The organism is Corynebacterium frankenforstense DSM 45800 (genome assembly GCF_001941485.1).
GTDB lineage: Bacteria > Actinomycetota > Actinomycetes > Mycobacteriales > Mycobacteriaceae > Corynebacterium > Corynebacterium frankenforstense.
Genome location: NZ_CP009247.1, coordinates 1 through 57,671, shown reverse-complemented (window position 1 = coordinate 57,671; position 57,671 = coordinate 1). Strand labels below are relative to the sequence as shown.

At 71.0% G+C, this 57,671-nt stretch carries 45 protein-coding genes and 3 tRNA genes (1 of these 48 running past the window's edge); 19 read left to right on the top strand and 29 right to left on the bottom strand.

Going from position 1 to position 57,671, the window contains the following annotated elements:
- Nucleotides 1-604 carry the end of a M20/M25/M40 family metallo-hydrolase gene (locus CFRA_RS00240; RefSeq protein WP_083666731.1) on the top strand. The gene continues 845 nt to the left of window position 1, outside the view, so 604 of the gene's 1,449 nt are visible here — the last part of the coding sequence; the start codon falls outside the window, past its left edge; its stop codon occupies nt 602-604.
- Nucleotides 601-2,334 carry a DUF5129 domain-containing protein gene (locus tag CFRA_RS00235; RefSeq protein ID WP_245797596.1) on the top strand — a complete coding sequence of 578 codons (1,734 nt, stop codon included), beginning with the start codon at nt 601-603 and terminating at the stop codon, nt 2,332-2,334. Before CFRA_RS00240 ends, CFRA_RS00235 begins: the two co-directional genes overlap by 4 nt.
- Before the next feature lie 66 nt (nt 2,335-2,400).
- Here the strand turns inward: CFRA_RS00235 and bsaP are convergent, their stop codons facing one another.
- On the bottom strand, nt 2,401-2,592 hold the full coding sequence (bsaP, locus tag CFRA_RS12010) for a biotin synthase auxiliary protein BsaP (RefSeq protein WP_075664757.1): 192 nt from the start codon (nt 2,590-2,592) through the stop codon (nt 2,401-2,403).
- Between the two features lie 241 nt (nt 2,593-2,833).
- The gene (gene bioB / locus CFRA_RS00225; protein ID WP_075664756.1) at nt 2,834-3,823 is read right to left on the bottom strand and encodes a biotin synthase BioB; all 990 of its coding nucleotides are present in this window, start codon (nt 3,821-3,823) and stop codon (nt 2,834-2,836) included.
- 570 nt (nt 3,824-4,393) lie between these two features.
- Here bioB and CFRA_RS00220 point away from each other — a divergent pair.
- On the top strand, nt 4,394-5,608 hold the full coding sequence (locus CFRA_RS00220) for an IS110 family RNA-guided transposase (RefSeq protein WP_075662951.1): 1,215 nt from the start codon (nt 4,394-4,396) through the stop codon (nt 5,606-5,608).
- 260 nt (nt 5,609-5,868) lie between these two features.
- Here CFRA_RS00220 and CFRA_RS00215 read toward each other — a convergent pair whose 3' ends face one another.
- The 3 genes from CFRA_RS00215 to CFRA_RS00205 all read right to left on the bottom strand — a co-directional run bounded on the left by CFRA_RS00215 (nt 5,869) and on the right by CFRA_RS00205 (nt 8,325).
- Nucleotides 5,869-6,348: a hypothetical protein gene (locus tag CFRA_RS00215; protein WP_075662954.1), complete on the bottom strand. Its 480-nt coding sequence runs from the start codon at nt 6,346-6,348 to the stop codon at nt 5,869-5,871.
- Between the two features lie 286 nt (nt 6,349-6,634).
- Nucleotides 6,635-7,876 (bottom strand): amidohydrolase, encoded by a 1,242-nt coding sequence (locus CFRA_RS00210; protein ID WP_342743157.1) that lies wholly within the window; start codon nt 7,874-7,876, stop codon nt 6,635-6,637.
- Nucleotides 7,877-7,989: 113 nt separating this feature from the next.
- Entirely contained in the window at nt 7,990-8,325 is a 336-nt protein-coding gene (locus CFRA_RS00205; RefSeq protein WP_075662953.1) for a CHY zinc finger protein, read from the bottom strand.
- 39 nt (nt 8,326-8,364) lie between these two features.
- Between CFRA_RS00205 and CFRA_RS00200 the strand changes: the two genes are divergently transcribed.
- Nucleotides 8,365-9,069, top strand: a complete 705-nt coding sequence (locus tag CFRA_RS00200) for an NAD(P)H-binding protein (protein WP_075662952.1) — start codon at nt 8,365-8,367, stop codon at nt 9,067-9,069.
- Nucleotides 9,070-9,565: 496 nt separating this feature from the next.
- Nucleotides 9,566-10,780 (top strand): IS110 family RNA-guided transposase, encoded by a 1,215-nt coding sequence (locus CFRA_RS00195; RefSeq protein WP_075662951.1) that lies wholly within the window; start codon nt 9,566-9,568, stop codon nt 10,778-10,780.
- Nucleotides 10,781-11,001: 221 nt separating this feature from the next.
- Here the strand turns inward: CFRA_RS00195 and CFRA_RS00190 are convergent.
- Nucleotides 11,002-11,087: transfer RNA gene (locus tag CFRA_RS00190), tRNA-Leu, on the bottom strand.
- Between the two features lie 258 nt (nt 11,088-11,345).
- On the opposite strand from CFRA_RS00190, the gene CFRA_RS11950 reads away from it, so the two are divergent.
- The 8 genes from CFRA_RS11950 (at nt 11,346) to crgA (ending at nt 22,102) form a co-directional block, all read left to right on the top strand.
- Nucleotides 11,346-12,581 carry an FHA domain-containing protein gene (locus CFRA_RS11950; RefSeq protein ID WP_075662950.1) on the top strand — a complete coding sequence of 412 codons (1,236 nt, stop codon included), beginning with the start codon at nt 11,346-11,348 and terminating at the stop codon, nt 12,579-12,581.
- A gap of 203 nt (nt 12,582-12,784) precedes the next feature.
- Complete coding sequence (locus CFRA_RS00180) at nt 12,785-13,264, top strand: FHA domain-containing protein FhaB/FipA (RefSeq protein WP_075662949.1); 480 nt, start codon at nt 12,785-12,787, stop codon at nt 13,262-13,264.
- Entirely contained in the window at nt 13,261-15,015 is a 1,755-nt protein-coding gene (locus tag CFRA_RS11945) for a PP2C family protein-serine/threonine phosphatase (RefSeq protein WP_083666730.1), read from the top strand. Before CFRA_RS00180 ends, CFRA_RS11945 begins: the two co-directional genes overlap by 4 nt.
- Nucleotides 15,016-15,050: 35 nt before the next feature.
- The gene (locus tag CFRA_RS00170; RefSeq protein WP_075664754.1) at nt 15,051-16,436 is read left to right on the top strand and encodes an FtsW/RodA/SpoVE family cell cycle protein; all 1,386 of its coding nucleotides are present in this window, start codon (nt 15,051-15,053) and stop codon (nt 16,434-16,436) included.
- Nucleotides 16,437-17,882, top strand: a complete 1,446-nt coding sequence (locus tag CFRA_RS00165) for a penicillin-binding transpeptidase domain-containing protein (protein WP_075662948.1) — start codon at nt 16,437-16,439, stop codon at nt 17,880-17,882.
- A gap of 139 nt (nt 17,883-18,021) precedes the next feature.
- A complete protein-coding gene (locus tag CFRA_RS00160) occupies nt 18,022-19,557 on the top strand; it encodes a serine/threonine-protein kinase (protein ID WP_075662947.1) in 1,536 nt (511 codons plus the stop codon).
- On the top strand, nt 19,554-21,551 hold the full coding sequence (pknB, locus tag CFRA_RS00155) for a Stk1 family PASTA domain-containing Ser/Thr kinase (RefSeq protein WP_075662946.1): 1,998 nt from the start codon (nt 19,554-19,556) through the stop codon (nt 21,549-21,551). The genes CFRA_RS00160 and pknB overlap by 4 nt, the downstream gene beginning before the upstream one ends.
- 275 nt (nt 21,552-21,826) lie before the next feature.
- Nucleotides 21,827-22,102: a cell division protein CrgA gene (crgA, locus tag CFRA_RS00150; protein ID WP_075662945.1), complete on the top strand. Its 276-nt coding sequence runs from the start codon at nt 21,827-21,829 to the stop codon at nt 22,100-22,102.
- Between the two features lie 172 nt (nt 22,103-22,274).
- Here crgA and CFRA_RS11750 read toward each other — a convergent pair whose 3' ends face one another.
- Both CFRA_RS11750 and CFRA_RS00140 read right to left on the bottom strand, forming a co-directional pair.
- Nucleotides 22,275-23,093 carry a cytochrome b/b6 domain-containing protein gene (locus tag CFRA_RS11750; RefSeq protein ID WP_245797594.1) on the bottom strand — a complete coding sequence of 273 codons (819 nt, stop codon included), beginning with the start codon at nt 23,091-23,093 and terminating at the stop codon, nt 22,275-22,277.
- A gap of 1,402 nt (nt 23,094-24,495) precedes the next feature.
- The gene (locus CFRA_RS00140; protein ID WP_075662943.1) at nt 24,496-25,269 is read right to left on the bottom strand and encodes an SDR family NAD(P)-dependent oxidoreductase; all 774 of its coding nucleotides are present in this window, start codon (nt 25,267-25,269) and stop codon (nt 24,496-24,498) included.
- 295 nt (nt 25,270-25,564) lie between these two features.
- Here CFRA_RS00140 and CFRA_RS00135 point away from each other — a divergent pair, with 295 nt between their 5' ends.
- Nucleotides 25,565-27,004: a dicarboxylate/amino acid:cation symporter gene (locus CFRA_RS00135; RefSeq protein WP_083666728.1), complete on the top strand. Its 1,440-nt coding sequence runs from the start codon at nt 25,565-25,567 to the stop codon at nt 27,002-27,004.
- Nucleotides 27,005-27,067: 63 nt separating this feature from the next.
- Here the strand turns inward: CFRA_RS00135 and CFRA_RS00130 are convergent, their stop codons facing one another.
- From CFRA_RS00130 to CFRA_RS00120, 3 genes are all read right to left on the bottom strand, one after another.
- Nucleotides 27,068-27,910, bottom strand: coding sequence for a Rossmann-like domain-containing protein (locus CFRA_RS00130; RefSeq protein WP_075662942.1), 843 nt, complete (start codon nt 27,908-27,910; stop codon nt 27,068-27,070).
- An 890-nt stretch (nt 27,911-28,800) separates the two neighbouring features.
- Nucleotides 28,801-29,526 (bottom strand): rhomboid family intramembrane serine protease, encoded by a 726-nt coding sequence (locus CFRA_RS00125; RefSeq protein WP_083666727.1) that lies wholly within the window; start codon nt 29,524-29,526, stop codon nt 28,801-28,803.
- Nucleotides 29,527-29,887: 361 nt separating this feature from the next.
- Nucleotides 29,888-30,415 carry a peptidylprolyl isomerase gene (locus CFRA_RS00120; protein WP_075662941.1) on the bottom strand — a complete coding sequence of 176 codons (528 nt, stop codon included), beginning with the start codon at nt 30,413-30,415 and terminating at the stop codon, nt 29,888-29,890.
- Between the two features lie 116 nt (nt 30,416-30,531).
- Between CFRA_RS00120 and CFRA_RS00115 the strand changes: the two genes are divergently transcribed.
- The gene (locus CFRA_RS00115) at nt 30,532-31,644 is read left to right on the top strand and encodes a hypothetical protein (RefSeq protein ID WP_075662940.1); all 1,113 of its coding nucleotides are present in this window, start codon (nt 30,532-30,534) and stop codon (nt 31,642-31,644) included.
- Here the strand turns inward: CFRA_RS00115 and CFRA_RS00110 are convergent.
- From CFRA_RS00110 to CFRA_RS00080, 7 genes are all read right to left on the bottom strand, one after another.
- Nucleotides 31,641-32,405, bottom strand: coding sequence for an ATP-binding cassette domain-containing protein (locus tag CFRA_RS00110; protein ID WP_075662939.1), 765 nt, complete (start codon nt 32,403-32,405; stop codon nt 31,641-31,643). The genes CFRA_RS00115 and CFRA_RS00110 overlap by 4 nt on opposite strands.
- Entirely contained in the window at nt 32,398-33,678 is a 1,281-nt protein-coding gene (locus CFRA_RS00105; protein WP_211272331.1) for an ABC transporter permease, read from the bottom strand. Before CFRA_RS00105 ends, CFRA_RS00110 begins: the two co-directional genes overlap by 8 nt.
- Nucleotides 33,675-34,676 (bottom strand): substrate-binding domain-containing protein, encoded by a 1,002-nt coding sequence (locus CFRA_RS00100; RefSeq protein ID WP_075662938.1) that lies wholly within the window; start codon nt 34,674-34,676, stop codon nt 33,675-33,677. The genes CFRA_RS00105 and CFRA_RS00100 overlap by 4 nt, the downstream gene beginning before the upstream one ends.
- 227 nt (nt 34,677-34,903) lie before the next feature.
- Entirely contained in the window at nt 34,904-35,515 is a 612-nt protein-coding gene (locus CFRA_RS00095) for a response regulator transcription factor (RefSeq protein WP_075662937.1), read from the bottom strand.
- Nucleotides 35,512-36,819 carry a sensor histidine kinase gene (locus CFRA_RS00090; protein WP_083666726.1) on the bottom strand — a complete coding sequence of 436 codons (1,308 nt, stop codon included), beginning with the start codon at nt 36,817-36,819 and terminating at the stop codon, nt 35,512-35,514. The genes CFRA_RS00095 and CFRA_RS00090 overlap by 4 nt, the downstream gene beginning before the upstream one ends.
- Nucleotides 36,759-37,529 (bottom strand): hypothetical protein, encoded by a 771-nt coding sequence (locus CFRA_RS00085; RefSeq protein WP_075662935.1) that lies wholly within the window; start codon nt 37,527-37,529, stop codon nt 36,759-36,761. The genes CFRA_RS00090 and CFRA_RS00085 overlap by 61 nt, the downstream gene beginning before the upstream one ends.
- A complete protein-coding gene (locus CFRA_RS00080; protein WP_075662934.1) occupies nt 37,526-38,599 on the bottom strand; it encodes an ABC transporter ATP-binding protein in 1,074 nt (357 codons plus the stop codon). Before CFRA_RS00080 ends, CFRA_RS00085 begins: the two co-directional genes overlap by 4 nt.
- A 236-nt stretch (nt 38,600-38,835) precedes the next feature.
- On the opposite strand from CFRA_RS00080, the gene CFRA_RS00075 reads away from it, so the two are divergent.
- Entirely contained in the window at nt 38,836-39,702 is an 867-nt protein-coding gene (locus tag CFRA_RS00075) for a VIT1/CCC1 transporter family protein (protein ID WP_083666725.1), read from the top strand.
- 47 nt (nt 39,703-39,749) lie between these two features.
- Here the strand turns inward: CFRA_RS00075 and CFRA_RS00070 are convergent, their stop codons facing one another.
- The 5 genes from CFRA_RS00070 to gyrA all read right to left on the bottom strand — a co-directional run bounded on the left by CFRA_RS00070 (nt 39,750) and on the right by gyrA (nt 46,236).
- A complete protein-coding gene (locus tag CFRA_RS00070; RefSeq protein ID WP_075662932.1) occupies nt 39,750-42,320 on the bottom strand; it encodes an excinuclease ABC subunit UvrA in 2,571 nt (856 codons plus the stop codon).
- A 391-nt stretch (nt 42,321-42,711) separates the two neighbouring features.
- A tRNA-Ala gene (locus tag CFRA_RS00065) sits at nt 42,712-42,784 on the bottom strand.
- A 9-nt stretch (nt 42,785-42,793) separates the two neighbouring features.
- Nucleotides 42,794-42,870, bottom strand: a tRNA-Ile gene (locus CFRA_RS00060).
- Nucleotides 42,871-43,183: 313 nt separating this feature from the next.
- Nucleotides 43,184-43,522 (bottom strand): DUF3566 domain-containing protein, encoded by a 339-nt coding sequence (locus CFRA_RS00055; RefSeq protein WP_075662931.1) that lies wholly within the window; start codon nt 43,520-43,522, stop codon nt 43,184-43,186.
- Between the two features lie 110 nt (nt 43,523-43,632).
- Nucleotides 43,633-46,236: a DNA gyrase subunit A gene (gyrA, locus tag CFRA_RS00050; RefSeq protein WP_075662930.1), complete on the bottom strand. Its 2,604-nt coding sequence runs from the start codon at nt 46,234-46,236 to the stop codon at nt 43,633-43,635.
- 104 nt (nt 46,237-46,340) lie between these two features.
- On the opposite strand from gyrA, the gene CFRA_RS00045 reads away from it, so the two are divergent.
- Both CFRA_RS00045 and CFRA_RS00040 read left to right on the top strand, forming a co-directional pair.
- The gene (locus CFRA_RS00045; RefSeq protein ID WP_075662929.1) at nt 46,341-46,541 is read left to right on the top strand and encodes a CopG family transcriptional regulator; all 201 of its coding nucleotides are present in this window, start codon (nt 46,341-46,343) and stop codon (nt 46,539-46,541) included.
- The gene (locus CFRA_RS00040) at nt 46,538-46,924 is read left to right on the top strand and encodes a hypothetical protein (protein ID WP_083666724.1); all 387 of its coding nucleotides are present in this window, start codon (nt 46,538-46,540) and stop codon (nt 46,922-46,924) included. The genes CFRA_RS00045 and CFRA_RS00040 overlap by 4 nt, the downstream gene beginning before the upstream one ends.
- 61 nt (nt 46,925-46,985) lie before the next feature.
- Here CFRA_RS00040 and CFRA_RS00035 read toward each other — a convergent pair whose 3' ends face one another.
- Entirely contained in the window at nt 46,986-47,870 is an 885-nt protein-coding gene (locus tag CFRA_RS00035) for an alpha/beta fold hydrolase (protein ID WP_075662928.1), read from the bottom strand.
- A gap of 271 nt (nt 47,871-48,141) precedes the next feature.
- Here CFRA_RS00035 and CFRA_RS00030 point away from each other — a divergent pair, with 271 nt between their 5' ends.
- Complete coding sequence (locus CFRA_RS00030; RefSeq protein WP_075662927.1) at nt 48,142-48,735, top strand: DUF6918 family protein; 594 nt, start codon at nt 48,142-48,144, stop codon at nt 48,733-48,735.
- 77 nt (nt 48,736-48,812) lie between these two features.
- Here the strand turns inward: CFRA_RS00030 and gyrB are convergent, their stop codons facing one another.
- The 5 genes from gyrB to dnaA all read right to left on the bottom strand — a co-directional run bounded on the left by gyrB (nt 48,813) and on the right by dnaA (nt 57,590).
- Nucleotides 48,813-50,855 carry a DNA topoisomerase (ATP-hydrolyzing) subunit B gene (gene gyrB, locus CFRA_RS00025; RefSeq protein WP_075662926.1) on the bottom strand — a complete coding sequence of 681 codons (2,043 nt, stop codon included), beginning with the start codon at nt 50,853-50,855 and terminating at the stop codon, nt 48,813-48,815.
- 359 nt (nt 50,856-51,214) lie between these two features.
- Entirely contained in the window at nt 51,215-51,829 is a 615-nt protein-coding gene (locus tag CFRA_RS00020; RefSeq protein ID WP_075662925.1) for a DciA family protein, read from the bottom strand.
- A complete protein-coding gene (gene recF / locus CFRA_RS00015; protein ID WP_083666723.1) occupies nt 51,826-53,190 on the bottom strand; it encodes a DNA replication/repair protein RecF in 1,365 nt (454 codons plus the stop codon). The genes CFRA_RS00020 and recF overlap by 4 nt, the downstream gene beginning before the upstream one ends.
- 10 nt (nt 53,191-53,200) lie before the next feature.
- Nucleotides 53,201-54,391 carry a DNA polymerase III subunit beta gene (dnaN, locus tag CFRA_RS00010; protein WP_075662924.1) on the bottom strand — a complete coding sequence of 397 codons (1,191 nt, stop codon included), beginning with the start codon at nt 54,389-54,391 and terminating at the stop codon, nt 53,201-53,203.
- Between the two features lie 1,225 nt (nt 54,392-55,616).
- Nucleotides 55,617-57,590, bottom strand: a complete 1,974-nt coding sequence (gene dnaA / locus CFRA_RS00005; protein WP_075662923.1) for a chromosomal replication initiator protein DnaA — start codon at nt 57,588-57,590, stop codon at nt 55,617-55,619.
- Between the last annotated feature and the right edge of the window lie 81 nt (nt 57,591-57,671).

The following is a 57,671-nucleotide window of genomic DNA, read 5'->3' as shown; positions in this document are numbered from 1 at the left end:
CGACCTGGCCGGCTACGCGCACGCCTTCTCGCACCTCACGCTGGCCCAGACCGTGCTGCGCGCCGGCGGGGCGATCAACGTGCTGCCGTCGAAGGCGAGCCTCGAGATGGACATCCGCCCGCTGCCCGGCCACACCCAGGAGGGCATCGACGAGCTGATCCGTGAGGGCCTGGGCGACCTCGCCGACGAGGTCGAGATCGAGCACCTGATCACCGAGCCGGCCACCGAGTCGCCGGCCGAGGGCCCGCTGTGGGACGCGATGGTCGCCACGATCCACGAGGAGTTCCCCGACGCCGTCGTCGTCCCCGTCTACGCCACCGGCGGCTCCGACCTGCGCTTCGCCCGCCGCCTCGGCGGCAACGGCTACGGCTTCGCGCTGCACGCCCGCGGCCGCGACCTGGCGGCGGCCAACCGCCAGCTGCACGCCCACGACGAGCACCTGCACCTCGAGGACCTGCGCCTGACCGTGGGCGCCTACTCCCGTCTGGTGGAGCGCTTCCTGGGGGGCGTGATCTCCGGGGCGGGAGGCTCCTCCCCCCTTCTGAGACCCCGCCTCCGCGCCTCCGAGCGCCGCCCCGCCCGCGGAGCTACTCTTTTGCCATGAACGCGGAGGACAACCCCAGAAGAGCCCGGCGCGCCCGGCGCCGGGAGATCCGCAGGCAGGCACGCGCGGACCGCCGGGAGCGCACTCAGGCGGTGCGCGCGGAGCGGGCCCGGCAGCACGACCGGCAGGAGCGCCGCGACCAGGCCGGCGACGCCGCGCAGACCACCCCGGAGAGCGCGTTGACCGACGAGGAGTACCAGGCCGCCACCAAGCGCGCCGGCGTCGCACGGGGCAAGGCGCTCGCGGCCTTCCTCGGCGCGGGCATCGCCGGCGCGGCGCTCGTCGGCGGGCCCATCGCGCTGGCCATCGACCAGCCGGTCCGGGAGGACTACGTGGTCGCCCCGGCGGCCCGGGAGCTGCACGCGGAGGTCTCGGACCCGGACGACGTGCTCTCGGACGAGGAGGAGCGCGGCATCGTCGCCGACGCCGTGCGCATCCACGCCCCCGAGGTCGTGCGCGAGCTGCGCTACCTCGTCTTCGCCAAAAACGACTCCAACGTCAACGACACGGTGGAGAACTACCTGCGCGACAACGAGCCGGACCTGATCGGCGAGGACCACTTCGCCGACGGCGTGCTGATCGTCGGCGTGGGCCTCGACCCGCGCCAGGCGTTCGTCTTCGCCGGTGAGGACGTCGCCGACGAGCTGCGCCTGCGCTCCGACGACGACCACCTGGACACGAGCATCGACGCGATCAAGCCGGGTGTGGAGGACGGCAACCTGCGCGGCGGGCTCTTCGCCGGCGCGCACGAGGCCGCCGACGCCGAGGCCGCCGGCGAGAGCGCCTACGAGTCCGCCCGTGAGGACCGCACCGTCGGGGTGACCCTCGGCTCGGCCGGCGGCGGCATCGGGGGCATGACCGCCGCCGGGCTGTTTATCGCGGGCCGCAACAAACGCGCCCGCGCGCTCGCTCAGGCCCGCGCCGAGCTGGACCTTCTCACCCGCGAGTACGGCGAGCTGGCGGGGCGCCTCGACGCGATCGACGTGCGCGCCCACTCGCTGACCTCCCCGCTGGTGGACGCCACGCTGCGCCGCCAGTGGGAGGAGGTGCGCGACCGCTTCCTGTCCCTGCACGACGACGTCGACCGCCTGGGTGCCCTGCAATTGACGACGCCCGCGCGGCCCGGCGCGGGCGGTTCCCGCGCCCAGGAGGCGGACAAGGCGCTCTACGAGCGCCGCGGGGAGATCACCGAGGCCGCCCGCGCGGTGCGCCGGGTCTCCTACGCCGAGGACAACATCGACCGGCTGTTCCGTATGGAGAACGGCGACGTCACGGTGCGCCGCGAGGAGCTGCAGGCGCTGCGCGAGGACATCGTGGCCGCCCAGGTCGAGGTCAAGGACGCCGGCTCCGGGCTCTACCGCGAGCTGCAGACGCTGCGCGAGCGCGCCGAGTGGATGGACAGCGACCTGGCCACCGGCGGGCACGGCGACGCCGCGTTCCTCGACGCCTACCTGCGGCTGCTCGGCGACTACCGCACGGCGCTGGCGCAGCTGAAGGAGGAGAAGTTCGACGACGTCGACGCCGACGAGGCCACCGAGCTGCGCGCCCCGGCCATCTATGAGCCGGACTACCGGCCCGGCTACGGCGTGTACAACTTCGTGCCGTTCTGGACCATGGCTGCCTGGCACACCTCCAACGCGCAGACCCAGGCGCAGACGGGCACCTCGGGGGCGGTCAACACCTCGTTCTCCTCGGGGTTCTCGGGCGCGGGCGGCTCGTCGAGCTTCTAGGCGCATCAGGCGGGTGCGCCTAACGGCCGGTCGAGCCCCTGTCCAGCAGGCCCGGGGTCGGCCCTGTCAGCGCTCCAGCCAGGCCGAATCGAGCTCGCCGTGGCGGGAGCAGCGCGCCGACCAGCCGTCCGGGCGCACCTGCACGATCATGCGGCGCCCGCACAGCCCGCAGTAGCGCGGCGGGTCGAACCCGGCCCGAACCCCGGGGTTGGTGCCCTCGTAGGCGCCCAGGTAGGCGGCCTGCCAGGCCTCGGGCAGCAGGCGGCCGGCCGCGTTGCGCGGCCCCTCGCCGAACCCCGACGCAGGGTCGACGCCTTCGGCACCGGAAGCGCCGGCGCCCTCGCCCGCGCCGGAACCCGCGCCCGCGGCGACGGACGCAGCTGGGGCGGCAGGCGCGGCGTCGTCAATCTCGAGGCGCACGCCGGTGAAGAGGTCGAAGGGCAGGCGCTCGCCGGCCAGCACGGCGGCGGCGAGCTCGTCGGAGACCTCGCGCAGTCCCCTAGACGACACGGTTGAGCACCTTCAGCGGCAGCTGCATGCGGCCGAGCATGTCGAGGTCGCGCTCGGCGGGGTCGCCGAGCGTGGTCAGGTAGTTGCCCGCGATCAGCGCGTTGATGCCGCCGAGCAGGCCGGCCTCGGTGCCCTCCTCACCCAGCGCCAGCTCGCGGCCGCCCGCGTAGCGGATGACGGCCTTGGGCAGCGCCAGGCGCAGCGCGCCGATCGCACGCAGCGCGTCGGGGGTGTCGATGACCTCCTGGTCCTCGAGCGGGGTGCCCGGGCGCGGGTCGAGGAAGTTGATCGGCACCTCCTCGGGGTCGATCTCGGCGAGCTGGGCGAAGAACTCGGCGCGCTGGGCCAGCGACTCGCCCAGGCCGACGATGCCGCCGCAGCAGACCTCGATGCCCTCGGCGCGGACCAGGTTGAGCGTCTCGCGGCGCTCCTCCCAGGTGTGGGTGGTCACGATCTCGGGGAAGTAGCTGCGCGCGGTCTCGAGGTTGTGGTTGTAGCGGTGCACGCCGCGCTCGGCCAGGCGGTGGGCCTGCTCGGGGGTCAGGATGCCCGTCGAGACCGAGATGTTGATGTCCACCTCGGCGGCCACCGCGTCGACGGCGGCCTCGACCTCGCGCATCAGGCGCTCGTCGGGGCCCTTGACCGCGGCGACGATGCAGAACTCGGTCGCGCCGGACTTCGCGGTCTGCTTGGCGGCCTCGACCAGCTCCTCGATGTCGAGGCGGGCGGCGCGCACGGGCGACTCGGAGAAGACGCCGGACTGCGAGCAGAAGTGGCAGTCCTCGGGGCAGCCGCCGGTCTTGAGCGAGATGATGCCCTCGACCTCGATCATGTCGCCGCACCAGCGCAGGCGTACCTGGTGCGCGAGCTCGAGGAGCGCGGGGATGTGCTCCTCGTCGAGCTGGAGGATCTCGAGGATCTGGGCCTCGCTGAGGCCCTCGCCGCGCTCGAGGGCGAGCTCGCGGGCCTGGGCGAGGATGGCGGGCTCGGGGGTGGTGGGCTTCGCGGCGTCGGCGGTGGTGCCGGCGGTCGCCGCGGGGCCGGCTGCGGTTTCCGGAGTGGACACGGTGGTGCTCCTTAGTGACGGGAAAGCGAGTCTTCACCGTGCAGCATACGTCCGCGCCAGAACGCTGTTCAATCTGACTTGAACAGAGTTCACCCCTGGTTGCGGTCGTGCGGAAGATGGATGCGGGGGCGGGCAGGCACAAACCGGCGCGACCCGGCACCCCACCCGGCGCGTGACCCGACACCCCACCCGGCACAGACCCCCTACAGCGCAGCCCGCACACCCCACCCGGCGCAGCCCCGTTACCTTGAGGCTGTCCCCGATAATGGGGATGGTCGCTGGACCCGGCATGGCTATCCGCCCCTGTCACCTTCATGATCCGGGGGGTGTTGCCACCGGGGACAGAGACATCTGCCGACAGCTAATAGGGACACGGCCCACCGATTTTCACCAGTCGGTATCGAGGTCTCAACGTAACGTGGGTGCCTGCTGCAGACGTCATGACCGGCGACCGGCACTATCCGAACGACCGGAAAGACCATCATGGCCGGCTCACCTGCCGACGTCTTCCTCGGAATCGACGTCGGTAAAACCTCCCACCACGCCTGCGGCCTCACCACCGACGGCACGAAGATCTACGACAAAGCTCTCGCACAAGACGAATCAGCACTCAGGTCGCTGTTCACCGATCTCAAAGCCACATACGGCCGAGTCCTCGTCATCGTCGACCAGCCCAACACCATCGGCGCACTCCCCGTCGCTGTAGCCCGCGACTGCCACGTCGATGTGGCGTACCTACCCGGCCTGGCCATGCGAAAAGCCGCTGACCTCTACGGAGGAAAGTCAAAAACTGACCGCAAAGACGCATTCATCATCGCCGACACCGCCCGATGCATGCCGCACACGCTTCGGGCCGTCGACCACAACGACGAAATGCTCAGCGCCCTGAAAGTCCTCGCGGGCTTCGACGAAGACCTCGCCAAAGACACCACCCGAGCCCGCAACCGCGCACGTGGACTTCTCACGCAGATCCATCCACCACTGGAACAGGTCATAGGCCCGAAGCTGGCTCATCCGCTCATCCTCCAGCTCCTCGCGCACTATCGGGGACCGTCAGGATTGAAAAAGGCAGGCCCAGCACGTGTGGCAAAGTGGCTTGCCGCCCGCAGCAGGCAAGACGTCAGCGATCTGGTCGACCAGATCTTCACCGCCCTGGATGCACAGACAGTCACCGTTCCCGGGACGAAAGCCGCTGAAACCGTGCTTCCGGCACTCGCACACCACATCCAGTCCCTTCTGGAGCAACGAGCCGCCATCGCAGCAGAAGTCGAGGAGATGGTCGCCGACCACCCTTTAGCTGAGGTCTTGATGTCCATGCCCGGCGTCGGCATCAAGACAGCCGCGAAAATCCTCCTGACCGTCGGCGACGGATCGGATTTCCCGGATGCTGCACACCTGGCTGCCTACGCCGGTATTGCGCCGGTCAGTCGAATATCCGGCTCGTCGATCCGGGGAGAACACCCCGCACGAAGCGGCAATAAGACCCTCAAGAACGCACTGTTCTACTCGGCTTTCGCCTCACTACGAAGCCATAGGCCCTCACGCCAGTACTACGAACGTAAACGCGCAGAAGGAAAACGCCACAACGCAGCGGTGATGTGCCTTGCGCGCAGGCGGTGCAACGTCATTTTCGCGATGCTGAAAAACCGGGAATACTTCCGCGAAATCCCGCCACGTCATGAGCAAGTAGCGGCTTGAGCCACTCCTGATCATGCCGAGTCCCACCGGGCCCCTGGGGTCCGGCGCCTAGGCATGCCCGAAAACCGGCACCCCCAAAGCCCACACGACATCACATCGCCGAGTCGGCGCCGGAGTTGACACCTGACATAGGGACACCCCCCTAAAGCCCTGCCCGCCGGACCCGGCGCGGGCGACACACCCCACCCAAAGGAAAGCGCCCCCGCCACCTCGCGGGAGGCGACAGGGGCGGGACGGGGAAGACCCCGGAAGGCGGAGGACTACTTCGCAGCCTTGACGGCCTTGTCGGCCTTCTTCTCGGCCTTCTTCGCACGCTTCTCGGCCTTCTTGGCGCGGGCCTTGTCGTTCGGCCACAGCAGCAGCGCCGCGCCGATGGCGACGAGCCAGGAGTCCTTGGCCAGCGCGGTGCCCTCCTGCGAGGGGCGGATGCCGTCGGACTCGGTCATCTCGTCGTTGCCGAAGTACATGGTCAGCAGGCCGGAACCGAAGGTCGTCAGCGCGGCGCCAGCGAGACGGTTGGAGACGAACGGGGCCAGCAGCGCGGCACCGACGCCCATCTCGGAGTAGGAGATGAACTTGCCGAAGGTGTCGGTGTCCATGTCCTTCAGCTGCGGGATGCCGGTGGCGGCCATCTCCTGCAGGCCGCCGGCGGCCTCGGCGGGCAGATCCTTCTTGTTCCAGCCGGAGTTGAGAATGAACGCGCCGGTCACGGCGCGCAGGATGGTCGATGCGATGCTCATTGTCTGGGGATTCCTTTCGCGGGTGCGTCTCTACCGGGCGATTGCCGACGCCGCGCCCCTCCCCCGCGCGGTAACGGCGCGCGAGGCGGTGCGCGGCGTCGCGCCCTTCTCCTTTATAGGCTAATTCGGGTGTGTTGACACGTCAACTACTAGGTGCGATATGCCACCCCGGCGCGCCGGACCGACGGGCGCCGTGGCGCGCCCCAGCCCCGCGCCCCACGCACAACCCGGCGCGCCCCGTGCGGCCGGCGTGCCCCGCGCCCGCCCGCCTCAGGGGATCAGCGGATCAGCGGATCAGCCAGGGAGCGGCCGCCGCGAGGATCGCCTCGGTGCCGCGGTCCAGGCTCGGCTGCAGGTCCGGGGCGAACTGCGGCGAGTGGTTCGACGGCGCGTTCTCCCAGTCGGAAAAGCCGCCGAGCGCCCAGAAGCAGTACGGCGCGCCGAAGGCGCGCGGGATGTTGGAGAAGTCCTCCGAGCCGGTCCACCGCCCCGGCGCGTGCACCCCCTCCTCGCCGAACGCCGAGCGGAAGGAGCCCATCACGGCGTCGGTGACCGCGACGTCGTTAGTTGTCAGGGGCCCGCGGCCCTCGACGGTGAACTCGGGCTCGCGCTCGGCGCCGGCGGCGGCGCACTCGGCGCGCACGATGCGCTCGACGGAGGCGAGCAGGCGGGCGTCGACGTCCTCGTCGTAGGCGCGGGTGCTCAGCCGCAGCGTGGCGGAGTCGGCGACGGTGTTCGGGGCGTCGCCGGCGTGCACGGAGCCGACGGTGACCACGCCGAAGGTGCCCGGCTCGAGCTCGCGGGAGACGATCGTCTGGATCCGGCCGATCACAGCACCCGCGATGACCACCGGGTCGATGGTGGTGTGCGGCATGGAGCCGTGGCCGCCGCGGCCGTGGATGACCACGCGCAGCTGCGTCGTCGTCGACAGCGCGGGGCCCCGGCGCGCGCCGACGGCGCCGCCGGGCAGGGTGGAGAAGACGTGCTGGCCGAGCACGACGTCGGGGTGCGGGACCTTCTCGGTCAGCCCCGCGGCGACCATCTCGGACGCGCCCTGCCCGATCTCCTCGGCGGGCTGGAAGAGCGCGATGAAGGTGCCCCGCCAGGCGTCGAGGTTCTCCACGAGCGCGCGCACCGCGCCGAGCAGCGCGGTGGTGTGCAGGTCGTGCCCGCAGGCGTGCATGCGGCCCAGCTGCGGGTCGGCGCTGTAGTCCTTCCCGGACTCCTCGGCGCACGGCAGCGCGTCGAAGTCGGCACGCATCATCACCACGGGCCCCTCGCCGTTGGCCAGCACGGCGACCTTGCCGGTGGTGCCCACACTGACCGGGGAGAGCCCGAGCGCGGAGAGCTCCTCGCCGATGCGCCGCGAGGTCTCGTACTCGGTGAACGCGGTCTCGGGGTGCCGGTGGAACCACTTGTAGAGCTCCTCGCGCTCGGCGCGGGTGGGCCCGAGGGCGTCGAAGAGGGTGCGCAGGCGCGGGTCTGCGGTGGCGGTTGCTGCGGGGTCGGTTGCTTCGGGGTCGGTCACGGGCGGGGTCCTCGTTCTCTAAAAGTTGTGGTTAACGCGGTGCGCGGTTCGGCCCGGCACCACTCCCCCATTGTGCCGCCGCGCCGTCGGCGGCTCGCGGCGTGGGGCGCGGCTCAGAGCCGGAAGTAGAGGTGGGCGTGCAGTGAGCAGCCCGGATTGAACCCGTGGCCGCACGCCGGGCACGCCGCGGTCGCCGAGTACTCCGGGTAATTCATCAGGTGCCCGCACACGCCGCACACCACGGCCGGCGCGTCCAGTGGCGCGCGCCCGAAGGGGTGGTCGCACGCCTCCGCGTGGCAGCGGTGGCAGGCCCAGTACTTCCCGCAGGTCACACAGAGATTTCCGACGACGTCCCTCGTTCCGCCGTAGTGCGTGCACCGCCCCTCGGCGTCGACGCCCCGGCCGTGGACGGCGGGACGGGTGCCGCCCGCGGCACGTTCGATGTCCATGGGGCCATTGTCCACCGGGACGTCGGTAATCTGGGAAGTATGCGCAACGTCCTGATCCTCGGCGCCGGCGGACGGATCGCGCGGCGCCTGACCAAGCTCCTGGCCGACGACGCCTCCGTGCATCTGACCCTGTTCGCGCGATCGCGCGACCGGCTGGGCGAGGTCCCCGAGGGCGTGGACGTCATCGAGGGCGACGTGCTCGACAAGGAGGCGCTCTGGGAGGCCGTCGGCGGGCAGGAGGTCATCTACGCGGGCCTGGTCGGCGAGGTCGACGAGATGGCCGAGGCGATCGTGACCACGATGACCGGCCGGGGCGTGACCAGGCTGATCTTCACCGCCGCGCTCGGCATCCACGACGAGGTGCCCGGGGAGTTCGGCGAGTGGAACCGCGAGCAGCTCGGCGGGGCGCTCGAGCCCTACCGCAAGGCCGTCGAGGAGATCTGCGGCTCGGCCATCGACTACACGGTGCTGCGGCCGGCGTGGTTCATCGAGGGCGACGAGGTCGATTACGCGGTGACCAGGCGCGACGAGGAGTTCCGGGGCACGGTGGTCACCCGCCAGTCGGTCGCCGCACTCGCCGCCGAGATCATCCGGGACCCGAAGCTGTACAGCCGCGAGGACCTCGGCGTTGCCAAGCCGGGCACCGAGAAGGTGCGGCCGGTGTTCGCCGCGGAGAAGAAGGCCGGGAAGCAGAAGGCCCAGGAGGGCCGGACCGCTCCTGAGGGCGGGACCGAGAAGAAGTAGCGGCCTCGGCTGAGCGGCCCGGCCGGCCCGGTGGGCGTGATCGACCGCTCCCCTGGCACTGGCGGGCCACTCCCGTGGGCAAAATGTGTACCTATGTGTCCCGACCCTCTCGCCCACCTGGGAAAACACCCCAGGCGAACGGACATACGTCTACATTTTGCCCACGGCCCCGGCGCGCCCGAACCACATCCAGCCACACCGGCCCCACAAACCCCACCAGCCAGCCAACCGGCCCGATCCGGCCCGGCACGCCCGTTACCTTGAGGCTGTCCCCGATAATGGGGATGGTCGCTGGACCCGGCATGGCTATCCGCCCCTGTCACCTTCATGATCCGGGGGGTGTTGCCACCGGGGACAGAGACATCTGCCGACAGCTAATAGGGACACGGCCCACCGATTTTCACCAGTCGGTATCGAGGTCTCAACGTAACGTGGGTGCCTGCTGCAGACGTCATGACCGGCGACCGGCACTATCCGAACGACCGGAAAGACCATCATGGCCGGCTCACCTGCCGACGTCTTCCTCGGAATCGACGTCGGTAAAACCTCCCACCACGCCTGCGGCCTCACCACCGACGGCACGAAGATCTACGACAAAGCTCTCGCACAAGACGAATCAGCACTCAGGTCGCTGTTCACCGATCTCAAAGCCACATACGGCCGAGTCCTCGTCATCGTCGACCAGCCCAACACCATCGGCGCACTCCCCGTCGCTGTAGCCCGCGACTGCCACGTCGATGTGGCGTACCTACCCGGCCTGGCCATGCGAAAAGCCGCTGACCTCTACGGAGGAAAGTCAAAAACTGACCGCAAAGACGCATTCATCATCGCCGACACCGCCCGATGCATGCCGCACACGCTTCGGGCCGTCGACCACAACGACGAAATGCTCAGCGCCCTGAAAGTCCTCGCGGGCTTCGACGAAGACCTCGCCAAAGACACCACCCGAGCCCGCAACCGCGCACGTGGACTTCTCACGCAGATCCATCCACCACTGGAACAGGTCATAGGCCCGAAGCTGGCTCATCCGCTCATCCTCCAGCTCCTCGCGCACTATCGGGGACCGTCAGGATTGAAAAAGGCAGGCCCAGCACGTGTGGCAAAGTGGCTTGCCGCCCGCAGCAGGCAAGACGTCAGCGATCTGGTCGACCAGATCTTCACCGCCCTGGATGCACAGACAGTCACCGTTCCCGGGACGAAAGCCGCTGAAACCGTGCTTCCGGCACTCGCACACCACATCCAGTCCCTTCTGGAGCAACGAGCCGCCATCGCAGCAGAAGTCGAGGAGATGGTCGCCGACCACCCTTTAGCTGAGGTCTTGATGTCCATGCCCGGCGTCGGCATCAAGACAGCCGCGAAAATCCTCCTGACCGTCGGCGACGGATCGGATTTCCCGGATGCTGCACACCTGGCTGCCTACGCCGGTATTGCGCCGGTCAGTCGAATATCCGGCTCGTCGATCCGGGGAGAACACCCCGCACGAAGCGGCAATAAGACCCTCAAGAACGCACTGTTCTACTCGGCTTTCGCCTCACTACGAAGCCATAGGCCCTCACGCCAGTACTACGAACGTAAACGCGCAGAAGGAAAACGCCACAACGCAGCGGTGATGTGCCTTGCGCGCAGGCGGTGCAACGTCATTTTCGCGATGCTGAAAAACCGGGAATACTTCCGCGAAATCCCGCCACGTCATGAGCAAGTAGCGGCTTGAGCCACTCCTGATCATGCCGAGTCCCACCGGGCCCCTGGGGTCCGGCGCCTAGGCATGCCCGAAAACCGGCACCCCCAAAGCCCACACGACATCACATCGCCGAGTCGGCGCCGGAGTTGACACCTGACATAGGGACACCCCCCACATCCGGCCACCCCAAATCCAACCCACCGAAAAAAGACCCCCTCGCACTCCCGGAGGAGCGCGAGGGGGTCTCGCTGTGGGCGAAGGGGGACTTGAACCCCCACGTCCCGTAAAGGACACTGGCACCTGAAGCCAGCGCGTCTGCCAATTCCGCCACTCGCCCAAACAAGTGGCCGCGTTTGCGACTGCACTAACTCTAGACGGCCACGCCACCGCTCACAAATCGCCAGTTCAACCGCACTTTCCACGCGTCCGGAAGACTCAACGCCTATCAGCTATGCACTACCTGCCTCTATACTGGATTCATCGTGTGGCCGGACGCGGGTCGCCGCCGCGAGGCGCCGCCTCGACTCCGCGACGCACGGAAAGTCCAGACGCCAGAACATCAGCGCAGAGAACATGAGGTGGGAAGGAGGCCCTGATGGCGACGCTCGACCGGTTCGCTCGGTTCGACAGCACCCTGCAGCGGGGCCTCGACAACGCCTTCGCCCTTGTCTTCGGCGGCCGGCTCGTCCCCGCCGAGATCGAGGAGCTGCTCAAGCAGGAGATCGAGGACAACCTCTATCACGAGGACGACTACACGGAGGCGCCCAACGTCTTCCAGGTCGGCATCTCGCGCACTGACCTCGACAATCTCGCGGAGTCGCACCCCACCCTCCCGGAGATGTTCGCCGACCAGCTCGCCCGCTACTGCCGCAACCAGGGCTGGGTGCCCGCCGGGCCGATCTCGGTGGTCCTCGCCGAGGAGACCGGCATGCGGACTGGCCAGCTGCGCGCATCCTCCTACTCCGACCCGTCCCCCGCGCAGGGCTGCGGTTTCGATGCGATTGACGACGCCGCGCCCGCGGACGTCGCAGGTACCGCACCCGTGGCGGACGACGACAGTGAGAACCCCGCGGGGCGGCACGCCTCCCCGGTTCAGGAAAGCGAGAACATGAACGCTCCGCACCAGGACAACGAGAACTTCCCCGCCACCGAGGTCCGCCAGTCGGCCGGGTGGGGCGACCCGAGCCGGCCGCAGGGCTGGCCGGGTCAGGCCGACCAGGCCGACCAGGCCGACCAGCCGGGCCGGTCCGGGCGGGCCGCCGAGCCGGTGGACCCGGACGACCAGTGGCACACCGGCCCGGGCGAGTCCGCCCCGGCCGGCGGCGCCTCCGCGGCGGGCGCCTCCGCCGTCGGCGCCGCGGGTGCCGCGGGTGCCGCAGCCGCAGCCGGCGCCGGCACCGCCTCCCGTCCCGCTGACCTCGCCGAGCAGGAGGAGTCCCCCTCCGAGGCCTCGGCCAGCACCGCCGGCCGCTGGCGCGAGGAGCCCACGGACTCCGCCGCCCACCGCGAGCCGGTGCAGCCGGTCACCGAGACCCCGACGGTCTCCCTGCTGCTGCAGGACGGCTCCTCGCGGACCTACCACGTCCACGAGGGCTCCAACATCCTCGGCCGCTCGACCAGCGCGGACTTCCGCCTGCCGGACACCGGCGTCTCCCGCGAGCACGCCGAGCTGTCCTGGAACGGCCACGACGCCGTGCTCACCGACCTGAAGTCGACCAACGGCACCACGGTCAACGACACCCCCGTGGACAACTGGCTGCTCGACGACGGCGACGTGATTACGATGGGACATTCCCGTATCGAGGTCAGGATCGTCCGCCCCGGAAGCTGAGGCGGCGTCCCGGGGCGCCCCGCGTCCCGCGTCCCGAGACATCCGGCGGCGTCCCCGCGGCGCCCCGGCAGGACCGCACGGACCGACAGGAACAGACGGACCCGAGGAACGCACGGACCGACGAACACAGACTGACAGAGACGGACTGACCCTGACCCGGGTGGCACGCGTGCAGCGCGACCACCGCAAAGGAGGCTCCACACATGGACTCGCTCGTTCTCACGGGCTTCCGCATCGGCCTGCTGGTGCTGTTGTGGCTGTTCATCTTCCTGGCGCTGCGCGCCATGCGGCGTGACACCGCTGCCGCCGCCGGCGGCGCCGTCCGCCGGGGCGGGGGCCGCACGCGCACCCGCGGATCCCGCGGTTCCCGCGGCCAGGGCCCGCGTGCCCAGGCGCACCGCATCGCCATCGTCGAGGGCCCGCTGAAGGGCTCGCACATGGAGCTGACCGGGGTCAGCGACATCGTCCTCGGCCGGAACAACCAGTGTGACTTCGTCCTCGGCGACGACTTCGCCTCCGGGCGCCACGCGCGCCTGTTCCGGCGCGGCTCGGACTGGTTCATCGAGGACCTGGACTCGCGCAACGGCACCTACGTCGCCGGCGTGCGCATCGATCAGCCCGAGCGGGTGGGCACCGACACGGACATCCGTGTCGGCCGTACGACAGTGAGGTTGGTCCCGTGACCCTGCGACTTAACTACACCGTGGCCTCGGACCGGGGCCTGGTCCGCGGCAACAACGAGGACTCCGCCTACGCGGGCCCGAATCTGCTGGCCCTGGCCGACGGCATGGGCGGCCACGCCGCCGGCGAGGTCGCCTCCTCGGTGATGATCAGTCACCTGGAGGTGCTCGACGCCGACCCGGGCGACAACGACATGCTCGCCCTGCTCGGCGGTGTGGCCGACGACGCCAACCACGCCATCGCGGACGAGGTCGGCGAGCACCCGGACCACCAGGGCATGGGCACCACTCTCACGGCGCTGCTGTTCAACGGCTCCGAGCTGGCGATGTGCCACGTCGGCGACTCGCGCGGCTACCGGCTGCGCGACGGCGAGCTCGAGCAGATCACCGTCGACGACACCTACGTCCAGTCGCTGGTCCAGGAGGGCAAGCTCGCCCCCGAGGACGTCTCGACGCACCCGCAGCGCTCGCTGATCCTCAAGGCCTACACGGGCGCGCCCGTCGACCCGACGCTGACCTCGCTGGAGGCGCGCGAGGGCGACCGCTGGCTGCTGTGCTCGGACGGGCTTTCCGACCCGGTCAGCCCCGAGACGATCCGCGACGCCCTGGCCGAGGGCTCCCCCGAGCACGCCGCGCAGCGCCTCATCGAGCTCGCGCTGCGCTCCGGCGGCCCGGACAACGTCACCGTCGTGATCGCGGACGTCGTCTCCGACGATTCGATTGACGACGCCGCGCGTGCGACGTTGCCGGTCACCCCCGCCGTCGCCGGTGCACTGCTCGGCGACGAGGACTACCAGACCCACCCGGAGACCCCGGCCGGCCGGGCCGCTGCGCTCAACCGCTCCGCGGGCTCCGCCCGCGGAACCGGGGCAGAGAACGCCCGCGGAGCCGGAACCGACAACGGGCGCGGCGAGGACGGCCGCGGGAGCGGGAACTCCCGGCGCGCCGCCGCGGGCGCCGGTGCCGCCGGCGCCGCAGGTGCCGCGGGTGCCGCCGGCGCCGCAGGTGCCGCGGGTGCCGCCGCCGCGGGCGACCGCGGCGCCGAGGCCCGGGCGACCGGTGCCGGTGCGCGTCGTGACGCCCTCGGGGGCGCCCCCGAGGGCGAGGACGACGAGGACACCGACTCAGACGCGGACCGTGGCGACTCCCGCCGCGGTCTGCGCTGGGGCGCGCTGATCACCGCGCTGGTGGTCGCGATCGTCGTCATCGCCGGCGGCTGGTGGGCCGTGGACAAGGCCCGCAGCACCTACTTCATCACCGCCGACGACACCGGCCGGCTGCTCGTCGAGCGCGGCCTGGACTACTCCGTCTTCGGCCGCGACCTGCACAACCCGCACCAGGCGGCCTGCCTGGCCGAGGACGGCACCGTGACCCTGGTGGCCGCGGACGCGGACGCCGGCGGCTCGGACTGCCGCCCGTTCGCCCTGCAGGACCTGCCCGAGTCGACCCGTTCGCAGGTCGACGCGCTGCCCTCGGGCAGCTACGACGAGGTCAACGGCCAGCTGCGCCGCCTCGGCGACGAGGCCCTGCCCGTCTGCGTGACCCGCCCGGCCGGCGAGAAGTCCGCCGAAGACGCCAAGGACGACAAGTCCGGCGACGCGGCCAAGGACGCCGGGAACGGGGGCTCCGGGTCCCGCGACTCCGCAGAGCACAAGGGCGCCGACTCCGCCGAGGGCGGGGACACGGACGCCGAGGCCGGCGAGGACGGCGCGCTCGGCCGTCCGGGCGTCGACTGCCGGGAGGCCGGCCGGTGAACGCACTGAAGAACCTGCTGTCGCGGCGCACGGAGATGGGCCTGCTCATCGCCTCCGCCGTGATCATCGCGGTCATGCTCGTCAACCTCGAGCTCTCCCAGGGCAACACCCTGACCACCGAGCTGCTGTGGGTCATCGGCGGCTACGTCGCGATCTTCACCGTCGCCCACGTGACCCTGTGCCTGGTGGCCAGGGACGCCGACCAGATCATGCTGCCGATCGTCGCGCTGCTCAACGGGCTCGGCCTGGTGACCATCTACCGCATCGACATCGCCCGCGACTTCGCCATGGTCAACCGCCAGGTGCTGTGGACCATGGTCGGCGTGGCCCTGCTCGTCGCCGTGCTCGTCGTCGTGCGCGACCACCGCGCCCTGAGCCGCTACTCCTACCTGCTGGGCCTGCTCGGCCTGATCCTGCTGGCCCTGCCGCTGGTCTGGCCGACCTCCATGAACGCCGACGCGCGCATCTGGATCTCCATCGGCCCGTTCTCCGTGCAGCCCGGCGAGTTCTCCAAGATCCTGCTGCTGCTCTTCTTCGCCCAGCTGCTGGCCACCAAGCGCGCACTCTTCAACGTCGCCGGCTACCGCTTTTTGGGCATGGAGTTCCCCCGCCTGCGCGACCTGGCCCCCATCCTGACGGTGTGGGCCGTGGCCATCGTGATCATGGCCGTCTCCAACGACTTCGGCCCGGCCCTGCTGCTCTTCGCCACCGTGCTGGGCATGATGTTCCTGTCCACCGGGCGGGTCAGCTGGCTGATCATCGGCGGCGTGCTCGTCGCCGTCGGCGGCACCGCGGTCTACCTGGTCTCCTCGAAGATCCAGGAGCGTGTGGCCAACTTCCTCGACCCGCTGGCCAGCTACGACTCCACCGGCTACCAGCTCTCCGAGTCGCTGTTCGGCCTGTCCTGGGGCGGGGTCACCGGCACCGGGCTCGGCGGGGGCTACTCCGCCGAGATCATCCCGGTCGTCTGGTCCGACTTCATCCTCTCCGCCGTCGGCGAGGAGTTCGGCCTGATCGGCCTGGCCGCCGTGATCATCCTCTTCGCCGTCCTGGTCACCCGCGGCTTCCGCGCCGCGCTGTCCGTGCGCGACTCCTACGGCAAACTGGTGGCCTCCGGGCTGTCGCTGACCATCGCCGTGCAGATCTTCGTCGTGGTCGGCGGCATCACGGCCCTGCTGCCGATGACCGGCCTGACCACCCCGTTCATGTCCGCCGGCGGCTCCTCGCTGATGGCGAACTACATCCTGCTGGGCCTGCTGCTCCGGATCTCCGACGCCGCGCGCCGACGCGAGAGCGCACCCGCCGGCGCCACGGCGCCGGCGGCGGGCGCCAACCGTAAGGAAGACGCGGCGCTGCCCGGCGCGGCGTCGTCAAGCGGTCCCGAGACCGGGATCTTCTCCAAGGTCAGGGAGGTGCGCTAGATGAACCGCGCCATCCGCTGGGTCTCCGTCTTCGCGCTGCTGCTCGTGGCGGTGCTGCTGGTCAACCTCAGCTACATCCAGGTCTTCCGCGAGGACGAGCTGGCCCACAACCCGCTGAACAAGCGTGAGTTCCTCCAGACCAAGGAGATCCCGCGCGGCCAGATCTCGGCCGGCGGGCAGGTGCTGGCGGCCTCCGCGGCCGACGAGGCGGGCCTGTACCACCGCTCCTACCCGACCGACCCGGTCGAGTTCTCGCACGTGACCGGCTACCTCTCGGACCGCTACGGCGCCGCCGGCGTCGAGCAGTCCTACAACGGGGTGCTCAACGGCACCGAGGTCGGCGCCGGGCAGTGGCTGGACAAGCTCACCGGCAACGTCGAGGCCGGCAACAACGTCGAGCTGACGCTGCTGCCCGAGGTCCAGCAGACCGCGTACCGCGAGCTGGCCGGCAAGGGCTACGAGGGCTCGGTCGTGGCCCTGCGGCCCTCGACCGGCGAGGTGCTCGCCATGGCCTCGACGCCGTCCTACGACCCGAACTCCGTCTCCGACACGGACCCGGACACCTCCGGCGCCGCGTGGGAGCAGCTGCAGGCCGACGAGGGTAACCCCCTGCTCAACCACGCCACCCAGGAGACGCTGCCGCCCGGCTCGATCTTCAAGATCATCACCACCTCGGCGGCCCTGGAGGGCGACTTCACCCCGGAGAGCACCGTGACCGGCGCGCCGTCGATCACGCTGCCCAACACGGAGACCACGCTGACCAACTACGGCGGCCAGCCCTGCGCCGGCGGCGGCGACGTCAGCCTGCGCACCGCGTTCAAGCTGTCCTGCAACACCGCCTTCGTCCAGGTCGGCGAGGCCGTCGGCGCCGAGAAGTTCGCCGACACCGCCAAGGCCTTCGGCGTCGGTGAGACCTACGACCTCGGCCTCGAGCAGGCCGCCGGCGGCGTGGGCGACCTGCCCGACGACGCCGCCCTGGGCCAGTCCGCGATCGGCCAGCGCGACGTGTCGATGACCGCGCTGCAGGCCGCCGTGATGGCCGGCACCGTGGCCAACGACGGCGCGCGCATGAGCCCGCACGTGGTCAGCCGCATCACCGCCCCGGACCTCAGCGAGGTCAAGAAGGTCGGCGACAAGAAGCTCAACCAGGCCATCCCCGAGGAGGTCGCCGCGCAGGTCACCGACCTGATGCGCGACTCCGAGCGCAACACCTTCGGCGCGACCGGCGCGGACATCGCCTCCAAGACCGGCACCGCCGAGCACGGCGACGAGAACACCCCGCCGCACACCTGGTACGTCGCGTTCTCCCCGAGCGAGGACGCCGACGTCGCCGTGGCCGTCGTGGTCAAGAACGGCGGCGGCGAGGGCGTGGGCGCCACGGGCGGCAAGATCGCCTCCCCGATCGGGCGCGCGGTGCTCGAGGCCGCGCTGCGGGCGACGCAGTAGGGCATGAGGTGACCACAATGGAAACCAGAACGGTAACGAGAGCCACCACAGCCACGACAGGCACCACAGCCTCGACAGGCACCACGATCACCACCGGCACCAGATCAACGACAGCCACGACACGGAAGGGAGCGCGACGATGACCGAGCACGACGACGTCGAGGGCCGCGGTCGCGCCCAGCGACTGATCGGCGAGGACTACGAGCTGCGCTGGATCATCGGCCGCGGCGGCATGTCCACCGTCTGGCTGGCCGTGGACCACACCGACCCGGACAACCCCCGCGAGGTGGCCGTCAAGGCGCTGCGCCCGGAGTTCTCCAACGCGCCGGAGTTCCTCTCCCGGTTCCGCAACGAGGCCGCCGCCGCGGAGTCGCTCGACTCCGACAACGTGGTGCGCACCTACGACTACCGCGAGGTGCCGGACCCCTCCGGCACCGTCTTCTGCTTCATCGTCATGGAGTACGTGCGCGGCGAGTCGCTGGCCGACCTGCTCGCCCGCGAGGGCAGCCTCGAGGAGTCGCTGGCCCTCGACGTGCTCGAGCAGGCCGCCCACGGCCTGGCCGTCATCCACCGCAAGGGCCTGGTCCACCGCGACATCAAGCCCGGCAACCTGATGGTCACCGAGGACGGGGCGACCAAGATCGCCGACTTCGGCATCGCCAAGGCCGCCGAGGCCGTGCCGCTGACGCGTACCGGCATGGTCGTCGGCACCGCCCAGTACGTCTCCCCGGAGCAGGCCCAGGGCAAGGAGGTCACCGCCGCCAGCGACGTCTACTCGCTCGGCGTGGTCGCCTACGAGACCCTCTCGGGCCGGCGCCCCTTCACCGGGGACTCCTCGGTGTCGGTGGTGCTCGCCCACATCAACAACCCCGTCCCGGCGCTGCCGAACTACGTCAGCCCGCAGACCCGCGAGCTGGTGACCACCGCGCTGCGCAAGGACCCCGCCGGCCGCTACGCCGACGGCGACGAGCTGGCCCTGGCGGTCTCCGCGGTGCGCCGCGGCGAGTACCCGCCCCAGCCGAAGTCCGCGGGGCTGGCCGGCCGCGCGCCCGAGCCCTCGCCGACGGCGACGACCGAGGCGCTGGCCTCCGTGGCCCAGCCGACCACCGTGCGCCCGCAGGCCGCCGGCCCCCGGCGCGCCGACGTCGCCGCCGGCCCCGCCAACCGACGCCCGGCCGCCCGGGACGCGCGCGCCCCCCGCAAGAAGAAGGGCGGCGGCTTCGGCACCGGCCTGCTCGTCGCGCTGATCATCGCGCTCGCCCTGGGCGTCGGCGTGCTCGCCGCCGCCTCCGGCCTGCTCGACGGCCTCTTCGGCCGCGGGGAGACGACCACCCCCACCACGCAGGAGGAGACCATCATCACCGAGACGGTGACCTCCTCGGAGGAGCCCGAGGTGCTCACCACCACCCACCGCGAGCCCGAGACCGAGCAGGAGGACACCCCGGAGCGCGAGACGACCCGCGAGGACCACGAGACCTCCCGCGCCCCGCTGCCCGAGTCGCCCAGCCAGCCGGAGCGGCCCACCCAGCCGACCCAGGACGGCGGGGAAATGCCCACGCTGCCGGACACCTCCGACATCGAGGAGGGCATCAACGACCTGATCAACCCCAATAACGGCGCCGCCGAGTCCGGCGCGGGCACCCGCGGCACCACCGGCACCGGAGGTGCGCTGTGACGCTCATCGCGGACCGTTACGAACTCGGTGACGTCATCGGCACCGGCGGCATGTCCGAGGTCTTCGCGGCCGAGGACACGCTGCTGGGCCGCGGCGTGGCCGTCAAGATGCTGCGGCCGGAGATGGCCCGGGACCTCAACTTCCGGGAGCGCTTCCGCCGCGAGGCGCAGAACTCCGGGCGGCTGAACCACCCGGCCATCGTCGCCGTCTACGACACCGGCGAGGCCGAGATCGACGGGCTCGGCGTGCCCTACATCGTCATGGAGCGCGTCTTCGGGCGCACCCTGCGCGAGATCCTGCACGCCGACGGGCCGATGCGCCCGGCCGAGGCCGCCCGCATCCTCGAGCCCGCCTGCCGCGCGCTGACCGCCAGCCACGAGGCCGGCATCGTCCACCGCGACATCAAGCCGGCCAACATCATGATCACCAACACCGGCCAGGTGAAGGTGATGGACTTCGGCATCGCCCGCGCGCTCGACGACTCGACCTCGGCGATGACGCAGACCTCCGCGGTCATCGGCACCGCCCAGTACCTATCGCCCGAGCAGGCCCGCGGCAAGCCCGCCGACGGGCGCAGCGACCTCTACGCGCTCGGCTGCGTCTTCTACGAGCTGGTCACCGGCCGCCCGCCCTTCCAGGGCGAGACGCCGTTCGCGGTGGCCTACCAGCACGTCCAGGAGGACCCGGTCCCGCCGTCGCACCACATCGCGGACCTGACCCCCACCGAGGCGGTCAACGTCGACTCGGTGATCCTCACCGCGATCGCCAAGCACCCGGCCGACCGCTACCAGACCGCCGACGAGATGGCCTCCGAGCTGGAGCTGCTCTCCCGCGGCGCGGTCACCCAGGCCGCCCGCAGCCACGTCAGCCCGGCCGCCGCCGGCGCCGGGTACGCCGACGACGACGGACGGGACGTCGGCAATCAGACGGCGACCACCGTCATGGCCGCAGGCGGCACCCACGCCGCCGAGCGCCCCGCACCCGTCGCCGAGGGCCGCCCGCAGCGCCACGACGACCGCGCGCGTCACCGGCGCGGCGCGTCGAACTGGCCGCGCTGGATCGCCGCGGTGCTCGCCGTGGTGGTGCTCGCCATCAGCGGCGCGTTCGCCTACGACTTCTTCACCAACGAGGACGACAGTGCCACGTCGAGCTCCGCGGTCGCGGTCCCCGACGTGGTCGGCTGGCAGCGCACCGACGCCGAGCAGGCCCTCGAGAAGGCCGGCCTGCGCGTCGACGTCAACGAGGAGCCCAGCCCGGACGTGCCGCGCGGGCAGGTCATCCGCACCAACCCGGGCGCCGGCTCGCGGCTGCAGCCGGGCACGGCGGTGGTGCTCATCGTGTCCTCGGGACGCGAGATCACCGACGTGCCGGACCTGAGCGGGATGTCGCTCGACGAGGCACGACGCACCCTCGAAAACGCCGGGCTGTCGCTCAAGGGCCAGGTCGAGGAGGAGGAGTCCGACTCCGTGCCGGCGGGCCAGATCATCTCGCAGAACCCGGCCGCCGGCAGCCAGATCTCCAAGGGCACCGAGATCGCCGTGACCGTCTCGACCGGCAAGAAGCAGGTGCGCGTGCCGGACCTGAAGGGGCTCTCGCTCGACGAGGCGCGCTCGACGCTGGAGTCGATGGGCCTGCGCGTGGAGCCGAACTACGTCGACTCCCGCGAGCCGGAGGACCGCGTGCTCTCCGTCGACGCCACCGGCAGCGAGGTCGACGAGGGCTCCTCGGTGACCGTGACCGTCTCCAACGGGCGGCTGATCGAGATGCCTTCGATCACGCGGATGACCCGTGCGCAGGCGATCGCCGCGCTGCGTGAGGCGGGCTGGCAGGGTCCGGACTCCGCGCTGACCACCGGCGAGCCGGTGGCCACGGGCGCGCTGACCGACCAGGACAAGATCGCCGTGTCCACCCCGGCCGCCGGCGAGGACCTGCGCCGCGACCAGGCGGTCGAGGTACGCGTCTGGGACTTCCGCCCGGAGGCGCTGCTGCCTTAGCCCTGACCGGATGGCCGGCTGAGGCCGATGCTGATGCTGATGCGGCCGGTGGCGCCCCAGGGGTGCCGCCGGCCGTTTCGTGTGTGGGGCTCCGGGGTGGCGGGGCTTGCGCCGCAACCGGTTCCGGGGCCCGTCCCCTGGCCCGCGCCGGCGCTCGGGGCAGGTGGCCCGCCGCGTGGCCCCCGCGCCGCTGACGTGGCCCGGGACGGCGCTGCTGCTAGACTGTGCGGGTCAAGAACCCCTTACCGACGTTCCATGCATGAGGTGACCCGGCAATGCCCAAGGCGAAGATCACGAAGAGCCAGCCGCTGGCGCCCTCCACGGGCGGCGCGAACGCGAACCGCACCCCGGTGAAGATCAACACCGGCGGCACCCCGGTCTGGTACAAGACCATCATGTTCGCGCTGATGCTGCTCGGCCTGGCGTGGCTGGTGGTCAACTACCTGGCGGGCCCGCACATCCCGTTCATGAACGAGCTGGGCCCGTGGAACTTCGCCATCGGCTTCGGGCTGTTCATCGTCGGCCTGCTGATGACGATGGGCTGGCGCTAGGCCGTACAGCCCGCGCGTCAGCAGCCTGCGCCGCGACGGCAGCAGAGAGAAACCGCCCCGGTTGATCCGGGGCGGTTTTCGGCGTTTCGGGGCCGGGGCGGCGGCGCCGCCCGAGCGGTCGCGACGCCGCCCGAGCGGTCGCGACGCCGCCCGAGCGGGGCGGCGGCCCCGCTCAGCGCGCGGTCACCCGCCCCATCAGGCGCGCGGCGGGCGCCAGCAGCATCGGCCGGGCGGCCACGGTCGCGCCGGCGGTCACGAGCATCGCGACCACAAAGAGCACCGGCCCGAGCCAGCCCGTGGAGTCCTGCGCGGCGAACATCCCGTTGAGGTTCGCGATGACCCCCGTGGTCAGCACCAGGCCGACGTGCACGACGGTGAAGACGCAGAAGTAGATCATCACCGGGAAGTGCAGGGCGCGCGCGACGGTCAGCGGGTAGATCCTCGAGGCCCGCTTCCACTTCATCGACCACCAGCCGCTCATCCGGAAGCCGGAGACGATGGCCAGCGGCGCGGCGACGAAGACGGTCAGGAAGTAGAAGATCTGCTGCAGGCCGTTGTAGTGCACCCAGGCGTGTTCGGTGGGCCAGTCCAGCGTGGCGTACTGCAGCCCCGCGGAGATCGCGTTGGGCACGACCTCCCAGCTGGTGGGCACGATGCGCATCCACTGGCCGGTGGCGAAGAGCAGGACGATGAAGATGATCCCGTTGACGATCCAGGCCAGGTCCACGCACAGGTGCAGCCACAGGGTGATCGAGATCTTGCGTTTGTGGTCCCAGTGCGGCGTCCAGTAGGCCGGCGCACGCCGCTCGCTGCGGATCTGCAGGCCGGTGCGCACGATGAGCGCCATGAAGAAGATGTTGAAGAAGTGCGCCCAGTTCAGCCACGCCGGGAACCCGACGGGCGTGGACTCGGGCGTCGGGGCGCGGCCGGGGTAGCGCTCGATGAAGTCGGCGACGGGCCCGGTGCCGACCAGCCAGCGTGCGAAGAGCACGACGAGGCCGAAGACGACGGCGAGTCCGACGACGGCGCCGGCCCACTTCGCCCAGCGAGGCAGCGCGAACTTCCGCTTGCCGACGTCCCGCCGGTCCCCCTCGGCGGTATCCGCTGCCGTCGCGGTGGTTCCGGTAGTTGCGGTGGCTGCGGTGGCCGTGGAGGCAGCATCGGCCGGGGCCGCGGCGGCCGGTGCGCTGGTACCGGATGCTGGTGCGCTGGCCCCAGGGGCAGAGGGAGCGCCGGGGGCGCTCGCACCAGGTGCGGCCGGAGCGGCGGCACCCGGAGCGGCAGGTGCGCCGGGGGCGCTCGCACCTGGGGCAGCCGGAGCGGCAGGTGCCGCGGCACCGGGGGCCGCGGGCGCGGCGGGAGCCTGAGCGCCCGGGGCAGCAGCGCCCGGAGCAGCGGGAGCACCGGGAGCCTGAGCACCCGGGGCAGCAGCGCCCGGAGCGGGAGAGCCAGGGGCACTCGCGCCCGGGGCGGCGGCACCAGGAGCGCTCGCGCCAGGGGCAGAGGCGCCTGGGGCGGCGGCACCCGGAGCGGCAGGTGCGGCGGAAGCGGCCGGGGTTGCCGGGGTGCTCGAACCGGGGGCGGCGGCTCCCGGGGCGGAGGCGCCCGGAGCAGAAGCCCCCGGCGCAGCGGCACCCGGGGCGGAGGCGGACGGAACCGCGGCGCCCGGCGCGCTCACACCCGGTGCAGCAGGAGCGGCGGGAGCCGCCGGCGTCTCGGGAGCGGCCGGGGTCGCCGGGGCACTCGAGCCCGGGGCGGCGGCACCCGGGGCGCTGGCGCCGGGAGCGACGGCACCCGGGGCAGCCGCGGCCGGCGCAGAAGGCACAGGTTCGGCAGCCCCCGGAGCGGCAGCGCCCGGAGCAGAGGCGGTCGGAACAGCGGCGCCCGGGGCCGCGGCACCGGGTGCCGTCGGCGCGGCCGGGGCCGGCGTGGGAGCACCAGGAACGGCAGGCGCGGCCGGAGCGGAAGGAGCAACCGGCGCCGAGTCATCGGACGCCGAGGCCCCCGACTCGCCGGGAACCGCGGCCCCCGGGGCGACCGCGCCGGGCGCCTGCGCCTGGGGCGGGATCGCCTCGTCGTCCGTGGTCCGCGGCTCGCTGCCGCGCGACGGGTCGGAGGGCGAAGACATGGCGCCTGCTTTCTGGGATCGGGGTGCACTCGGGAATGGGACGCCGGCGCAGATCCGGCGGCCACCGCAGGCCGCGGCGCGGCGAGGGTGGCCTGGTCCAGGACCTGTGGGCCGGGCGTCCCGGTTAGCCGCAAGGATAATAGGACGCCTACGCAGGGCCGAACCGCGCCTGCGGATTCATTCGCGGCGCACGCCACGGCGCACGCGACGACGCACCGGCCCTCCGGAGCGCGTCCCAGCGCGCCACGCGCCGCCGATCCCCGCGCTACTTGATGCCCATGCGGATCGCGCCGTCGAGGCGGATCGTCTCGCCGTTGAGCATCGGGTTGGCCACGATCGCCGAGACCAGGTCGGCGTACTCCTCCGGCCTGCCGAGCCGGGACGGGTGCGGCACCTGCTCGCCCAGCGAGTCCCGCACGTCCTGCGGCAAGCCGGCGAGCAGCGGGGTCTCGAAGGTGCCGGGGGCGATGGTGACCACGCGGATCAGGTCGCGCGAGAGGTCGCGGGCGACCGGCAGGGTCATCCCGGCGATGCCGGCCTTCGACGCGGAGTAGGCCGCCTGACCCATCTGCCCGTCGAAGGCGGCCACGGAGGCGGTGTTGACGATCACGCCGCGCTCCTCGCCGTCGGGCCCGACCGGCTCGTTGCCGCGCATCGCCTGGGCGGCCAGCCGGATGACGTTGAAGGTGCCCACCAGGTTGACGTCGATGACCTTCCGGAACTCCGCCAGCGGGAACGGCCCCTTGGACCCCGCCGTCTTGATGCCGTTGGCCATGCCCGCGCAGTTGACCACCACGGCGAGGTCCCCGCGCGAGTTCGCCGTCTCCACCGCGGCGGCGACGGCGTCCTCGTCGGTGACGTCCGCGGCGTGGAACTCGACCTCGGCGTCCGCGGCGAGCCGGTTGAGTGCGGTCGTGTCCGCGCGCGGCAGGTCGAGGGCGACGACGCGCATGCCGTCGGCGGCCAGTCGGGTGACGGTCGCCAGGCCGAGGCCGGAGGCCCCGCCGGTGACCAGCGCGGTCAGTCCGTTCTTTCGCATGTTGTCCTTCCGGTTGTGATGTGGACCTCAGGGTATCGTGGCAGACAAAACAATGCGGCGGTTTCCGCGGACCGACCGCGACGGGAGCGGGAATACCCTGGACTTTCCCCGGGTTACACCGGAATGTATGCTCAAAGACCTAGTGGTCTGACGAGTATAGACCGATCTGTCCAGAGGATGCGGCGGGGAAGACCGCACACCCCGACACGGCCACCAGTACAACCACCAGCACCGACCGCGCGGGCCTGTAGGCCCCGCGGACGACTGACGAAAACCTTCGACGGGAGCCTCACTTATGAGCGAGAAAGAGACGGCGCGCGCCGCAGACGCCGCGCCTGTGCGCGGCGGCGGAACCGACGCGGCGTCGGCAAGCGACAACGGCCAACAGCGCAAGGGCCTCCTGCCCGGCTGGGCCACCGGCTTCGGCGCGCAGGTCATCGCCGGCCTGATCGTCGGCCTGATCCTGGGCTTCATCGCCCGCGGCCAGGACGGCGGCAGCGGCGAGGGCTGGCTGACCGGCCTGCTCAGCGGCGTCGGCGCGGCCTACGTCCAGCTGCTGAAGCTGATGGTGCCGCCGCTGGTGGTCGCCGCCGTGATCACCTCCGTGGCCAACCTGCGCAAGGTCACCGGCGCGGCGCGCCTGGCCGTGAGCACCCTGATCTGGTTCGCCGTGACCTCGTTCCTGTCGGTGGTCCTCGGCGGCATCCTCGTCGCGCTCGTGCTCAAGCCGGGCGTGGGCACCTCCGTGGACGCCGCCTCGGCCGCCGAGCCGGAGAACACCGGCAGCTGGACCGCGTTCCTGCAGGGCATCGTGCCGGAGAACATCTTCGGCCTGCACGTCGGCATGAGCGACGGCGAGCCGACCCTGAGCTTCTCCGTGCTGCAGCTGCTGGTGGTCTCCCTTGCCATCGGCATCGCCGCGGTCAAGACCGGCCGCGCCGCCGAGCCGTTCCTGAACTTCATGGAGTCCTTCCTGGAGATCATCCAGAAGATGCTGTGGTGGATCATCCGGCTCGCCCCGATCGGCACCGCCGCGCTGATCGGCAAGGCCGTGTCCACCTACGGCTGGGACGCGCTCGGCTCGCTGGGCAAGTTCGTCATCGCCATCTACGTCGGCCTCGCCATCGTCATCGGTGTCATCTACCCGGCCGTGCTGGCCCTCAACCGGATCCCGGTCACCGGCTTCTTCCGCCGCGTGTGGCCGGTGACCAGCCTGGGCTTCATCACCCGCTCCTCGATGGGCGTCATGCCCGTGACCCAGCGCGTCACCGAGCGCCGCATGGGCGTGCCCACCGAGTACGCCTCCTTCGCCATCCCGCTGGGTGCCACGACCAAGATGGACGGCTGCGCCGCGGTCTACCCGGCCATCGCCGCGATCTTCGTCGCGCAGTTCTACGGCATCGACCTGAACATGACGCACTACCTGCTGATCATCTTCGTCTCCGTGATCGGCTCGGCGGCCACCGCCGGCACCACCGGCGCGACCGTCATGCTCACCCTGACGCTGTCCACCCTGGGCCTGCCGCTGGCCGGCGTCGGCCTGCTGCTGTCGATCGAGCCGATCATCGACATGGGCCGCACCGCCGTCAACGTCACCGGCCAGTCCGTGGTCGCCACGATCGTGGCCAAGCGCTCCGGCATCTGGTCCGAGGAGACCTTCGAGGCGGGTGCCGACGGCGAGGTCGAGCACTCCCCGACCATGGCCGAGGTCGCCCCGCAGGCCGTGCGCGCCTGACCTCCCCACAGACAAAGCCCCGGGTCCGTGACCCGGGGCTTTTTCGTGCTTGACGACGCCGCGTCAGTCCAGCACGGAGGTCCCCTCCGGCTTGGAGCGGTGCACGCGGTGGCCGTGGGCGAACATCGTCGGGTAGGCGGCCTGGACCAGCGCGCGGTCCATGCCGTCGGCGTCGTCGGCGACGAGGCCGGCCACCAGGTCCACACCGTGGTCGAAGAGCGCGGGGGCCAGCGGGGTCGAGGGGCCGATGAGCGCGCAGTAGGACTCGGCGGCCAGCTCGATCAGGCGCGGGGCGGAGCCGTTGATGAACGACGAGCCGGAGATGAAGACCATCTCGCAGCGCGGCACGATGAACTCGGCGGCCGGGGGCAGCTCGTCGAGGCCCTCGGGGACCTCGAGCATGTGGAAGTCGCTGGCCGAGTCGAGCGCCGACGGCGCGCCCGGGTGGTGGCCGATGACGGCGACGGTCTTGCCGGCGATGACGTCGCGGAAGGGGTCGAAAACCTGGCCCCACTCGGCCTGCTCGCCGCCGGTGGCCGCGGTAGGCACGAAGCCGTTGGCCTTGGCCGTGGCCCCGTGGGAGTACCAGGCGTTGATCGCGGCGACGGCCAGGGCGCGCTCGGCGGGGGTCCCGGCGCCGATGAGCTCGGTGGCCACCTCGCGGAGGTTTCGGCCGGTGAGCTCGGCGGCGGCGGGCGCGTCGAGCGGGTCGGTGGCGGTCACGCGCGCCATGGCGGCGTCCCAGGGACGCAGTCCCGGGCCGCCGCAGTAGGCGATGCCGATGGAGGCCGCCCCGTCCAGGGAGGCGGTCACGCGCGCCCACAGGCCGGTGGTGGAGGCGGACTCCACCGTGGCGGTCTGCGGGATCGCCTCGATCAACTCGCGGTAGAGGGGCTGCAGGGCCATCTCACACTCTCCTTTCGGTCCCCGGCCCCCTCCCCTTGGGCCCCGGGCCGCGTCGGCCCGGGCCGGCACGGGTGCCGCGGGGCGCCCGGGAGTCCGGGCGTCCCGGGGTGTCCGGGACGCCCCGGAGTCCGACGGTGTGCCGCGGGGTCCGGTGGGGGACCGGTTGTGTAGCGACCAGGCGGTCGACGTTGGAACACCACCGATGATAGCTGTGCTTCACCGGGTGGGGAGCCAAGTTATCCACAGGGTGTGGAGGATTCTGTGGAAGTTGTGACGAAAGAGCGTCTTTCCACAGCGGTGGATGGGGAGGAGGTGAAGCGTCCACCTGCTCCACAATGCGAACAAAAGTTCGTTTCACTGGGGTTTCCGCGCAGTCCACAGGGTTTTCCACAGTTGTGGATCTTCGGGGTATTCGGGAAATTACAAAACTGTAGTTATCCACAATGTGGATAAGCCTGTGGATGGTGGTGAAAGAAAAAGTCACGGTGTGTGGACTGTGGAGGACACGCCGCAGTCTTCCCCATCCCCCAGGTCGCGGCCCTGCCGCCGTGGACTGTAATTCCCACCCCGTGATCACCCCCGGACCGACGCGCGGGTGAACCCCGTCTTGTCCGATCTCCCCCGTGCCCCGTTCCTCCGGGGGCGCTTTCACCCGCAGGATGCCACAGGGCCCCGAAACACGCAGCGCAAGTGCGCTGAATCCCTCACCGGTGACCACTCTGTCGGTCACCCCTCCCCGCTACGGGGCTCCCGGACACACACTGACCCCCGGGCACACACCGACCCCCGGTGCGCTTCCGGCTCCAGGCTGTCCCCGTCCCCGGCGCGCTTCCGGCTCCAGGCTGTCCCCGTCCCCGGCGCGCTCCCCTCCCCCGGACTGGTCGAACCTGTCAGTAACCGCCCGTGATCACGTAGCCGGCCAGCGCGGCGACGACGGCGACGAGAGCCGTGACCAGACCGGCCCGGCGGACGCCCGGGCGACGGGCGGCGAGCAGCAGGGCGACGACGGCGCCGGCGGCCAGGCCGCCGAGGTGTCCCCACAGCGAGACGTTGGCCGCGATGAGCGTGTAGACGATGTTGACGCCGACGAGCGCCAGGGGCGCCCGCAGATCCGCCTTGTTCTTCGCGGCGAGCCCCACCAGCACCGCCATCAGGCCGTAGACGGCGCCCGAGGCGCCGCCGGTGGGCGCGAGCGGGTCGAGCATGAGCACCGCCAGTGCCGAGCCCAGCCCGGAGACCAGCCAGGCCGCGGCGAAGACCCCCGAGCCGTAGGCGCGCTCGATCTCACGACCGATGAACAGCGTCATCAGCCCGTTGAGCACCACGTGCGAGGCGTCCATGTGGACGAACATGAAGCCCAGGGCGCGCAGCGGCCCCAGGCCGGAGAGGAACTCCGGGCCCCAGAGCATCCAGGCGCGCGCCAGCGGGGCGCCGCCGGTGGCGGTGATCGATCGAGCCTGGAAGGCGCAGACCAGCCAGACCGCGAGCATGGCGGCGGTGATGCCGGTGGTCACCGGGACGTCGCGGAACCAGCGCCTCACGATGTCGATCGGCCCGGGCGGGCCGGGGCGTCCCCTCGACGCGAAGTCCGGGCCGCCTGCCGACTGATCCTGCATACCCCGAAAACTACCGCAGCATACCCCGAAAACTACCGCAGCATACCCCGAAAACTACCGCAGCGGCTCAGACGAGGCCCATGCGTCCGCGTCCGGTAGCCGGGAGACCCTGCTCCACACCTCCCGCAACCCTCCACGCACGTCCCGCGCCCGGCGCCACCCTGCGAGTCCCCGTCCACGCACCGGACCCCTTCGCTCTCCCCCGACACACGAAAAATCGCCCTCTCCCGCGCGGTGCGGGAGAAGGGCGGTGCGGCCGGCGGAAGCCGGCCCACGCTCCGACGGGTGGTGCGCGCCGCGGGTGCGGGCGCAGGCGTCGGAAATCGGGCGCCGGTGCGCGCAGGCACCGGCTGCGGAGGGCCTAGGCCTCCTTGACCTCGATGGACTCGATGACCACGTCCTCCTTCGGACGGTCGCGACGGTCGGTGGCGACCGCGGAGATCTCGTCGACGACCTTGCGGGAGGCCTCGTCGGTGACCTCACCGAAGATGGTGTGGTGGTTGTTCAGGTGCGGGGTCGGCGCGACCGTGATGAAGAACTGCGAGCCGTTGGTGCCGGGGCCGGCGTTGGCCATGGCCAGCAGGTAGGCGCGGTCGAAGCGCAGCTCCGGGTGGAACTCGTCCTCGAACTTGTAGCCCGGGCCGCCCATGCCGGTGCCGGTCGGGTCGCCGCCCTGGATCATGAAGCCCTTGATGATGCGGTGGAAGATCGAGCCGTCGTAGAACGGGCCCGAGGTGGTGCCGGCGGCGTTCTCGCTGCTGTAGTCGATGGATCCCTCGGCCAGGCCGGTGAAGTTCGCGACGGTCTTCGGCGCGTGGTTGCCGAAGAGCTCGACGGTGATGTCACCGTGGTTGGTGTGCAGGATCGCGGTAGCGGTCTTGAGAGTCATGTCGGCCAGTGTAGATCACCCGGTGGATCACGCGCCCGCCCGCGCGTGTCGCGCCGCGTGACTACCCTGGGCACCAAACGCACTGACCACAGCCGAACACGCAAAGGATCGCCCCGATGAACACCTCGACGTTGAAGATGGCTCTCGCCGCCGGGAAGGACGCCTGGGAGCGCTACAGCGACTTCCGCGACCGGAAGGTCTCGGAGGCCTACGACGCGCTGCTCGGCGCGGCCGACAACTACGACGACGTCGCCGACGACGTCAGGAAGGCCGGCAAGGACGCCGTCGCCAAGCTCGGCGACCGCGCCTCCGACCTGGCCGACGAGGCCGGCACCCTGACCGCCGAGACCCGCAAGCGCATCGAGAAGGCCCTCAAGGAGGCCCGCGAGAGCTCGCACGACTACCTGCAGGACGCCGCCGACGCCCAGGAGTCCGCCGCCCTCAACGCGAAGAAGATGAGCAAGCGCACCCGCCGCAAGGCGCTCGCGGCGAGCAACAAGGCCGCCGAGAAGGCCCAGAAGAAGATCGACAAGATCACCGGCAAGGCCAAGAAGGACAAGCGCCGCCGCACCTGGCTGCTCGTCGGCCTGGGCACCGCGCTGGCCGCGATCGGCGGCGGCCTCTACTACTGGTTCAGCCGCGAGAAGCAGGACCCGGCCGGCCTGATCCCGCCGCGCGTCGAGGAGCACGCCCAGACCCGCGGCGAGTCCAAGCTCGTCTACTCCACCGAGACCGGCGACGACAAGCCCGCCGCGACCGCCGAGGCCCCGCGCACCCCGCAGGAGGAGACCGTGCTCAAGGCGCAGGCCGCCGAGGGCGGGCTGACCAAGGAGGGCGAGGAGCTGCTGGCCTCGCTCGACGAGCAGCTCGAGCGCCACCGCTCCGAGAACGACGTCATGGAGCGCACCGCCCGCGCCGACGAGGCCGCCGAGGAGATCGAGGCCGAGGACGCCGAGGACTCCGCCAAGCACCGCCTGGTCGAGGACGAGCCCGAGGAGGGCAACCTGGACGCGCTGACGGTCTCCGAGCCCGAGGTCGACAACGAGGTCAGCCAGCACTACATCCGCGAGAACGACGTCGACGCCGAGCCCGCCGGCGGTTCCCGCAAGGTCACCGACGCCGAGGCCGAGGCCGCCGAGAAGGCCGCCCGCGACAACGACGCCCGCGACGCGAAGGCCGAGCACGACGCCGCCGCCAAGCGCGACGCGAAGAAGGACGGCCGCGCCTAGGCGCGCAACTGCTCGGAGATCTCCTCGAGCTCCCCGCCGCCGGACATCTCGAGGGTCAGCTCGTCGAGGCTGGTCTCGTCGTGGGCGGCGTCCATGGTCTGGCGGCCCAGGTTGAGCAGCACGAACCGGTCGCCGACCAGCCACGCGTGGTGCGGGTTGTGCGTGATGAACACGACGCCGAGGCCCCGGTCGCGCGCCGCGGCGATCAGCCGCAGCACCATCCCGGACTGCTTGACACCCAGCGCGGCGGTCGGCTCGTCGAGGATGAGCAGGCGCGCGCCGAAGTGCACCGCGCGCGCGATCGCCAGCACCTGGCGCTGCCCGCCCGACAGGGAATCGACCGGCACGTCGACGTCCGGGATGTCGATGCCCATCTCGGCCAGGGCCCGCGCGGTGGTCTCGCGCATCTCGTCGACACGCAGCCAGCCCAGACGGCCCCTGAGCTCCTGACCGAGGAAGAAGTTGCGCCACACGCTCATCTGCCCGACGACGGCCAGGTCCTGGTAGACCGTGGCGATGCCGTGGTCCAGCGCGTCGCGCGGGCCCGAGAACCGCACCTCCTCGCCGTCGATGAGCAGCTGCCCGGAGGTCTGCCGGTGCAGCCCGGCGAGCACCTTGATCAGCGTGGACTTGCCGGCGCCGTTGTCGCCGAGCACGCAGGTCACCGACCCGGCGCGCACGGCGAAGCCGACGCCGCGCAGCGCGTCGAACGGCCCGTAGGACTTGGTGACGTCACGCAGTTCAACCAGCGGCTCACTCATGGGACTCCCCTTCCGAATTGACGACGTCGCGTCGCTTCCCGTCGCGCGTACCTGCGGCGTCGCGCGCCCCGCGCGCGGCGGTGCCGCGCGCCTCGTCGGACCCGGGCTCCGGGCGTGCGGCAGGCGCGGCGTCGTCAAGCGTGCGGGGCTTTCGCCCCGGCAGGCCGGCGGCGGCCCAGCGCGTGAACGAGTTGTTGGTCAGCACGGCCCACAGCAGCATCGCGCCGAGGAAGAACTTGAACCAGTCCGGGTTCCAGCCGGCGTAGACGATGCCCTGGTTGGTCATGCCGAAGATGAGCGCGCCGATCGCGGTGCCGATGGCCGTGCCGCGCCCGCCGGTCAGCGAACAGCCGCCGATGACGGCGGCGATGATGTAGATGAACTCGTTGCCCACGCCCTGGCCGGCCTGGATCGAGTCGAACATGAACAGGTTGTGCATGCCGACGAACCAGGCGCAGAAGGCGACCGTCATGAACAGGCCGATCTTGGTGGCGCGCACGGGCACACCCACGGCGCGGGCGGCCTTCTGGTCCCCGCCGACGGCGAAGATCCAGTTGCCCACCCGGGTGCGGTAGAGCACCACGGTGGCGATCGCCACGAAGAGCAGCCACCAGAAGACGGTGACGCGCACCTGCACGCCGAAGACGTCCACCGAGGAGGCGAAGAAGGCGCGGGCGGAGTCGAAGCCCTCCATGTCCGAGATCGTCGGGGTGGCCACCTGGCCGGTGACCAGCTTGGTGATCGCCAGGTTCAGGCCCTGCAGCATCAGGAACGCCGCCAGGGTGATCAGGAAGGACGGGATGCCGGTGCGGGTGACCAGGTAGCCGTTGAGCGCGCCGATGATCAGCGCGGTGGCCAGCGAGATCGCCGCGCCGACCCAGGAGTTCAGCCACAGGTTGTAGTTGAGCATGGTCGCCACCAGCGCGTAGGTGGTCACGGCCACGCCCGAGGAGAGGTCGAACTCGTCGCCGATCATCAGCAGGCCCACGCCGACGGCGATGATGCCGATCGTCGAGGACGCGTAGAGCACCGTGGCGAAGGCGTCGAGGCTGCGGAAGGCCGGGGCGACGGCGAAGAAGAGCGCGAAGATCAGGATCGCGCCGAGCAGGCTGGACAGCTCCGGGCGGCGCAGCAGGGACTGCAGTCTGGTGGAGGTCTGCAGGCGGTCGTCGCGGGACGCGGTGGTCTCCGCGCCGGTGCTCTCCGCTCCCGCGGTGCCGGGCGCGCCCGCGGTGCCGGGCGCGGCGTCGGAAATCGGGGTGGCCTCGCTCAACGCAACCCCTCCTTGGCCGCCTCGGCGATCTTGTCGACGTTGGAGGCGTCGACGAAGCTCGGTCCGGTGTAGACCGGGCGCGCGCCGCCGGGCGCGGAGCCGTTGCGGTGGGCCAGCCACAGCGTGTCGACCGCCATGTACCCCTGCAGGTACGGCTGCTGGTCGACGGCGAACTCGACCTCGCCGTCCTCGATCGCGCCGACGAGCTCGGCGTTGGTGTCGAAGGTGGCGATCCTGGCCTCGGCGCCGGCCTGCTCGCGCGCGGAGACCGCGGTCAGGGCGACCGGGGCGACCAGGCCCATGACCCAGTCGACCGAGCGGTCCTGGGAGAGCTTGGCCTGCAGCGTCGACTCGACGGCGGTGAGGTCCATGCCGTTGACGTAGAGCAGCTCGACCTGGCCGCCCGGGGCGGTGTCGTTGAGGCCCTCCTTCAGGCCCGCGCAGCGCGACTCCTGCGAGGAGTTGCCCTGCTCGTGGATGACGCAGAGGACCTTCTTCGCACCCTCCTCGCCGAGGCGCTCGCCGGCCTTGCGCCCGGCGACCTTCTCCTCCTGGCCGAAGAAGGCGGCCATGCCGAAGTCCTGGTAGCGGTCCATGCCGGAGTTCAGGCCGACGGTCGGGATGCCGGCGTCGACGGCGGTCTGGACCACCGGGCCCAGCGAGTCCGGGTTCGGCATGGTCACCGCCAGCCCGTCGACCTGGGAGTCGACGGCGTTGCGGATGAGGTTGGCCTGTTCGGGAAGCTCGGGGTGCGAGGAGTAGCGCAGCTCGATGTTGTCCTTCTGCGCGGCGTCCTCGGCGCCCTTGCGCACCAGGTCCCAGAAGGTGTCGCCCGGCGCGCCGTGGCTGACCATCGCGACCGTCATGCGCGGGGTGTCCACTCCCCCGCCGCCCTCGCCGTCGCCGCCGCGGTTGCGCGGGGCGCCGCCGGTGGCGGAACAGGCCGTCAGGGCGAGGGCGGTCACGACGGCGACGACGGCCGCGAGCGCGCCGCGCATGCCGAGCCCGGCGTGGTTTTCGCGCGCGCCGCGGGTGGACCGGGGGCCGGCGGTGGACCGGGAGCCGGCGGTGGACCGGGCCGCCCGGCCGGTGGAGCCATACCTTGCAGAGTTCATTCGGCAATCATAAGCCCAGGTCAGAGCGGGTAAGCAAACCGAAATCGAAAGCCTTTATCGATACAGCGGCCCCGAACAGCGGCGATATCGGGACAATTTCCGGGCGCCGGCTACAGCCAGCCGGCCTCCTCGGCGCGGCGCACCGCCGCGTGCCGGTTGGCGGTGCCCGTCTTGCCGATCACCGCCGAGAGGTGGTTGCGCACCGTGCCCGGGCTCAGATGGACCCGGGAGGCGATCTCGCGCACCGAGGCGCCGTCGCGGGCCGCGCGCACGATCTCCAGCTCCCGCGGGGTCAGCGGGCACTCCGGGGTGAACAGCGACTCCTCGGCCAGGGTGTGGTCGACCACCCGCAGCCCGGAGTCCACCCGGCGCACCGCCTCGGCGAGCTGCTCGGGCGGGGTGTCCTTGACCAGGAAGCCGCTGACCCCGGCGGCCAGCGCCTGGCGCAGGTAGCCGGGCCTGCCGAAGGTGGTCACGATCAGCGAGCGGCAGCCCAGGTCGGCCTCGTGTAGGGCGGCGGCCGCGTCGATCCCGCCGCCGCCGGGCATCTCGATGTCGAGCAGCGCCACCCGCGGGCGCGGGTCAGCGGCGCGCACGGCGTCGACGACCTCGTCGCCGCGGCCGCACTCGGCGACGACCTCGATGTCGCGCTCGGTGTCCAGCAGGGCGGCCAGGGCCCCGCGCACGAGGTCCTGGTCGTCGGCGATGAGGATCGGGATCACGCCGGCTGCCCCGGCCGCCCGGCGCGCGGCGTGTCCTCCCGTTCGCCGCGGTCCGTGGCCCGCGCGTCCTGACGGTCCCCGTCCGACCGGTCCCCGTCCGACCCCTGCGCACCGCGCGCGTCCGGCCGCTTCGGCGCCGGCAGCAGCGCACTCAGGTGGGTGCCGCCCGTTTCGCGGTCGGCGACGGTGAAGGTACCGCCCAACGCCTCCACGCGCCGGGCGAGCCCCGCGAGCCCCTCGCCGTCGCCCACCGCGGCGCCGCGCATGCCGCGACCGTCGTCAATCACCTCGACACCGCGGGGCGTGACGGTGATGCGGCAGCGGCTCGCCTGCGCGTGGCGGACGACGTTGGTGACGGCCTCGCGCACCACGGCCGCGGCGAAGGGCGGGGCCTCGTCGCCGGCGTCGATCTCCGCCTCGACCCCGGCGGTCTCCAGCGCCCGGCGCGCGGCGGCGAGCTCGCCGGGCAAGTCCGGGCGGCGGGTGCGGGTGACGGCCTGGCGGACCTCAGCGAGCGCGATGCGGGAGAGCTCGGCGACCTGCTCGACCTCGGCACGCGCGCGCCCGGGGTCGGTGTCCATCAGGCGGCGGGCGACCTCGGCCTTGAGGTTGACCACCGTGAGCGTGTGGCCCAGGACGTCGTGGACGTCGAGCGCGATGGTCTCGCGCTGGCGGGTCAGCTCGAGCTCGTGGGCGAGCTCCTCGGCGCGGGTCTGGCGCTGGATGACCTGGGCGAGCAGCAGCAGGAAGGCCGGGACGATGATCGTGGTGCCGGAGAAGGCCTCGACGGCGCCGTCGCCGTAGAGCGCGGTGACGCCCACGCCCGCGGCGATGATGGCGCCCACGGCCAGGAGCGAGTGGGAGAGGCGCAGGTGGAAGGCGCAGAAGACCGCGAGGTACGGGGCGAAGAAGACGACCAGGGCGCCGATGAACGGCCAGGCGGCCGCCGCGCAGATCAGCATCCCCGCGACCCAGAATCCGCAGCGCGCAGGCCGGCTCCAGCCGACGGGGCGGCGGTAGGCCAGCCCGAAGCCGGCGGCGTAGAACGCGCTGAAGGCCGCCACGGTCACCAGCGCCGCCACGCCGGTGAGCGGGCCCTCGACGAAGCCGCGGTAGACCGGGAAGAGCAGCAGGAGCAGCCAGATGGTGGCGTAGCTGCTGTCGCCGCCCCGGAAGTCGGCGCGCCACTCGGCCAGCCTGCCGCGCACGCCGCCGGGGCCCGGGGCGTGCGCGCCGTCGCCGGTCACCTGCGGGTCATCCTGCGGCGCAGAAGCAGCCACGCCGCGACGAAGATCGCCGTCCATACCCCTATATTTACCAGCGCATACCACATTTCGTGCTGCAGGAAGTTCGGCTCCTCGGCCAGCAGCTGCCAGCCGTCCGAGAGCGGCCAGCGCGCCAGCGCCGCCGCCCCGTAGAGCGGGGTGAACCGGGCGAAGTTGAGCAGGGACTCGGTCAGCGGCATGAACATGTTCGCCGCGAAGGCGAGAATCACCGTGCTGGTCGTGGCGATCGAGATCGCGTTGGGGCTGGCCCAGGCCGCGGTGATCGCCAGGCCGTAGAAGCCGAAGGGCACCGAGACCGCCACGGTGATCAGCGCGGAGATGACCCACTCGTCCGCGGGCATCTCCACGCCCGTCACAAGGCCCGTGACGTTCACGGCGAGCACGGGCAGGATCGTCGCCGTGATCACGGCACTGAGCTGGGCGAAGAGCGCCTGGGCGGTGGTCAGCGGGGTCAGTGCCAACTGGTGGGCCCACCCGGAGGCGTACTCGAGGTGGACCTGGCCGGTCACCGAGATCGCCCCCGAGATGCCGCCGTAGAGCGCCATGCCGATCATGACGTAGGCGGCGATGTTGCCGTCCCGGAAGGGCAGCTCGGCGTAGGCCATCGCCGCGCCGAAGATGAGGTAGAAGATCACCGGCAGGCCGACGGTGAAGACCATCGTGGTCACGTCGGCGAGCGTGCGGTAGACCTGCCAGCCGGTGAAGCGCAGGTTGATCGGGCTGCTCATCGCGGGTTCTCCTCGTCGTCGGTGTCGTCGGCGCCGGTCAGGGCGACGAACGTGTCTTCCAGGGAGTTCTGCTCGACGGTCAGGTTGCGCCCGCCGAGCTCGCCGAGCACGCGCAGCGCCAGGCGGTCCGCGCCGGCGGCGTCGGCGTGCACGCACACGCGCACGGTGTCTGTGTTGTCGGCGGTGTCGGCGGTGTCGACGGTGTCGACGGCAGCGGCGGTGGTGCCTGCGGTGTCGGCGCCGGCGGCGTCGGCGCCCGCTCCGTCGGCGCGGCGGGCGCCGCGGGGCTCGGCGAGGATCTCGGCGCCCTCGATCCGGGCGGCGGCCGCGCGCGGCACGTCGACGCACACGGTGCGGCGCGCGGTAAGGTCGCGCAGCTCGGAGGTCGGCGCGTCGGCAATCACCCTCCCCTTCGCCAGCAGCACGGTGCGCTCGGCGAAGTGCTCGGCCTCCTCGAGGTAGTGGGTGGCGAACAGGATCGTGTGCCCGGCGCGCGCCAGCACCTCCATGCGCCGCCAGAAGTCGCGGCGCGCGGTGGCGTCCATGCCGGTGGTCGGCTCGTCGAGGATCATCAGGTCCGGGTCGGCCAGGATCGTCAGCGCGAAGCGCAGGCGCTGGCGCTCGCCGCCGGAGAGCTTGCGCACCCGGCGGCCGGCCAGCTCGGTCAGGTCCGCGTACTCCAGGAGCTTGCCGACGTCGCGGTGCTCGGCGTAGGTGGTCGCCAACATGCGTACGGTCTGGTTGACCGTGAGGTCGTCCAGCAGCCCGCCGGTCTGCAGCGCGGCGCCGACGCGGCCGGCGCTCACCGCCTCCTTCGGGGTGCCGCCGAAGACCTCGACGTGGCCTGCGGTGGGGCCGGCCAGGCCCAGTATCTGGTCGATGAGCGTGGATTTTCCGGAGCCGTTGGGGCCGAGCAGGGCGACGATCTCGCCCCGGTCGATCTCGAGGTCGACCCCGCGCAGGGCGTGCACGGTGCCGCGGTGGCCGCCGACGCCCGTGCCGGGGAAGTCCTTGCGCAGGCCGCGGACCCGGATGGCCGGGGTGGCGGGTGGCTGTCTTCTCGTTTCCATGACTCTGAGTCAACGCGCGCGGGAGGGTACGGGTATGGGGTGCGTGTCATGAATCGGCCATGACATCTGTCATGGGTGGTTCAGGGCTGGTTCGGGGGGTGCGTCGGACGTGGTTCGGGGACCGGGGAGCAGCTTGTTCAACTTACCGAACCCTTGCCTTAAAATGGCCTCTTACCTGAGGTAATGGCAGCCTATGCAGCCTTGCGGGCGCCCGGTTGCGTACGCATCATTGAATTATGAACGCAACAGCTGACCCCACCAAGAGGCCCTGCCTCGACCCCGCCACCGACTCCCCCGTCCGCGCTGACGGCGCGGCCGGCTCATCGCCCGCGCATGGGCCCGAGCACGGGCTCGAGCATGGCGGCGCCTGTCCCTTCGTCTACGAACCCGACGCCCCGCCCGGTGAGGAGGTGGAGCGCCACCCCGAGGACGCCGCGAGCGGCCTGAATGAGAGGCTCAACCGCCTGCGTGCGGGCGTGCTCGGCGCCAACGACGGCATCGTTTCGACGGCCGCCGTGGTCGTCGGTGTGGCCGCCGCCGGGGCGTCGACCACCGCCATCGCCACGGCCGGCGCCGCTGCGGTGCTCGGCGGCGCGGTCTCCATGGCCCTCGGCGAGTACGTCTCCGTGTCCAGCCAGCGCGACACCGAGCGCGCCCTGGTCGCCGAGGAGCGCGAGGACCTGCAGGTCAAGCCCGGCGAGGAGTTCCGCGAGCTGGTCGACATCTACCGCGGCCGCGGCCTGTCGCCGGCCACGGCGCGGGCGGTGGCCACTGAGCTTACGGCCCGTGACCCGCTGGCCGCGCACCTCGACGTGCACTGGGGCATCGAGGAGGACGAGCTGGTCAGCCCGTGGGCCGCGGCCCTGGCCTCCTTCATGTCCTTCCTCGTCGGCGCGCTGGTGCCGATGATCGCGATCCTGCTCGGGCCCGAGTCCGGGCGCATCATCATCACGGGCGTGGTCACCCTGGCCGCGCTGGCCGCGACCGGCGGGCTGGCCGCCAAGCTGGGCGGCGCGGACCCGGTCAAGGCGTCCGTGCGCGTCACTATCGGCGGTGCGCTGGCGCTCGTGGCGACCTACGGGGTCGGCCTGCTCTTCGAGTAGGGGTCCGGGGTCTGTGCCGGGGCCGGCACAACCCGGGCCTCGGCCCCTCACCCCGCGTGCGCCGCGAGGGTGCGGGCCAGGTACGGCCCCGTCACCGACTCCTCGTTGCCCGCCACCTGCGCCGGGGTGCCCGTGGCGATCACGCGGCCGCCCTCCTCGCCGCCGCCCGGCCCCATCTCGATGACGTGGTCGGCGTTGGCGATCAGGTCCAGGTCGTGCTCGATGACCACGACGGTGGCGCCCCGGTCGGTGAGTTTGCGCAGCACGCCGACCAGCGTGCGCACGTCGAGGGGGTGCAGACCCACGCTCGGCTCGTCGAGGACGAAGACCGTGTCGGTCTGGTCGCGGTGCATCTGGCTGACCAGCTTGAGCCGCTGCGCCTCGCCGCCCGACAGGCTCGGCGTCGCCTCGCCCAGGGTCAGGTAGCCCAGGCCGAGCTCCTCGAGCCGGCCCAGCTTCCGGTGCACGGCCGGCAGATCCCCGGTGTGCCCGAGGGCCTCGCGCACCGTGCAGTGCAGCAGCTGCGGCAGGGACATCCCGCCGCGCCGGTGGGCCTCGGCCGCCGGCGCGTAGCGGCCGCCGCCGCACTCGGGGCAGGTGATCTCGACGTCCGGGAGGAACTGCACGTCCAGGGTGACCTGGCCGGTGCCCTCGCAGCGCGGGCAGGCCAGCGAGCCGGTGTTGTAGGAGAAGTCGGAGGCCGACAGCCCCGCCGCACGCGCGGTGTCGGTGGCCGCGTACGCCTTGCGCAGCTGGTCCATGACCCCGCTGTAGGTGGCCACGGTGGAGCGGACGTTCTGGCCGATCGGGGTGGCGTCGACGACCTGCACCTTCATCCCCTCCGGCGCCTCGAGAGAGCGCACGTGCTCAGGCGCCGGGACCACGTGGTTCCCGGAGTCCTTACCCTTCTTCGCGGTTCCCGCGGACCCACCGGAACCGGCCGCGGCCGCGCCGGCCCGCGCCTGCAGCGCCGGCACCAGGCTCTCGAGCAGCAGCGTGCTCTTGCCGGAGCCGGACACCCCGGCGATCGCGGTGAGCCGGCCCAGCGGGAACTCGACCTTGAGGGGATGCACGGTGTGCACCGCGTCGGTCTCGAGCCGGATCGCTCCGTGGTCGAAGACTTCCGCGGCCCCGGCGCCGGGCTGCACCACGGGGTCCTCGGACCCATCCAGGAACCCGGCCAGCAGCGAGCCTGCCGACTCCGGCAGCTGTGCCGGCGCGCCTTGGGCGATGACGGTACCGCCCTCCGTTCCCGAGCCCGGGCCGATCTCGATGAGCCAGTCGGCCTCGCGCAGGATCTGCACGTCGTGGTCGACGAAGACCACCGAGTTGCCGTCGGCGAGCAGGTCGCGCATGACCCCGAGCAGCCCGTCGACGTTGACCGGGTGCAGGCCGATCGAGGGCTCGTCGAGCACGTAGAGCACCCCGGTGGTGCGGTTGCGCACCGCACGGGCGAGCTGCACGCGCTGGCGCTCGCCGGTCGAGAGCGTCGAGCCTGCCCGGTCCAGGCTGAGATAACCCAGGCCGAGCTCGACCAGGCGGCGGGCCATGCCGGTCAGGGTCTCCACCAGGGCCTCGGCCATCGGGCGCATGTCGGCGGGCACCGTCTCGGCCACCCCGCCGGCCCACTCGAGCACCCCGTCGAGGGTCATCGCGGTGACCTCGGCCAGGTTGAGCTCCCCGATCCGCGGCGCGAGCGCGGCCGGGGCCAGCCGGGTGCCGCCGCAGTCGGGACAGGTGCCCTCGCGCAGGAAGCGGCTGACCCGCTTCAGCCGCTTCTCGGTGTCGGCGCGGCGCAGCTCCTCGGTGACCGTCAGGCGCGCGTTGCGGAAGGTGAAGTCGAGCTCGTGCACGCCCTTCTTCGTGGTGACGGTGATGTGCTTCTTCTCCTCGGGCCCGTCGAGGACGATCTCGCGCTCGCGCTCGTCCAGCTCGGACCATGGCACGTCGGTGCGCACGCCGAACTCGCGGGCGATCGCGGGCTGCACGTTGAAGCCGAACATCTGCCACGGCACCACCGCGCCGTCGTCGATGCTTTTGCCGGGGTCGGGGACCAGCGCGGCGTCGTCAACCGTGCGCACAGTACCGGTGCCCTCGCAGGTGGGGCAGGCGCCGGCGGAGTTGAAGGCCAGCTCCTCCGCACCCGGCGCGCGCACCTCGGCGCCGCACTCGGGGCAGGTGAAGGCGGTCTCGGCGGCGACGTCGATCGTCGGCGCGACGCGGTGGCCGTTCGGGCAGACGTGCGTGGCCAGGCGCGAGAACATCAGGCGCAGCACGTTGAGCAGCTCGGTCGAGGTGCCGAAGGTCGAGCGGATGCCCGGCACCGCGGGCCGCTGGCGCAGGGCCAGGGCGGCGGGCACGTGCTCGACGGAGTCGACCGCCGCGCGCGTGGCCTGCGACATCCGGCGGCGGGTGTAGGTCGACAGCGCCTCGACGTAGCGGCGCGAGCCTTCCGCGTAGAGCACGCCGAGCGCGAGCGAGGACTTGCCGGAGCCCGAGACGCCGGCGACGCCGACGAGCCGGTGCAGCGGGACGTCGACGTCGACGTCGCGCAGGTTGTGCACGCGCGCGCCGCGCACGCTGATGTGTTCGGGGCCCTGGGTCATTGTCTCGGTCATCGTTCGTCCGCTTCGTCTGCGGTTCCGGCGCTATCGCTCATCATGGCTTCATGCTACGAGCTGCACCTGCCGTCTCCCCGGTGGGCAGGATGGGGCGGGCTGAGGCCCGTCAGGTCGAGGCAAGCCGCGGATCGGGTCGTGTCAGGCGAGCCGGATCGAACGGGGGCCACCGGAAAAATGTGTCATCGCGTGTGCGGCCCCCGACGTTTCCCCAGGTCATTTTCGGGCCTCTCGGCTGGCATGACACATTTTCGCGGTACTGCCCTGGCTGGCCCCGCCCGACGCCCACGAAACCCCTAGCCAACCACACCTGACCCGGCGAAACACCCAAACCCCACACAAAAACCGGCACCGCCCAGGCCGCTAAGGCCCGGACGGTGCCGGTTGACCGTGGAGCATAGGAGAATCGAACTCCTGACCTCCTGCTTGCAAAGCAGGTGCTCTACCAATTGAGCTAATGCCCCAAGGTGTTCTGGTGGGCCTAGCAAGAATCGAACTTGCGACCTCATCGTTATCAGCGATGCGCTCTAACCGACTGAGCTATAGGCCCGTTGAACGAGAAATCACTTTACATATCGCCCCGAGAAAAAGGCAAATCGCCTTTTCACCTGCGTTTTTACCGGCGGCACCCGCGGGCCGGCGATACCCCGCGCGGGCGAAGGAAGTACCCCGCGCGCGGACGGCAAGCACCACCCACGGGGCGGGACCGGCAGGCGGGAGGTACGCGACGTCGGCAATGGAGAAGGCCCCGCACCAGAGGGTGCGGGGCCCGGCCGGAGAGACCCGGCGGAACCTGGTTCCCGAAACCTGGTTCCCGAAACCTGGTTCCCGAAACCCGGTTCCCGGAACCTGGTTCCCGGAGCCTAGTTCTCCTGGACCTCGATGACGAGGCCGCCGAAGAGGTCGACCACGGCGTTGTAGATCAGCGCGCCGACGGGCGCCAGCGCGGTGGTCAGCAGGGCCAGCACCGCCCCGCCGAGGGCGGAGAGGCTGATGACCATGCCGTAGCCGATGATCCCGTCACCGCCGATGCCGCCGATGACGGAGTTGACGTTCTCCCACACCCCGGCCGCGGCGAGGCCGAGGTAGAGGATCGTCACGCAGACCAGCCACGCCACAAGCGCGACCAGCGAGAGGGCCAGCGCCACGCGGAACGCGGACATGGGCGAGACCCGGGTGAGCACTACTTCCTTCTGTGCCACGGTCAGTTACCGGTCCTTTGCTTCTCGTGCTTCTCGGGGCGGCCGGCGGCCCGGGATGAGGCTCCCGGGCCGGCGCGGCCGGTCATGGCCGGGTGCGGCCAGTCCGTGTCCTAGTCCTTGTCGGACCCGGCGTCGTCGGAGGCGCCGTCACTGCCGTCGGATTCTACCCCGGGCATGTCCTCCAGCGAGGGCTCATCGCCCTGGTGGCGGTCAGCGGGTCCGGCGACGTCGCCCTTGGCCACGGCCTCGGCGGCCTCCTCGCCCTCGTGCTCGACGTTCTTGTCGATGGCGAAGAGCTCGACATTCTTGTCCAGGTCCACCAGGCGCACGCCCATGGTGGCGCGCTGCGAGGGCCGGATCTGGTTGACCTCGGTGCGGATGACACCGCCGGAGGTCGTGATCGCGAAGATCTCGTCGTCCTCGTCGACGGCCAGGGCACCGATGAGCTTGCCGCGCTTCGGGGTGTACTTGAAGGTCACCACGCCGAGGCCGCCGCGGCCCTGGACGCTGTACTCGTCGAGCGAGGTGCGCTTGCCGTAGCCGCCGGAGGTGGCCACCAGCAGGTACTCGCCGTCGCGGACCACGCACATGGCCAGCAGCTGGTCGTCGCCGCGGAAGCGCATGCCCTTCACGCCGGCGGTGGCGCGGCCCATCGGGCGCAGCTGCTCGTCGTCGGCGGTGAAGCGGATGGCCTGGCCCTCCTCTGAGACCAGCAGCAGGTCGTCCTCCTCGTCGCAGAGCGCGACACCGATCAGGCGGTCGCCCTCGTGGAGGTTGATGGCGATCAGGCCGCCGGAGCGGTTGGACTCGTAGTCGGCCAGACGGGACTTCTTCACGCGGCCCTGCGCGGTGGCCAGCACCAGGTACGGGGCGTCCTCGTAGCTCTGGATCTGGATGACCTGGGCGATCTTCTCCTCCGGCTGGAACTCCAGGAGGTTGGCCACGTGCTGGCCGCGGGCGGCGCGGCCGGCCTCGGGCAGCTCGTAGGCCTTGAGCCGGTAGACGCGGCCGAAGTTGGTGAAGAACAGCAGCCAGTCGTGGGTGGAGCACACGAAGAAGTGGCGCACCACGTCGTCCTGCTTGAGCTCGGCGCCGCGCACGCCCTTGCCGCCGCGCTTCTGCGAGCGGTAGGCGTCGACCTTGGTGCGCTTGGCGTAGCCGGTCGAGGTGATGGTGGCCACGACGTTCTCGCGGGCGATGAGGTCCTCCTCGGAGACCTCGCCGGTGGCCGCGACGATCTTGGTGCGGCGCTCGTCGCCGTACTTCTCGACGATCTCCTCGAGCTCCTCGCGCACGATGCGGCGCTGGCGCTCCTCGCTGGCCAGGATGTCCTTCAGGTCGGCGATCTCGCGCTCGACCTCGGCCAACTCGTCGATGATCTTCTGGCGCTCCAGGGCGGCCAGGCGGCGCAGCTGCATGGCCAGGATGTGGTCGGCCTGCACCTGGTCGACGTCGAGGAGCTCCATCAGGCCGGTCCGGGCGATGTCCACCGTCTGGGAACGGCGGATCAGGGCGATGACCTCGTCGAGGGCGTCCAGTGCCTTGACCAGGCCGCGCAGGATGTGGGCGCGTTCCTCGGCCTTGTCCAGGCGGAACTGGGTGCGCCGGACGATGACCTCGATCTGGTGGGCGACGTAGTAGCGCAGCATCTCGTCGAGGCGCAGGGTGCGCGGCACCCCGTCGACGATCGAGAGCATGTTGGCGCCGAAGTTCGTCTGCAGCTGCGAGTGCTTGTAGAGGTTGTTGAGCACCACGCGCGGCACGGCGTCGCGCTTCAGGGTGATCACGATGCGCATGCCCACGCGGTCGGAGGACTCGTCCTCGATCTTGGAGATGCCGGCGAGCTTGCCGTTGGTGACCTGCTCGGCGATCGAGGAGATGAGGTTGTCCGGGTTGACCTGGTAGGGCAGCTCGGTGATCACGATGATCTGGCGGTTGCCCTCCTCCTCGATGGAAGTCACGCCGCGCATGCGGATCGAGCCGCGGCCGGTGGTGTAGGCGTCCTTGATGCCCTGGTCGCCGACGATGAGGCCGGCGGTCGGGAAGTCGGGGCCCTTGACGCGTTCCATGCAGGCCTCGAGGGCGGCCTTCTCGTCGGCGCCCGGGTTGGCCAACAGCCAGTAGATGGCCTCGGCCAGCTCGTTGAGGTTGTGCGGCGGGATGTTGGTCGCCATGCCGACGGCGATGCCGCCGGAGCCGTTCATCAGCAGGTTCGGCACGCGCGAGGGCAGCACGTCCGGCTCGGAGGTCTTGCCGTCGTAGTTCGGGGAGAAGTCGACGGTGTTCTCGCGGATGTCGCGGACCATCTCCATGGCCAGCGGCGTCAGCTTGCACTCCGTGTAACGCATGGCGGCCGGGCCGTCGTTGCCGGGCGAGCCGAAGTTGCCCTGGCCGTCGACCAGCGGGTAGCGCATGTTCCAGCTCTGGGCGAGGCGCACCAGGGTGTCGTAGATGGCGCTGTCGCCGTGCGGGTGGAACTGACCCATGGTGTCCGAGACCGGGCGCGCGGACTTCACGTAGCCGCGCTCCGGGCGGTAACCGGAGTCGAACATCGCGTAGAGGATGCGGCGGTGCACCGGCTTGAGGCCGTCGCGCACCTCGGGCAGCGCGCGGCCCACGATCACGCTCATGGCGTAGTCGATGTAGCTGGTCTCCATCTCCTCGTTGATGTCGATGGGATGGATGCGATCGCCACTCAGAATGTCGTCGCTCATGCTCACCTTTCTCTGAGGCCTAAAACAAGTCCATCTTACGCCCCACAGGCCCGTGTGAGCGATTATCCGCGCCGGTGCGGTATCACAGTGGTACCGTTTTTCCCATGGCGATGACGTTGCGACTCTCAGCCGAGGAGGACCGGGCACTCGCGCTGCTGGCGCGCGCGCAGGGTTCGAGCAAGAGGGAGGCGGCGGTGCGTGCCATCGTCGCCGCCGCCGCGCGGACGCTTGACGACGCCGCGGTGGTCCAACTGGCGCGCGAGTCCGTGCGCGAGTACACCGCCGCCGAGGAGCGGCTGCGGTGAACGGGCCGGAAGGCGCCGGTCAGGGCGGTGCGGCCGATGCCGAGAGCACGGCCGGTGAAGACGTCTCGGGCCGCGGGTCCGGCGGGGAGCTGCGGCGCATCCGGGGCCTGAGCTTCGGGCAGGTGGTGCTCGTCGCCGACGAGGTCTGCGCGGCCACCGGCGCGAGCGTGCGTGACTACCCGGGCCTCGCCGCCCTGGCCGGGGCGACGGCCCCGCGGTTGGCCGGCGTGCCGGTGCACGCCGACGGCGACGCCCAGGCCCGGGCAGTGGCGGCGCTGACCCGCAGGATCGCGCCGCTGACGCCGACGCGCTCGGCCAACGAGGTGCTCGCCGCGGTGCTCGTCGACGTCCTGGCCGCGCGCAACGAGCGGCCGGCAGGTTAGCCGGCTCCGCCGCCTGACCACCGCAGACCAGGCGAGCTCGAGAGCCCGGAGGCGGGGCAGGTCAGATCCCGTTGTCCTCGAGGAAGCGCTCGAAGCGGTCGGCGACGATCTGCGGCTCCCGCGCCCAGCGGTTGTGGCCCAGCCGGCCGGGCAGCTCCTCGCAGCCGACCTCCGCGTTCGGCAGGTGCCCGGCCAGGGCCTGCGAGGAGGCCAGCGGGCACATCTCGTCGTTCTCGAAGCGGGTGAACAGCACCGGCGCCTCGACCCCGGCCAGGGCGGCGCGGTGGTCGGCGACCCCGTGGCCGTCGAAGACGTGCTCGAAGCTGTTGTGCAGGGCGAGGTGGCGCCAGTCGGCCATCAGCCGGGCGGGCTGGCGGCCGTAGCCGACGGGGTCGATGCCGGCGATCGCGCCCGGCCAGTGGCCGAAGAGGCGGTTGCCCAGCGCGAAGAGGGACGCCCCGACGCGGATGCGCACGCGGGTGTTGCCCTCGAAGGTGCGGAAGTACGGCGAGCCGCTGCCCACGCCGAAGAGGCCGGCGACGCCGAGCCGCGGGGCGTCGTCAAGCGCGAGGAAGGCGGTGGCGACCTGTCCGCCGAGGGAGTGGGTGAGCAGGACGGTCGGGTGGGACTCGTCGAGGCCGAGCTCGGCCTTGGCGGCCTCGATGACCAGGCGGTAGTCCTGGGTGGCCAGCTCAAAGTAGCCCCAGCTGGCGTGGCGGCCGGCGCGGGCGGTGCTCGCGCCCTGGCCGCGCAGTTCGCCGATGGCGGAGGGGAAACCGCGCGCGGCGAGTTCGGCGGCGATGGGGCGGTAGTAGGAGGCGCCGACGCCGAAGCCGGGCCAGAGCACCACCAGCGGGCGCTCGCCGCCGGGGAAGACGTTGACCGGCGTGCGGGAGCCGTCGGGGATGTCTGCGTCGACGATGATCGGTTCAGTGTGGTGCGTCACAGTCGATGATGGTACGGGGCACGCGGGGTCTACGCGGCGTTTTCGACGCCTCGGACCGCGTACCCGAGCACGGGGGTGCCGGTGCGCCCGGAGAAGTCCGAGGCAGCGGACGGGTGAAGCGGATTCGGCGCCGGTATGGTGGGCGGCGACCGGGCGGCCATGTACAGTGTGAGACTGTTGTGGTTGCAGTTAACTGATGTGACTATTGAGTTCTCGGGTGACTGTGGCGGAAGAGCCGCAACCAAGCTTTGAGCGGAAGGACGTTGAGCTCATGCAGAACGAGCTGGCGCACCTTTTGGCGAGCCGGCACCGCGCCGGACTCGTCGCCGATCTCGGCGATCTGGCCGAGGAGACCATCCGCTCGCGCACCGGCGTCAGCGGGGTGGCGTTGCGCACGACCATGAAGGCCGCGCGTGCCGTCGACCGCGACGTGGTGGTCAAGGTGATAGACCGGATGATCCCGGACGTCCTCGGGGCGCTGACCCCGCAGTGGACTCAGTTCTGCGCCGGACGGGAGCACGCCGCCGGACACGATGCCGGGGCCGGAGATGCCGAAGCGACCGCCGGTTCTGAACCGCAGGCCGACGCCACCGTTGGATCCGCCAACCATGGGGATAACGCAACAGCCGAAACCCCAGGTCACGGCTCCGTGGGCAAGGTCAACGACTTCGGTCAGTTCCTCGACGCCCGTCGCGACACCACCGCCGAGCAGCTGCTGGCGGTCTCGGACTCGTGGGCGGACCGGGTGGACTTCCCGGCGCTTCTGACCATCTACCGCGGCGTGCGCGGCCGGGCCCACGGCCTGATCGTGCCGGCGGTGCCGGAGCTGGGCCGGATCATCCAGCGCCACGCCGACAACAGCTGAGCAGTCCACCGACCACACACCAAAAAGGGGACCGCAGCACAATGCTGCGGTCCCCTTTCGCGCGGGCGCGGGCTCCCCTAGATGTCCAGGAAGCGGACGTCCTTCGCGCGGCGGGTGATGAAGGAGCGGCGGGCCGTGACGTCGTCACCCATGAGGATGGAGAACAGCTCGTCGGCACGCTGCGCGTCGTGCAGGTCGACGCGGCGCAGGATGCGCGTGGTCGGGTCCAGCGTGGTCTCCCACAGCTCGTTCGGGTTCATCTCGCCGAGGCCCTTGTAGCGCTGGATGCCGTCGTCGGTGTTGATCTTGCGGCCGGCGCCGCGGCCCTCGTCGAGCTGCTTGTCGCGGTCGGCGTCGGAGAACGCGTAGCCGGGCTCGCCCTTCTGCCACTTCAGCTTGTACAGCGGCGGCTGAGCGAGGTAGACGTGGCCCTCCTCGACGAGCGCCGGCATGAAGCGGAAGAGCAGGGTCAGCAGCAGCGTGGCGATGTGCTGGCCGTCGACGTCGGCGTCGGCCATCAGCACGATCTTGTGGTAGCGCAGCTTGTTGATGTCGAACTCGTCGTGGATGCCGGTGCCCAGGGCGGTGATGATGGCCTGGACCTCGGCGTTCTTGAGCACGCGGTCGAGGCGCGCCTTCTCCACGTTCAGGATCTTGCCGCGCAGCGGCAGGATGGCCTGGTACATCGAGTCGCGGCCCTGCTTGGCGGAGCCACCGGCCGAGTCGCCCTCCACGATGAACAGCTCGGAGCGTGTCGGGTCCTTGGAGCGGCAGTCGGCCAGCTTGCCGGGCAGTCCGCCCAGGTCGGTGGCGGACTTGCGGCGCACCAGGTCGCGGGCCTTGCGGGCGGCCTGGCGGGCGTGGGCCGAGGAGATCGCCTTGTTGACGATGACCTTGGCCTCGGCCGGGTTGGCCTCGAGCCAGTCGCCGACGTGCTCGTAGGTGGCCTTCTGCACGAAGGAGCGCACCTCGGTGTTGCCCAGCTTGGTCTTGGTCTGGCCCTCGAACTGCGGGTCGCCGACGCGCACGGAGATCACGGCGGCGATGCCCTCGCGGCAGTCGTCGCCGGTGAGGTTCTTGTCCTTCTCCTTGAGCAGCTTGTGGTCCCGCGCGTAGCGGTTCATCAGGGAGGTCAGCGCGGAGCGGAAGCCCTCCTCGTGCGTGCCGCCCTCGACCGTGTTGATGGTGTTGGCGAAGGTGTGCACCGACTCCTTGAAGGAGTTGTTCCACTGCATGGCCAGCTCGAGCTCGTGGCCCTCGCCGACGGCGTCGAACGCGACGATCGACGGGTGGATCGGCTGCTTGGAGTTGTTCAGGTAGTTGACGTAGTCCTGCAGGCCGTTCGGGTAGTGGAAGACCTTCTTCTTCTCACGCTTCTTCGGCGTGGCGGGTGCCTCGCCGGCGTCGGCCTTCTCGTCGACCTCGTCGAGGCTGGTGGCCGTGTCGCCGCCCTCGGCGAGGGCCTCGAGCTCCAGCTCGGCGTCGGTGGCGCGGTCGTCGCGCAGCGTGATGGTCAGGCCCTTGTTCAGGAAGGCCATCTCCTGCAGGCGCCGCGAGATCGTCTCGAAGTCGAAGTCGACGGTCTCGAAGATCTCCGCGTCCGGCCAGAAGCGGATGGTCGTGCCGGTGCCGCGGGCGTTGCCGCCCTCGATCAGCGGGTCGGGCAGCGCGTTCTGGAAGTTCTGCAGCCAGTGCTTGCCGTCGCGCTTGATGTCGGCCTCGACGCGGGTGGACAGGGCGTTGACCACGGAGATGCCCACACCGTGCAGACCGCCGGAGACCGCGTAGGACTCGGAGTCGAACTTGCCGCCGGCGTGCAGCTGGGTCATGACCACCTGGACGGTGGGCACACCGGAGGCGTGCATCTCGACCGGGATGCCACGGCCGTCGTCGACGACCTGGATGCCGCCGTCGGCGAGCAGGGTGACGTCGACCTTCGTCGCGTACCCGGCCATCGCCTCGTCGACCGAGTTGTCGACGACCTCCCACACCAGGTGGTGCAGGCCGCGCTTGCCGGTCGAGCCGATGTACATGCCCGGGCGCTTGCGGACGGCCTCCAGCCCCTCGAGGATGGTGATCGATGAGGCGTCGTAATCGTGGTGCTCAGCGTTGGTTGCCACGTGAACCTGTTACTCCTCGCTGAAGTTACGTTGAGATCCGGCCCCCGCACCGCCGCCGATCCGGGACCGGCGGCCGCAAAAGGGTCAGATTTCTTTTAGACTGCCCCAGTCTACACCCCGGTACCCGCCCCCCGGCAGACCCCTCGCGCGCGTCGTAGGCCCTCTCACGGGCCGTGTATGGCGTTTGCCCAGTTCAATTTCCGACGTCGCGCATGCATCGGTCTTCGTCACACCTCGCCGCCGGGCGCCTGCGCGCCCTGATTCGCGTGCTTCACCGGGGTGCGCGGCCGTTCACAGAGACGCGCGTCCCGGTCCCGGGTGCGCGTCCCGGTCCCGGGTGCGCGACGAAGTCGCGCACCCTATCCGTAGGTGTCGCGGGGCCCGCGCCCCTTGACGTGCAGCGGCCCCTTGCGCCAGCTCGGCGCCTTCGGCCCGAAGATCTTCAGCTGCGTGATCACGTCAGGCCCGACCTTGCGGGCGATCTCCTGGAGGATCTGGCGCTGCATGTAGCGCAGGTTCGTCGCCCACGACGTCGAGTCGCAGGTGATGAAGACGGTGGTCTCCTTGATCATCTCGACGCGGGTGTGCTGGGCGATCTTCTCGCCGACCAGCTCCTCCCAGTGCCCGGAGACCCAGCCGTCGGCCAGGTGGCCGGTCCAGCCGCGGCGGTGCATCTCGCGGCTGAGCAGGCTGCCCACATTGTCGACGTCCCGGCGGCGCTGCACGATGTAGCCGTCCGCGCCGGTGGGGATGCCACGTCGGCGCTTCTTCGTCCCGCGCCGGCCGCGCCTGGTCCGCTCGGGCTCCTTCAGGCCGGGTACCTTGGCCTCGGAGCGGGCGTTGGCCTGGAACTTCAGGCTCGGCGCGTGCCGGTTGCCGGCTCCCGCGCGCCGGCGCAGGTTACCGAAGGTCTCCGCGATGATGTCGCCGCCCGCCTGCGGCTCGGCGGCGTTCTCCCGCTCGCTCCCGCTCACTCGGCGTCACCGCCTTCCTCTTCCTCGGCCGTTTCTTCCTCGGCTTCTTCGTCCTGTCCAACTCCACCCGCTGCATCATCACCGGCGGCCACTTCTTCAGCGCCTTCGTCTTCGGCGACGTCTTCTCTGCCGGCGTCTCCGGCCGCCGCGTCAGCGGCGGGCGCGCCACCGGAAACGGCTCCATCTTCCGCATCGGGGTGGGGCGCGGCGTCGAGAAGCGAGAGGTGGTCGTCGTCGAGGGTGATCTCGTGGCGCGCGACGGTGAGCCCGTCGAGGTTGCCGGGCAGGTCCTCGTCGACGGCGGCGGTGATGAGCACCTGCTCGACCTCCTGCGCGAGCGCGACGAGCTGGCGGCGGCGCTGCGCGTCGAGCTCGGCGAAGACGTCGTCGAGGATGAGGATCGGGTCGGTGCCCTCGGCGCGCAGCAGCTGGAATTCGCCGAGGCGCAGCGCGATGGCCACGCTCCAGGTCTCGCCGTGGCTGGCGAAGCCCTTGGCCGGGCCGTCGCCGAGGGTCACCGAGAGGTCGTCGCGGTGCGGGCCGACGAGGCTCATGCCGCGGTCGATCTCCTTGTCGCGCGCGCGGCCCAGGTGGGCGAGCAGTTCAGCCTCGATGGTCGCCACATCCGCGTCGGGCTCGACCTCGGTGCGCGGGGCGTAGGTGACGTGCGCGGCGCGCGGGCCCGGGGCCATCTGCGCGTACGCCGCGGTCACGTGCGGGTCGAGCTCGGCGGCCAGGTCCATGCGCGCGCGCATGACCTGCGCACCGAGCGCGGCCAGCTGCGCGTCCCAGGTGTCCAGGGTGACCAGCGCGGCGGCGCCGTCCTCCGAACCGTAACCGCGGCGCAGCGCCCGGCCGGCCGACTTCAGCAGGGCGTTCCGCTGGCGCAGCACCTTGTCGTAGTCGGCCTTGACCCCGGCGAGACGCGGCGTGCGCGTGGCGATGATCGCGTCGAGGTAGCGGCGCCGCTCGGCAGGCTCGCCGCGGACCAGCGCGAGGTCCTCGGGCGCGAAGAGAACGGTGCGCACCACGCCGAGCACCTCACGCGGGGAGCGCAGGCGGGTGCGGTTGATCTGCGCCTGGTTCGCCCCGCGGGGTTTCAGCAGCAGATGGGCGGTCAGCTGACGGCCCTCGTTGATCGCGGTCGCCGAGACGCGGGCGTTCTCCGCGCCGGCTCGGACCAGCGCGGCATCCGAGTTGACGCGGTGCGAGGACAGGTGGGCCAGGTAGCCCACGGCCTCGATGATGTTGGTCTTGCCATAGCCGTTGCGGCCGACGAAGAGGGTCACCCCCTCGTCGAGATGCAGGTTGAGCTGCGGCCAGGAACGGAAGTCGCGCAGGGAGAGTTCGCTGAGGCGCACCCCGGCCCGCCTAACCCGGCAGGCGCACGGGCATCAGCAGGTACGTGAAGTCCGTCGCCGGAGTCGGGAAGTTGCCCTCCGCGTCGGCCTCGGGGAGCTCCTCGGGCTCAGGGATGAGGATCGCCGGGCGCGAGGGCTCCGTGAAGCCGAAGACCACGCGGTCGGTGTGCACCACGGCCAGGCCGTCCTTGAGGTAGCCCGGGTTGAACGCGATGAGCAGCTCGTCGGCGCCGGTGAAGGCGCAGGGCAGGGACTCCTCGGCGTGGCCGGAGTCGGTGCCCGCGGCCGAGAGGATCAGCTCGCCGGAGCGGAACTGCATGCGGATCTGCGCGTTGCGGTCGGTGACCAGCGAGACGCGGCGGATCGCCTCCTGCAGCGGGGCGATCTCCACGGTCGCGATCGAGGTGTGCGTCTTGGGCAGCAGCGGGGTGATGTTCGGGAACTCCGCGTCGAGCATGCGCGTGGTGGTCTCGCGGTTGTCGGTGTGCACGCCGAAGAGGCCGGCTGCGCCGACCTGGTCACCGGCACCGACGGCGATGTCGACCGGGTCGCTGCTGACCTGGTTGTCCAGGGTGCGGGCGTTGTCCTGCAGAGTCTTGGCCGGGATGAGCAGCGTGGCCTCGATGTCCGGGGACTTCGGCTGCCACTCCATGGTGCGCCGGGCCAGACGGAAGCGGTCGGTGGCGGCCATGACGACCTCGGAGCCGTGGATCTCGACGTGCACGCCGGTCAGCATCGGCAGGGTGTCGTCGCGGCCCGCGGCGGCGGCGACCTGGCCGACGGCCTCGGAGAACAGCCGCGGGTCGACGGTGCCGGTGACCTCGGGCAGCTCAGGCAGCTTCGGGTAGTCGTCGAGCGGGATCAGGGGCAGCTCGAAGTGCGAGGCGCCGCAGTCGACCGACACGGTCGTGTCCTGCAGGCGCACGTCGACGGGCTTGTTCGGCAGCGAACCGGTGATCTCCGCGATCAGCTTGCCGGCCACGGCGATGACGCCGGGCTGCTCGACGTCGGCCGCCACGCGCACCCGCGTGGAGACCTCGTAGTCGAATCCGGCCAGCTCAAGGCCCTCGTCGCCTGCGGTGATGACCATGGCACGAAGCACGGGCTGGGCCGCCTTGCTCGGCAGGCTGCGGGCGACCCAGGCGACCGCGTCGGCGAAGTCGTCCTTGGCCACACGGAACGAGACCCCTTGTGACTCCATTTTCGGCACCTGCTCCCTCGTGATCCCGGGCCGCCGGCCGCGGGGACGGCCGGGGCAGCGAATGACAACAACTCCAAACTACCGGTTCGGTCGGGGCGACGGAACTTCATGTCATTTGCCGGGCGGTCTTTGACGGCCGGCGAGGCCGGCTCGTCCGGGCCCCGGGGCGCCGCGTGGCGCCGAGGGCCCGGTCCGTTCGATCCTCAACCCCCTCTTTCTTCTTAGGAATTACAAGTAATTTTCTTGGTAACCGCAGTAGGTCCTGTTGAGTCTGTGGATCGAGGCGTCCCGGTCGAGGTAAACCACAAAATCATGGATGTGCGTCGCGGTGTGGACGATTTGTGCATAACTCGGGGCCCCTGTGGACAACTTCCGGGAAGGTCTTGTCATTCACAATCCATCCACCGTCTCTCCCCCGCCGGCGGGCCACTTGTCCACATCTCGCGACCTGGGTTTTTGTGGTTCCGCAGGTCGCGGGCGCGGGGTGCTGCGGTGGGTCCGGCGGCGTGACCGGGATGACAGAAATCTCTGACTTACATTCTTGTAATTACACGGCTGTGGAGAACTCTGTGGACACTGTGGATAGTCGGGCGGGTGGGCCGGTCTCGGGCGGGCTGGCTCGGGTGGATGGGCTTGGCTCGGGTGGATAGGCCTGGCTCGAGCGGGTCGGCGCGGGGGCGCTGCGCTGGTTCCGGCCTGGTGCGGGCTCGCGAGGGGTCGGGGAACCCTGATTCGGCCCGGGGCCGGCTCGGGAGCCGCCCCTTCCGGCGGATGCACAGACTTTTTGTGTCACGCCGGGATCAGCGGTCGATTTTGAACTGGGAAAACGCCGATCGCGCCTCACGCGATGACACAAAAAGTCGGGTGCGGTCCCTCGATCAGGCCCCGGACCGGGCCCTGGTCGCACCCGGAGCCCTCTCCCCCGCCCCGCCAGTCCCACCGGCCTCACCTGCACCGCGGTCCCCAGGCCCCCGCCCGGGCATGCGAAAACCCGCCCGGGTACACGAAAACCCGCCCGGATCGTGTCATCCGGACGGGTATCGGTGGGCTCGACGGAGCTAGCCGACGGGTTCAGCGGAGCTCAGCCGATTCGCCGGCGGGCTCAGCGTTCCGCGAGCAACGGCCCAAAGCCGGCCGGCCAGCCCCGGCCAGCCAACTCAGCCCGGTCCGGGCCCGGACCGAATCCGACCCCGGCGGTCCGGAGCCCGCCTCGAGCCATCCCCTGCTAGATCGAGGCGCGCCCCGCGTTCTTGATCTTCTGGGTCAGCGACTGGATCTCGTCGTAGGTGTCGCGCTTCTCCGTCATCTCCTTGCGGATCTTCCGGTCGGCGTACATCACGGTCGTGTGGTCCTTGCCGCCGAACTGGTCGCCGATCTTCGGCAGCGACAGGTCGGTCAGCTCGCGGCACAGGTACATGCCCAGCTGGCGGGCGTGCGTGACCGCGCGGGTCTTGCCGGTGCCGCACAGGGTCGCCGTCGAGATCCCGAAGTGCTCGGCGGTGGTCTCGATGATCGTCGAGGCCGTGATCACCACGTCCTGCGGGTCGGGCAGGATGTCGCGCAGCGCGACCTCGGCGTTGGCCAGGTCGATCGGCTCCTTGATCAGCGAGGAGTACGCCGAGACACGCACCAGCGCGCCCTCGAGCTCACGGATGGAGCTCTCGAAGCGGCTGGCGATCAGTTCGAGCACGTCGCGCTCGACGCGCGTGCCGTCGGCCTCCGCCTTCTTCATCAGGATCGCGATGCGCGTCTCCAGGTCCGGCGGCTGGATGTCCGCGATCAGCCCGGCCTGGAAGCGGGTGCGCAGGCGGTCCTCGAGGGTGGTCAGCTCCTTCGGCGGGCGGTCCGAGGACAGGATGATCTGCTTGTTGGCCTGGTGCAGCGCGTTGAAGGTGTGGAAGAACTCCTCCTGCGTGCCCTCCTTGCCCTGCAGGAACTGGATGTCGTCGACCATCAGGATGTCGAGGTTGCGGTAGCGCCGCTTGAAGGACTCCTGCCGGTCGTCACGCACCGAGTTGATGTAGTCGTTGGTGAACTCCTCCGACGAGACGTACTTGATGCGCAGGCTCGGCTGCAGCAGTTTGGCGTAGTTGCCGGCGGCGTGCAGCAGGTGCGTCTTGCCCAGTCCGGACCCGCCGGAGATGAACAGCGGGTTGTATGCGCGGGCGGGATTCTCGGCCACGGCGACCGCGGCGCCGTTGGCGAAGCGGTTCGACGAGCCGATGACGAAGGACTCGAAGGTGTAGCGCGGGTTCAGCGAGGTCTCGCGGTTCGGGTCGTGCGCCGGCTGCTCGCGCGGCAGGCGTTGCGCGGCCTCGCCGCTGTAGCTCTGCCGCCAGCCGCCGGCCTCGGTCTGCCGGGGTGCGCCGTTGATTGCCGACGCCCCGCCGGTCCCCGTCGCCGGATCCCGCCGGGTGGGCGTGGGGGTCGGGGCGCCTGCGGCGCCCGGGGCCGAAAAGCCCGAGTTGTAGTCGTTCTGCCTGGTGGGGGCGCCACCGAAGCCCGAGGGGTCGGAACCGGGTCCCGAGCCGGGGGTGAAGCCGGTCTGCTCGCCGTATCCCGGCACCTCGGTCTGCTGCGGTGCCTCGTTGCGGCGCTGCTCCTGGGTCGGGGTGCCTGACTGAGCCGGGCCGCCGGCCTGGGCCTCCGGGTCGTGGAAGGCCGCCGGCGAGGAGGTCAGGTCGAACGCCTCGCTCTGGTGCGGCGCCTGGCGCTGCTCGGTCGGGGCCCCGGCGCCCGGAAAGCCACCGGCGTTCTCCCCGGCGTCGAAGCCGGCTGCGGCAGGGCTGCCTGCCTGGCCGGTCTGGCCGGCATTCTGCGGGGCGGCCGGGTTCTGTCCGATGACCGAGTCGACGGGCGCGGAGGCCGCGTCGGCGACGGCGTGGGCCTCCTCGGTCTCGCGGTGGGCGGCCTGCGGGTCGACCGAGACGGCCAGCGAGCAGGGCCGGTGCATGCGCTCGCTGAGCACCCGGGTGATCTGCTCGCCGAGCTCGTTCTCGACGACCTGCTTGGCCATCTGGTGCGGGGTCGCCAGCAGCACGTAGCCGTCGACCAGCACGATCGGCTTGGCGAGCGCGAGGAAGGCCCGCTGCTTGTGGTTCAGCGGCGGGATGCCGGAATCGGGGCGCTCGGAGGCGCCGACGAGTTCCGCGACGACCTCCCGCCACGTCTGCTCCAGTGCCTGCTTACCGTCAGCCACGTCTCTCCCGTCTTGTCGTTCTCCTCCGTGCGGGGACCCGCACGGACCACACGGCGGGCGGGGTCTCCCGCTCGCCTGCAC

Coding starts and splice junctions, on each gene's coding strand:
- CFRA_RS00235 (WP_245797596.1), top strand. CDS start 601: ATGAACGCGGAGGACAACCCCAGAAGAGCCCGGCGCGCCCGGCGCCGG.
- CFRA_RS00220 (WP_075662951.1), top strand. CDS start 4,394: ATGGCCGGCTCACCTGCCGACGTCTTCCTCGGAATCGACGTCGGTAAA.
- CFRA_RS00215 (WP_075662954.1), bottom strand. CDS start 6,348: ATGAGCATCGCATCGACCATCCTGCGCGCCGTGACCGGCGCGTTCATT.
- CFRA_RS00205 (WP_075662953.1), bottom strand. CDS start 8,325: ATGGACATCGAACGTGCCGCGGGCGGCACCCGTCCCGCCGTCCACGGC.
- CFRA_RS00200 (WP_075662952.1), top strand. CDS start 8,365: ATGCGCAACGTCCTGATCCTCGGCGCCGGCGGACGGATCGCGCGGCGC.
- CFRA_RS00195 (WP_075662951.1), top strand. CDS start 9,566: ATGGCCGGCTCACCTGCCGACGTCTTCCTCGGAATCGACGTCGGTAAA.
- CFRA_RS11950 (WP_075662950.1), top strand. CDS start 11,346: ATGGCGACGCTCGACCGGTTCGCTCGGTTCGACAGCACCCTGCAGCGG.
- CFRA_RS00180 (WP_075662949.1), top strand. CDS start 12,785: ATGGACTCGCTCGTTCTCACGGGCTTCCGCATCGGCCTGCTGGTGCTG.
- CFRA_RS00170 (WP_075664754.1), top strand. CDS start 15,051: ATGGGCCTGCTCATCGCCTCCGCCGTGATCATCGCGGTCATGCTCGTC.
- CFRA_RS00165 (WP_075662948.1), top strand. CDS start 16,437: ATGAACCGCGCCATCCGCTGGGTCTCCGTCTTCGCGCTGCTGCTCGTG.
- CFRA_RS00160 (WP_075662947.1), top strand. CDS start 18,022: ATGACCGAGCACGACGACGTCGAGGGCCGCGGTCGCGCCCAGCGACTG.
- crgA (WP_075662945.1), top strand. CDS start 21,827: ATGCCCAAGGCGAAGATCACGAAGAGCCAGCCGCTGGCGCCCTCCACG.
- CFRA_RS00140 (WP_075662943.1), bottom strand. CDS start 25,269: ATGCGAAAGAACGGACTGACCGCGCTGGTCACCGGCGGGGCCTCCGGC.
- CFRA_RS00135 (WP_083666728.1), top strand. CDS start 25,565: ATGAGCGAGAAAGAGACGGCGCGCGCCGCAGACGCCGCGCCTGTGCGC.
- CFRA_RS00130 (WP_075662942.1), bottom strand. CDS start 27,910: ATGGCCCTGCAGCCCCTCTACCGCGAGTTGATCGAGGCGATCCCGCAG.
- CFRA_RS00125 (WP_083666727.1), bottom strand. CDS start 29,526: ATGCAGGATCAGTCGGCAGGCGGCCCGGACTTCGCGTCGAGGGGACGC.
- CFRA_RS00120 (WP_075662941.1), bottom strand. CDS start 30,415: ATGACTCTCAAGACCGCTACCGCGATCCTGCACACCAACCACGGTGAC.
- CFRA_RS00115 (WP_075662940.1), top strand. CDS start 30,532: ATGAACACCTCGACGTTGAAGATGGCTCTCGCCGCCGGGAAGGACGCC.
- CFRA_RS00110 (WP_075662939.1), bottom strand. CDS start 32,405: ATGAGTGAGCCGCTGGTTGAACTGCGTGACGTCACCAAGTCCTACGGG.
- CFRA_RS00100 (WP_075662938.1), bottom strand. CDS start 34,676: ATGCGCGGCGCGCTCGCGGCCGTCGTCGCCGTCGTGACCGCCCTCGCC.
- CFRA_RS00090 (WP_083666726.1), bottom strand. CDS start 36,819: ATGGACGGCGATCTTCGTCGCGGCGTGGCTGCTTCTGCGCCGCAGGAT.
- CFRA_RS00085 (WP_075662935.1), bottom strand. CDS start 37,529: ATGAGCAGCCCGATCAACCTGCGCTTCACCGGCTGGCAGGTCTACCGC.
- CFRA_RS00080 (WP_075662934.1), bottom strand. CDS start 38,599: ATGGAAACGAGAAGACAGCCACCCGCCACCCCGGCCATCCGGGTCCGC.
- CFRA_RS00075 (WP_083666725.1), top strand. CDS start 38,836: ATGAACGCAACAGCTGACCCCACCAAGAGGCCCTGCCTCGACCCCGCC.
- CFRA_RS00070 (WP_075662932.1), bottom strand. CDS start 42,320: ATGACCGAGACAATGACCCAGGGCCCCGAACACATCAGCGTGCGCGGC.
- gyrA (WP_075662930.1), bottom strand. CDS start 46,236: ATGAGCGACGACATTCTGAGTGGCGATCGCATCCATCCCATCGACATC.
- CFRA_RS00045 (WP_075662929.1), top strand. CDS start 46,341: ATGGCGATGACGTTGCGACTCTCAGCCGAGGAGGACCGGGCACTCGCG.
- CFRA_RS00030 (WP_075662927.1), top strand. CDS start 48,142: ATGCAGAACGAGCTGGCGCACCTTTTGGCGAGCCGGCACCGCGCCGGA.
- dnaN (WP_075662924.1), bottom strand. CDS start 54,391: ATGGAGTCACAAGGGGTCTCGTTCCGTGTGGCCAAGGACGACTTCGCC.